52 protein-coding genes and 1 tRNA gene (2 of these 53 running past the window's edge) are annotated in these 57031 nt (G+C 65.2%); 16 read left to right on the forward strand and 37 right to left on the reverse strand.

The window, feature by feature from the left end; all coding sequences use genetic code 11:
- The 14 genes from G7045_RS14100 to G7045_RS14165 all read right to left on the reverse strand — a co-directional run.
- A protein-coding gene (locus tag G7045_RS14100; protein ID WP_166160208.1) for a hypothetical protein crosses the window boundary here: on the reverse strand, window positions 1–534 show its 5' portion. 423 nt of this gene lie to the left of the window's left edge; the window shows 534 of its 957 coding nt (coding positions 1–534); the start codon lies at window positions 532–534; the stop codon falls past the left edge of the window.
- 17 nt (window positions 535–551) lie between these two features.
- Window positions 552–1163, reverse strand: a complete 612-nt coding sequence (lpoB, locus tag G7045_RS14105; RefSeq protein WP_166160209.1) for a penicillin-binding protein activator LpoB — start codon at window positions 1161–1163, stop codon at window positions 552–554.
- A gap of 40 nt (window positions 1164–1203) precedes the next feature.
- Window positions 1204–1599 (reverse strand): YcfL family protein, encoded by a 396-nt coding sequence (locus tag G7045_RS14110; RefSeq protein WP_166160210.1) that lies wholly within the window; start codon window positions 1597–1599, stop codon window positions 1204–1206.
- 28 nt (window positions 1600–1627) lie between these two features.
- The gene (locus tag G7045_RS14115) at window positions 1628–3136 is read right to left on the reverse strand and encodes a COG3014 family protein (RefSeq protein WP_166160211.1); all 1509 of its coding nucleotides are present in this window, start codon (window positions 3134–3136) and stop codon (window positions 1628–1630) included.
- 174 nt (window positions 3137–3310) lie between these two features.
- Window positions 3311–4033 carry a class I SAM-dependent methyltransferase gene (locus G7045_RS14120; RefSeq protein ID WP_166160212.1) on the reverse strand — a complete coding sequence of 241 codons (723 nt, stop codon included), beginning with the start codon at window positions 4031–4033 and terminating at the stop codon, window positions 3311–3313.
- A gap of 14 nt (window positions 4034–4047) precedes the next feature.
- On the reverse strand, window positions 4048–4968 hold the full coding sequence (locus G7045_RS14125) for a ParB/RepB/Spo0J family partition protein (protein ID WP_166160213.1): 921 nt from the start codon (window positions 4966–4968) through the stop codon (window positions 4048–4050).
- A 6-nt stretch (window positions 4969–4974) separates the two neighbouring features.
- Entirely contained in the window at window positions 4975–5619 is a 645-nt protein-coding gene (locus G7045_RS14130; protein WP_166160214.1) for an exosortase H-associated membrane protein, read from the reverse strand.
- Window positions 5620–5634: 15 nt separating this feature from the next.
- Entirely contained in the window at window positions 5635–6255 is a 621-nt protein-coding gene (gene xrtH, locus G7045_RS14135) for an exosortase H (protein WP_166160215.1), read from the reverse strand.
- A gap of 2 nt (window positions 6256–6257) precedes the next feature.
- Window positions 6258–6812, reverse strand: coding sequence for an alpha/beta hydrolase (locus G7045_RS14140; RefSeq protein WP_166160216.1), 555 nt, complete (start codon window positions 6810–6812; stop codon window positions 6258–6260).
- Between the two features lie 157 nt (window positions 6813–6969).
- Window positions 6970–12777, reverse strand: a complete 5808-nt coding sequence (locus tag G7045_RS14145) for an IPTL-CTERM sorting domain-containing protein (RefSeq protein ID WP_166160217.1) — start codon at window positions 12775–12777, stop codon at window positions 6970–6972.
- 149 nt (window positions 12778–12926) lie between these two features.
- A complete protein-coding gene (locus G7045_RS14150) occupies window positions 12927–13712 on the reverse strand; it encodes a ParA family protein (protein WP_166160218.1) in 786 nt (261 codons plus the stop codon).
- Window positions 13713–13760: 48 nt separating this feature from the next.
- Window positions 13761–14429 (reverse strand): 16S rRNA (guanine(527)-N(7))-methyltransferase RsmG, encoded by a 669-nt coding sequence (rsmG, locus tag G7045_RS14155; protein ID WP_166160219.1) that lies wholly within the window; start codon window positions 14427–14429, stop codon window positions 13761–13763.
- Complete coding sequence (gene mnmG / locus G7045_RS14160; RefSeq protein ID WP_166160220.1) at window positions 14426–16399, reverse strand: tRNA uridine-5-carboxymethylaminomethyl(34) synthesis enzyme MnmG; 1974 nt, start codon at window positions 16397–16399, stop codon at window positions 14426–14428. The genes rsmG and mnmG overlap by 4 nt, the downstream gene beginning before the upstream one ends.
- A 139-nt stretch (window positions 16400–16538) precedes the next feature.
- Window positions 16539–17837 carry a GDSL-type esterase/lipase family protein gene (locus G7045_RS14165; RefSeq protein WP_166160221.1) on the reverse strand — a complete coding sequence of 433 codons (1299 nt, stop codon included), beginning with the start codon at window positions 17835–17837 and terminating at the stop codon, window positions 16539–16541.
- Window positions 17838–17989: 152 nt separating this feature from the next.
- Between G7045_RS14165 and G7045_RS14170 the strand changes: the two genes are divergently transcribed.
- The 3 genes from G7045_RS14170 to gstA are packed head-to-tail and all read left to right on the forward strand — an operon-like array spanning window position 17990 to window position 19515.
- Window positions 17990–18571, forward strand: coding sequence for an NADPH-dependent FMN reductase (locus G7045_RS14170; protein WP_166160222.1), 582 nt, complete (start codon window positions 17990–17992; stop codon window positions 18569–18571).
- 5 nt (window positions 18572–18576) lie between these two features.
- Entirely contained in the window at window positions 18577–18873 is a 297-nt protein-coding gene (locus tag G7045_RS14175) for a YkgJ family cysteine cluster protein (RefSeq protein WP_166160480.1), read from the forward strand.
- A 36-nt stretch (window positions 18874–18909) separates the two neighbouring features.
- Complete coding sequence (gene gstA, locus G7045_RS14180) at window positions 18910–19515, forward strand: glutathione transferase GstA (protein ID WP_166160223.1); 606 nt, start codon at window positions 18910–18912, stop codon at window positions 19513–19515.
- An 88-nt stretch (window positions 19516–19603) separates the two neighbouring features.
- Here gstA and G7045_RS14185 read toward each other — a convergent pair whose 3' ends face one another.
- A complete protein-coding gene (locus G7045_RS14185) occupies window positions 19604–21214 on the reverse strand; it encodes a methyl-accepting chemotaxis protein (RefSeq protein WP_166160224.1) in 1611 nt (536 codons plus the stop codon).
- 81 nt (window positions 21215–21295) lie between these two features.
- Window positions 21296–23560, reverse strand: a complete 2265-nt coding sequence (locus G7045_RS14190) for a cation-translocating P-type ATPase (protein ID WP_166160225.1) — start codon at window positions 23558–23560, stop codon at window positions 21296–21298.
- 123 nt (window positions 23561–23683) lie between these two features.
- Here G7045_RS14190 and G7045_RS14195 point away from each other — a divergent pair, with 123 nt between their 5' ends.
- The 6 genes from G7045_RS14195 to G7045_RS14220 all read left to right on the forward strand — a co-directional run bounded on the left by G7045_RS14195 (window position 23684) and on the right by G7045_RS14220 (window position 32564).
- Window positions 23684–23881 carry a heavy-metal-associated domain-containing protein gene (locus G7045_RS14195; protein ID WP_166160226.1) on the forward strand — a complete coding sequence of 66 codons (198 nt, stop codon included), beginning with the start codon at window positions 23684–23686 and terminating at the stop codon, window positions 23879–23881.
- Entirely contained in the window at window positions 23878–24321 is a 444-nt protein-coding gene (gene cueR / locus G7045_RS14200) for a Cu(I)-responsive transcriptional regulator (protein WP_166160227.1), read from the forward strand. The genes G7045_RS14195 and cueR overlap by 4 nt, the downstream gene beginning before the upstream one ends.
- Window positions 24322–24450: 129 nt before the next feature.
- On the forward strand, window positions 24451–26061 hold the full coding sequence (locus tag G7045_RS14205) for a class I SAM-dependent DNA methyltransferase (RefSeq protein WP_166160228.1): 1611 nt from the start codon (window positions 24451–24453) through the stop codon (window positions 26059–26061).
- Entirely contained in the window at window positions 26058–27260 is a 1203-nt protein-coding gene (locus G7045_RS14210; RefSeq protein WP_240919241.1) for a restriction endonuclease subunit S, read from the forward strand. The genes G7045_RS14205 and G7045_RS14210 overlap by 4 nt, the downstream gene beginning before the upstream one ends.
- Window positions 27261–27282: 22 nt before the next feature.
- Window positions 27283–28920 carry an ATP-binding protein gene (locus G7045_RS14215; protein ID WP_166160229.1) on the forward strand — a complete coding sequence of 546 codons (1638 nt, stop codon included), beginning with the start codon at window positions 27283–27285 and terminating at the stop codon, window positions 28918–28920.
- 209 nt (window positions 28921–29129) lie between these two features.
- The gene (locus G7045_RS14220; RefSeq protein ID WP_166160481.1) at window positions 29130–32564 is read left to right on the forward strand and encodes a DEAD/DEAH box helicase family protein; all 3435 of its coding nucleotides are present in this window, start codon (window positions 29130–29132) and stop codon (window positions 32562–32564) included.
- A gap of 27 nt (window positions 32565–32591) precedes the next feature.
- Here the strand turns inward: G7045_RS14220 and G7045_RS14225 are convergent, their stop codons facing one another.
- The 3 genes from G7045_RS14225 to G7045_RS14235 all read right to left on the reverse strand — a co-directional run bounded on the left by G7045_RS14225 (window position 32592) and on the right by G7045_RS14235 (window position 35568).
- The gene (locus G7045_RS14225) at window positions 32592–32849 is read right to left on the reverse strand and encodes a DUF3297 family protein (protein ID WP_166160230.1); all 258 of its coding nucleotides are present in this window, start codon (window positions 32847–32849) and stop codon (window positions 32592–32594) included.
- Between the two features lie 403 nt (window positions 32850–33252).
- Entirely contained in the window at window positions 33253–34506 is a 1254-nt protein-coding gene (locus G7045_RS14230; protein WP_166160231.1) for a nucleoside recognition domain-containing protein, read from the reverse strand.
- Window positions 34507–34524: 18 nt separating this feature from the next.
- On the reverse strand, window positions 34525–35568 hold the full coding sequence (locus G7045_RS14235) for a recombination-associated protein RdgC (RefSeq protein ID WP_166160232.1): 1044 nt from the start codon (window positions 35566–35568) through the stop codon (window positions 34525–34527).
- Between the two features lie 145 nt (window positions 35569–35713).
- On the opposite strand from G7045_RS14235, the gene G7045_RS14240 reads away from it, so the two are divergent.
- Complete coding sequence (locus G7045_RS14240) at window positions 35714–36268, forward strand: Spy/CpxP family protein refolding chaperone (RefSeq protein WP_166160233.1); 555 nt, start codon at window positions 35714–35716, stop codon at window positions 36266–36268.
- A gap of 607 nt (window positions 36269–36875) precedes the next feature.
- On the opposite strand, the gene G7045_RS14245 is transcribed toward G7045_RS14240, so the two are convergent.
- The 4 genes from G7045_RS14245 to G7045_RS14260 all read right to left on the reverse strand — a co-directional run bounded on the left by G7045_RS14245 (window position 36876) and on the right by G7045_RS14260 (window position 40934).
- Window positions 36876–37979, reverse strand: coding sequence for a 3-deoxy-7-phosphoheptulonate synthase (locus tag G7045_RS14245; protein ID WP_166160234.1), 1104 nt, complete (start codon window positions 37977–37979; stop codon window positions 36876–36878).
- A 28-nt stretch (window positions 37980–38007) separates the two neighbouring features.
- Complete coding sequence (locus G7045_RS14250) at window positions 38008–38514, reverse strand: C40 family peptidase (protein ID WP_166160235.1); 507 nt, start codon at window positions 38512–38514, stop codon at window positions 38008–38010.
- Window positions 38515–38548: 34 nt separating this feature from the next.
- Window positions 38549–40252, reverse strand: coding sequence for a 2-isopropylmalate synthase (locus G7045_RS14255; RefSeq protein ID WP_166160236.1), 1704 nt, complete (start codon window positions 40250–40252; stop codon window positions 38549–38551).
- 277 nt (window positions 40253–40529) lie between these two features.
- Window positions 40530–40934: a DUF3717 domain-containing protein gene (locus tag G7045_RS14260; protein ID WP_166160237.1), complete on the reverse strand. Its 405-nt coding sequence runs from the start codon at window positions 40932–40934 to the stop codon at window positions 40530–40532.
- A gap of 245 nt (window positions 40935–41179) precedes the next feature.
- On the opposite strand from G7045_RS14260, the gene G7045_RS14265 reads away from it, so the two are divergent.
- Together G7045_RS14265 and G7045_RS14270 are read left to right on the forward strand one after the other, a co-directional pair.
- Window positions 41180–41917 carry a TerC family protein gene (locus tag G7045_RS14265; protein ID WP_166160238.1) on the forward strand — a complete coding sequence of 246 codons (738 nt, stop codon included), beginning with the start codon at window positions 41180–41182 and terminating at the stop codon, window positions 41915–41917.
- 24 nt (window positions 41918–41941) lie between these two features.
- Window positions 41942–42292 carry a phage holin family protein gene (locus G7045_RS14270; RefSeq protein WP_166160239.1) on the forward strand — a complete coding sequence of 117 codons (351 nt, stop codon included), beginning with the start codon at window positions 41942–41944 and terminating at the stop codon, window positions 42290–42292.
- Here the strand turns inward: G7045_RS14270 and G7045_RS14275 are convergent.
- Window positions 42263–43804, reverse strand: coding sequence for a M48 family metalloprotease (locus tag G7045_RS14275; RefSeq protein WP_166160240.1), 1542 nt, complete (start codon window positions 43802–43804; stop codon window positions 42263–42265). The genes G7045_RS14270 and G7045_RS14275 overlap by 30 nt on opposite strands.
- A gap of 71 nt (window positions 43805–43875) precedes the next feature.
- On the opposite strand from G7045_RS14275, the gene moaC reads away from it, so the two are divergent.
- Window positions 43876–44367 (forward strand): cyclic pyranopterin monophosphate synthase MoaC, encoded by a 492-nt coding sequence (gene moaC, locus G7045_RS14280; protein WP_166160241.1) that lies wholly within the window; start codon window positions 43876–43878, stop codon window positions 44365–44367.
- A 41-nt stretch (window positions 44368–44408) separates the two neighbouring features.
- Here the strand turns inward: moaC and G7045_RS14285 are convergent.
- Window positions 44409–44485, reverse strand: a tRNA-Arg gene (locus G7045_RS14285).
- A gap of 16 nt (window positions 44486–44501) precedes the next feature.
- Entirely contained in the window at window positions 44502–45281 is a 780-nt protein-coding gene (locus G7045_RS14290; RefSeq protein ID WP_166160242.1) for a nucleotidyltransferase family protein, read from the reverse strand.
- Between the two features lie 111 nt (window positions 45282–45392).
- On the opposite strand from G7045_RS14290, the gene tkt reads away from it, so the two are divergent.
- Together tkt and gap are read left to right on the forward strand one after the other, a co-directional pair.
- Window positions 45393–47441: a transketolase gene (tkt, locus tag G7045_RS14295; protein ID WP_166160243.1), complete on the forward strand. Its 2049-nt coding sequence runs from the start codon at window positions 45393–45395 to the stop codon at window positions 47439–47441.
- Between the two features lie 35 nt (window positions 47442–47476).
- Complete coding sequence (gene gap / locus G7045_RS14300) at window positions 47477–48475, forward strand: type I glyceraldehyde-3-phosphate dehydrogenase (RefSeq protein ID WP_166160244.1); 999 nt, start codon at window positions 47477–47479, stop codon at window positions 48473–48475.
- A gap of 71 nt (window positions 48476–48546) precedes the next feature.
- On the opposite strand, the gene G7045_RS14305 is transcribed toward gap, so the two are convergent.
- From G7045_RS14305 to G7045_RS14320, 4 genes are all read right to left on the reverse strand, one after another.
- Complete coding sequence (locus G7045_RS14305; RefSeq protein ID WP_166160245.1) at window positions 48547–48894, reverse strand: HPF/RaiA family ribosome-associated protein; 348 nt, start codon at window positions 48892–48894, stop codon at window positions 48547–48549.
- 165 nt (window positions 48895–49059) lie between these two features.
- Window positions 49060–49530 carry a peptidylprolyl isomerase gene (locus tag G7045_RS14310; protein WP_166160246.1) on the reverse strand — a complete coding sequence of 157 codons (471 nt, stop codon included), beginning with the start codon at window positions 49528–49530 and terminating at the stop codon, window positions 49060–49062.
- On the reverse strand, window positions 49527–50621 hold the full coding sequence (locus tag G7045_RS14315; RefSeq protein ID WP_166160247.1) for a pirin family protein: 1095 nt from the start codon (window positions 50619–50621) through the stop codon (window positions 49527–49529). Before G7045_RS14315 ends, G7045_RS14310 begins: the two co-directional genes overlap by 4 nt.
- A gap of 98 nt (window positions 50622–50719) precedes the next feature.
- Window positions 50720–51271: a DUF1439 domain-containing protein gene (locus tag G7045_RS14320; protein WP_166160248.1), complete on the reverse strand. Its 552-nt coding sequence runs from the start codon at window positions 51269–51271 to the stop codon at window positions 50720–50722.
- Between the two features lie 156 nt (window positions 51272–51427).
- Between G7045_RS14320 and G7045_RS14325 the strand changes: the two genes are divergently transcribed.
- Window positions 51428–51610, forward strand: coding sequence for a hypothetical protein (locus tag G7045_RS14325; RefSeq protein ID WP_166160249.1), 183 nt, complete (start codon window positions 51428–51430; stop codon window positions 51608–51610).
- A 151-nt stretch (window positions 51611–51761) separates the two neighbouring features.
- On the opposite strand, the gene mnmA is transcribed toward G7045_RS14325, so the two are convergent.
- From mnmA to G7045_RS14360, 7 genes are all read right to left on the reverse strand, one after another.
- A complete protein-coding gene (gene mnmA, locus G7045_RS14330) occupies window positions 51762–52865 on the reverse strand; it encodes a tRNA 2-thiouridine(34) synthase MnmA (protein WP_166160250.1) in 1104 nt (367 codons plus the stop codon).
- A gap of 24 nt (window positions 52866–52889) precedes the next feature.
- Window positions 52890–53393: an NUDIX hydrolase gene (locus G7045_RS14335; protein ID WP_166160251.1), complete on the reverse strand. Its 504-nt coding sequence runs from the start codon at window positions 53391–53393 to the stop codon at window positions 52890–52892.
- A 177-nt stretch (window positions 53394–53570) separates the two neighbouring features.
- Window positions 53571–54080 carry an RloB domain-containing protein gene (locus tag G7045_RS14340; protein WP_166160252.1) on the reverse strand — a complete coding sequence of 170 codons (510 nt, stop codon included), beginning with the start codon at window positions 54078–54080 and terminating at the stop codon, window positions 53571–53573.
- 9 nt (window positions 54081–54089) lie between these two features.
- Window positions 54090–55229 (reverse strand): ATP/GTP-binding protein, encoded by a 1140-nt coding sequence (locus G7045_RS14345; RefSeq protein WP_166160253.1) that lies wholly within the window; start codon window positions 55227–55229, stop codon window positions 54090–54092.
- Window positions 55230–55350: 121 nt separating this feature from the next.
- Window positions 55351–55842 (reverse strand): GNAT family N-acetyltransferase, encoded by a 492-nt coding sequence (locus tag G7045_RS14350; RefSeq protein WP_166160254.1) that lies wholly within the window; start codon window positions 55840–55842, stop codon window positions 55351–55353.
- Window positions 55839–56540, reverse strand: coding sequence for a riboflavin synthase subunit alpha (locus G7045_RS14355; RefSeq protein WP_166160255.1), 702 nt, complete (start codon window positions 56538–56540; stop codon window positions 55839–55841). Before G7045_RS14355 ends, G7045_RS14350 begins: the two co-directional genes overlap by 4 nt.
- 65 nt (window positions 56541–56605) lie before the next feature.
- On the reverse strand, window positions 56606–57031 hold the 3' end of the coding sequence (locus G7045_RS14360) for an esterase-like activity of phytase family protein (protein WP_166160256.1). Its footprint extends 951 nt past the window's final position; 426 of the gene's 1377 nt are visible here — the last part of the coding sequence; its start codon lies off the right edge, out of view; the stop codon is at window positions 56606–56608.

Consider the following 57031-nt stretch of genomic DNA (forward strand, 5'->3'; position numbering starts at 1 on the left):
GCCGTTGAACTCGCCCTTCTTGATGCGCGCGATGACGTCGGTCACCGAGGGCTGCTTGCGCGGCGTGTGCATACGCCCGCTTTGCACCTGGTTGAGCACCTGCTCGGCCTTGCTCGCCTGCGGCGCGCCGGCGTCAAACTCCTTGCCCTGCACCAGACGGAAGAAGGTGCCCTGCAGGATGGCGCCCTTGATGTCGTTGGTGTAGCCAGAGAGGTCGCGCTGCTCGATGTAGCTGTAGCGCCCGGACACATAGGTGCCGCTGGCCTGCTCGCTCGCCTGCATGGACTGCTGGCCCGAGGCCGAGTGCGAGCCGCCATACATGCTGTGGCTGCCGCCGCTGCTATGGCTGCCCTGCGCGCTCATCTGGCTGCTGCGCTGGTACTGGCCGACTTCAAAGTATTCCGACACCTGCTGCGCGTACGCCAGGTTGGTGACGGCGATGCGCGGCGCGGCGCCGGCTTGCTGCGCCTGCGCGCCGGCGCCCCATGCCAGGGCAGTGGCGGCGAGCAGGGCGAGGGTGGTTCTGCGTTGCATAAAACGGCTCCCGGGGGTCAGCGTTTGCTGGTCTTGCGGATTTCTTTTTCGTCCTGCCATTCGATGGTGCCCTCTTGCACGTCGAACAGCTTGAGCGTGAACTTGTAGAACACGTCCTTGGTGCTGCTGCTTTGCTTGACGATGCTGGTGAGCTCGCCTTCGAGCTGGTACTTGGCCGCCGTCATCTGGCCGACCTTGGCGGTGGTGTTCTGCTTGTACAGGCCGCTTTGGTTCTGGCGCTGCAGCTCATCGACGCCCTGCTGCATCTCGTTGATCGAGCGCGTGAAGCGCACCTTGCCGGACTTGACCAGGGTGGTCTGGATCGAGTTCATGACGTTGGTGGTGTCGATGTACTCGCTGGTCTTGTTCTTCACGCCGGCGATGGTCACCGTCGGGCGGCCCTGGAAGATGCCGGTTTCGAGCAAGCTGCCGGTCATCTTCTCGGCAATCATCTGCAGGTCGGTGGAGCCGAATTCGTTGGTCACGAGCTCGACTGCCTTGGCATCGCCGTAGTCCACCTGGCGGTCAAAACGCACCACGGGGGAAGACAGGTTGGTACAGGCCGTCAGGGCCAGGGTGCCAGCGGCCAGGGCCAAAGCCAGGGCGCGGCGCACAGCGGTGGTTTGCATGGTGTGCTCTCTCTCTTTCTCTTGCGGGGGGCGCTGCGGATCAGCGCGATTCAACGTTCATTTCCAGGCGCAGATCCACGGCAGCGCCGCTGGGCGCCACGCTCTTGACGGTCTGCTCGCCCAGGCCAAGCACGCGCAGCTGCTTCCAGGATTCGCCATCGCCGACCTGGTTGCCGACGCTGTCGAGCCACTTGAAGCGGTAAAACACCGTGCGGTCGGTGCGGCCGACGTTGCTCAGGTCGGCCTGCACCACCAGGATGTCGTTCTTGCGCACCAGGCGCATTTCGCGCACGGCGATGCCATTGGCCTCGCCGCGCAGCGCCACCTTGGCGGCGACCGCCGGCGGCGTGGCCGGATCGTGCTGCGCCAGGGCCGGGGCGGCAGCCAGGGCGCAGGCCGCCATCAGGCCGGCGGCAAGCAGGGGACGAAAGTTCATCTAAACGCTCCTCGGATCAAATCACGGTTTACTGTGCAGCCGGGGCCGTCTGGGCCTTGGCCGCCTTGGCAGACTTGGCGCCCTTGGCCGGGCGCGCGGCCGGCTTGGCCTCGCTGTCCTTGGCCGACGCCGGCGCCACTGCCGGCGCGGGGGCGAGCTGACCCATCACGGCCACCTGGCCGACGAGCACGCGGTCGCCATACAGGCGCAGCGGCACCAGGGCGTACTGGCCGTCGATGGTGATGGGCGCCTGGATTTGCTTGCCGTCGATGCTGATCTGGTGCTCGCCCGGCGGCAGGTAGCCGCGCGCAATATAGATGCGCCCGGGCAACATGCGCCACATGCGGTCGTCGGCCTGCTCGGTGGCGACCGAGGCCACGGCGCCGATGACAGCACCCAAAATGCCGGCGTTCTTTTGCAGCTGGTCCTGCACCACGCCCTTGACCACGGCGCGGGTCACGCCGCGCAGCACCATGCCGGGCATTTCGTCCTTGAGCGCACGGCGCGCCATGACGTTGACGTCCACCACGCGTTCGAGCTTGAAGTTCTGCTCCGCTGCCGACAGCTGCGTCAGCAGCGCATCTTTGGACGGCTCGATGATGGGGTAGGAGATGCTGGCCGTAACCACGCCATTGCCCGTGGGCACGGGCAGGGTGAAGGCCTTGGGCTTGCGCGCCGGGGCATCGCCCGCTTCCACCAGGAACAGCACGTCGGTCATGCGCTGCTTGCGCTTCCAGGTGAAGCTGCTGCGCTTGTCCAGGCCGCCCAGCCCTTCTTCGAGCACCGGGGTGTCGGGCTTGAGCTCGATGGCCTTGCGATAGCCGGGCGCGGCCAGGCCCGATTCATTCATCACTTCGTACAAAAAGCCCGAGAGGTAATGGCTCAGGGCGTTGGAATAACCGTTTTTCAGCGCCAGCACTTCGGGGTCGTTCAGGGTTTCAACCGGGTAGCCGTTGATTTCCTTGCCGCCCTTGGCGGCGCCCTTCGATTGCGCTTCTTCTTCAGCGGCGACCAATTCCTTGGCGCGGAATTCGGCAATCACGGCCTCGCGCTCATGCGTGCGCTTAATCTCGACGCGGGCATTTTCCAAATCGCCCAGCGCCACGCGGTTGAGCGCCAGGCGCGTGGTCAGAAAGACTTTTTCATAATCCTGGCCCTCATAACCCTTGAGGCGCTCGCTGATCAAGGCCGCGCCGGCCATGCCCATGAGCTTGCTCGGGTCGGTCTTGGCCTTGTCTTCCCACTCCTTGACGCGCTCGTCGGCCACCAGGAAAGAGCCGTTGCTGTCTTCGTAGCGGTTGTCCAGGCGCAGCAGCTCACCGCGTTCGAGGTTGTAGAGCAGCGCCTTCTTGTCGTCCTCGGAGGTGGCCGTGGCATCGAGGCGCGCCAGGGCGGCAGGGATGCCTTCGGCGCGGCTCGATGTCTGCACTTCGGTGGCGAGTTTGTCGTGGCTTTGCATACTGGCGCAGCCGGCCAGGAAAGCACTCAGCGCCAGGGCGCTGAGCAAGCGCGGGCGCAAGACGGAAATGCGGTGCATGGGTGTGTCTCTCTCTTTTCCAGGTGATATCAGGAACCAACCTGGCGCCTCCACTCAACCTTCGGCTCTTTTGCAGTCCATGCTGTGGCCTGTGTCGATATAGGGTGTGCCAGCCTCAAAAACCGGGGCTAAATGTACCAAAACCCCTTGTGGTTTTTACTGACCCGGCAGTTTTTAATCTGCCAGCGGCAAGCGGTAAATCCACAGGGGCCGGCCATCGCGGCCCACGGTCTGCGCGCTCGCTGGGGTATCGGGCAGGGCAAATTCCAAACTCACCAAATAACTACCGGGCGCCATTTCCCCGCACTTAATGCGCACGCGCGACATGCTCTCCGGGCGCTGGAACACGTACACCAACTGGTAAGCGCTCCAGTCGGCGGCCCAGATATCGCCCCGGCGCACCCGGGCCCAGGGGCAGCGCAGCGCGCACAGGCCGGCCAGCGGCCAGCTCCACTCCAGGCCCTCGATCTGCGCCTGCGGGTAAGCCGCGCGCAGCGCCCGCAGGCCGTGGCCCAGGCCGCAGCCGGCATCGAGCACACGCGCGCCAGCAGCGAGCGGCGCCGCCGCTGCCAGGCCCTGCAGGGCACCTTCCGGCGTGGGAAACAGCGGCGCATCGCGCCAGGCGTTGAGCGGGTACACCGCCAGCAAGGCCAACAAGGCCAGCAGCCAGGCCCAGGCCGGCAAGGCCACCGCGCCCGACAGCAGCAGCGCCAGCGGAAAGCCTGCAGCAATGAACACGCGCCGCCACCAGCGCGCACCCGCCAGGCTGGCGAGCGTGCCCAGCAGACAGGCGGCGAGCAGCGCCGGCCCCTGGCCCCAACGCGGCTGCAGCAGGGCAAACAAGACCCAGCACAGCCCCCAGGCCAGGAGCGCGGGCAAGGGCCAGGGCAGGCGCATGGGGTGCCAACGCCTTAGTGCGCGTCGCCGCGCAGGCGCTCGATCAGGCCGTTGAGTTCGTCAAGCGAGCCAAAGGAAATGGCCAGCTCGCCCATTTCCTCGACGCGGCCGGCGCGCTTGGTGCGTTTTTTCACCCGCACTTCAACCTCGGCCATGAGCAGGTCGGCCAGCTCTTCTTCCACCCGGCGCAGGTCGCCCGATTTTTGCGCCGCCTTCTTCGGCGCCGCTGTTGCCTGGCCGAGTTTTTTGACCAGGCCCTCGGCCTCGCGCACCGAGAGTTTTTTGGCAGCAATCTGGTTGCCCGCCGTGATCTGCGCCGCGCGGTCAAGCGTGAGCAGCGCGCGCGCGTGGCCCATGTCCAAGTCGCCCGCCATGAGCATGGTCTGCACCGGCTCGGCCAGGTTCAAGAGGCGCAGCAGATTGCTCGCCGCGCTGCGCGAGCGGCCAACGGCCTGCGCCGCCTGCTCGTGCGTGAGGCCAAATTCACGCACCAGGCGCTGCAGGCCCTGCGCTTCTTCGAGCGGGTTCAAGTCCTCGCGCTGGATGTTCTCGATCAGCGCCATGGCGGCGGCGGCTTCGTTGGGCACGTTGCGCACCAGCACCGGCACCTGCTCCAGCCCAGCCAGGCGCGAGGCCCGAAAGCGCCGTTCGCCCGCAATGATTTCGTACTTGCCGGCATGTTCGCCCTCGGCCAGCGGGCGCACCAGGATGGGCTGCATCACGCCCTGCGCCTTGATCGACTCGGCCAGCTCGTAGAGCGCGCCCTCGTCCATGCGCGTGCGCGGCTGGTACATGCCGGGCACCAGCTGCGCCAGCGGCAGGCTGCTGGGCAGGCCGGCCTGCGCCGCCTGCGCCTGCTCTTGCAGGGGTTGCACCTTGGGGCCGAGCAGGGCTTCCAGGCCCAGGCCCAGGCCTTTTGGTTTTTTTGTGACCATGTATTCTCAATCCTTCCAGGACTTTTTCCAGTCGTGTGCGATCTCGCTAAAAAATTCGCGATCAATTAATAACCAGACAAGTACCGGCGCAAGGGTCGGCACGACCAGCACACCCACCTGGTAACCGTAAACAATGGCTTCCGTTTGCCACGGCTCAATCCTCAGCGTTCTAACGTCGAACCCGCTGGCGTTGAGCAGCTGCATCAGCAGATACATCACCAGACTGAAGCTCTGCAGCGGCAAAAGTATCAAATACCCCAGCCCCATGCGCCACATGCGCCCGGGCGCGCGCCTGACGGCCCATGCTGCGAACAGCAACGCACCCAGCATCGGCAGGCCGAAGGCATACCGGCCAGGATCGGCTTCGAGCAGCACCTGCGCACGGCGCCCGCCCGTATTGGGGACAACGATTTCCACCGCCGTATCGACTTCTATCTTTCCGGGTTTTTTACTGATCGTGCGCACCCACATCGGCGCCGATTGTTCCAGCGCCACGTGAGAGAGCGCCGCAACGGGATAGGACAGCCACGGAGACGCCTTGATCCACAGCAGCATCAGGACGATGAAGCCCCCAACGGCGCACAGCGCAAAGCGCACCACCACGGTTGTGCGGCCCTGCCGGGCCGGGGTTTGCAGGTTGTCGTCAGCCATTGGAGGGCACCGGCGTCAGCCGGGGGTCAGATCCAGGGAATCGCTGATTCTGCCGCGATCACCATCGCCGCGCGGCACAGGCACAGGCGGAGGCGGAGGCGGAGGCGGGGGCGGGGGCGCAGGCGAGGATGGATCGGACGGACCGCCCCCCTGCGGCTCGCTCCTTGCCACGGCGCGTACCCAGAGCAGCCAGACTACCAGAACATCAAGCATGATCAGTCCCTGCCACAGGTATTCGTGGGCAAAGTTGAAAACGTCGGTGTTCCACTGCCCAAGATAAAAAAGGCTGATGACGCGCAGCACATTCAGGCCCTGAATAGCCAAAAAACCAATGGCGATCCCATACGCCTTCTGCCACCAGCTCGATGGGTAGGCCATGACTGCAGCAAAAAGCACGATGCAGGCTTCAATACCGTTGCACCCCGGTTCTATCGACACGCCGAACCCCGTAACCGTATTCCAGAGCACCTTGCCCGACGCCGACGCCGTGGCGTCAAACCACATTACCAGGTGCGCACAGACACGCGCCAGCAGGGCCGTCCACGGCAGTATCACGTGGCCCTGCACCCAGTTGAGCATGTTGATACCAAACAGCGACAGCTGCCAGCCAAGAAATACCAAAAAGAAACGCAGCATGATCAGCCCAGGCTCCCCGCCTCATCCGCCAGCTGACGCAGCAGCGCCTGCCCCTGCGGCCAGTCACCTAACCAGGATTCGGTATTGATGTGCCCGCAATCGCCGCCGTCCACCAGGCGCGCGCTCCAATCAGCGGCCAGTTGCCGGGCGCGCTCAAAACTGCAGGACGGATCGTTGTGACTGGCGACCAGTACTGCGGGAAACGGCAGACGCTGGCGTGCAATGGGTGCCCAGCCGGGAATTCGGACGGCCAGGTCGAGCCGCTCCACGTCGCAGGGAGCCGCCAACAGCGCACCGCCCACCTTGTGCGCGTGGCGGCTGTGCGCCGCCCACCAGGCCGTCAGGATGCAGCCCAGACCATGGGCGACCAACAGCACCGATTCTGGTGTATCCGCCACAACCTCATCCAACCGGGCGCTCCAGTCACCACGTAAAGGATGCATCCAGTCGTGCTGCTCCACACGCACATGACCCAGATGCTGCTCCCACTCGGTCTGCCAGTGGCCCGGTCCGGAGTTCTGCCAGCCGGGGAGAAAAAAGACGGGGCAAGAGTGCATTGCTATCTATTTTATAGCTGTTTGCGCTTGATGGACGGGCGTTACAGGTCGTTTTATTAATATTCTGAAGCGGTATTGAGCTCCAGGTGCAAAACACATCGCCGCCGCCCCCTGATGGGCACGGCGGCGATGGAACGGGGCAAGGGCCACGCCGCGCTTACATGCGGCGACGGGCGGACTGCGGTAGGCGGCGCAACGCGAAGGCAGCCAACAACAGCGAGAGGATGATCAGGCCCCATTCCGACAAGGTTGGAATGGAAGTAGGCCCTGTAGGAGGACGCCGCTCACCAAAGTTGTAATTGGTGGCATTGTCTCCGCCCGCCAGCGTCACATTGGCAATGACGTCGTTACTAACCGTGCCGCCGTGACTGCCGGCTGTGTCTTTTCCATCAATCCAACCACTTGGATGCACTTCCACCACGGTGTAAGTACCCGGTACCAGATTGGTGAAGCTGTAATGACCGGACGCATCGGTCGTCGTGGTGGCCACCACGGTACCGCCTTGCGTAAGGCGGATTTCCACGCCTGCAATCCCCTCTTCGCCCGGATCGATCAGACCGTTGTCGTTGCGATCGTGATAGACGTTACCGGCAATCGAGGCAATGCTTGCAGGAGCACTGGCCACCACCGTGAGGTTGGCCGTCGTCGCCACGGCATTGTTGCCCACATCGGTTTGCAACGCCCCAGCGGCAATCGTGTTCACATGGACTCCGACCGATGATGAGGTTACACGCACCTGAATGCTGCAACCTCCTGCTGGAATCGTTGCGCCGGCAGCGTAAGCGACCGAAGTGGCGCCGGCAGAAGCCGTCACGCTGGCCAACGTGCACGTACCGGCTACAGCTGGCACAGCAGCCACAGTCACCCCGGCAGGCAAGTTATCCACCAGATTCGCAGTCAGTGTGGCGGCGCTCGCATTACCGTTGCCCAGCGAGATGGTCAGCGTGGACTCTTTCCCGGTCACGATGCTGGTCGGAGCAAAGCTCTTGCTCACGCTCGGCGGTTGCCCTGGATTGACCAGCAGATTGGCGCTCGCCGGTGCGCCGTTGTTGCCCAGAGTGGTCTTCAGGTCTCCTGCAGCAATGGTGTTGGTATACGGGCCGCCGGAGACGGCAGAGGTCACGTTCACCTCGATCGTGCAGGAGCCATTGGCCGGTATCGTGGCACCGGTCGGATAGGTCACCGTACTGGAACCCGCCGCCGCCTGGGTTGCGCCGGTACAGGTTCCCCCCAGCGCAGGCGGCGTGGCCACCTTCACCTGGGCAGGCAAGCTGTCCACCAGGTCTACCGTCAGGATCGCTGCCGTGGCATTCGCATTGCCCAGCGTGATGGTCAGGCGCGACACCCCGCCAGGATTGATCGTCGAGGGCGCGAAGGACTTGAGCACCGTGGGATTCACCGGTGCGCGCACCACCAGCCCTGCGTTCGCCGGCGTGGGATTTTTGCCTGCCTCGACGGTGACCAAGCCGCCATCCGGGATGTTGTTGTTGTAAGAGCCTGCCACGTTCGACGTGACATTCACCGTGATCGTGCAGCCCGCAGGCGGGATGAGGGCACCCGAGGCGTAGGCCACCGTGCTGGAACCTGCCGCAGCCGTCACGCTGGCGACGGTGCAGGAGCCCCCCACATTCGGCGTGGCCGCCACCACCACGTTGGATGGCAGGTTGTCAGTCATGGGGCTGGCCAACGTCAGTGCCGAGGCATTCGGATTGCCCAACGTAATGGTCAGCGTGGAAATCCCACCCTGGTCGATGGCACTCGGGTTGAACGCCTTGACCACCGTGGGTGCGGCCGGTTTGTCCACGCCCAAGGTGGCGTGGGCAGGCTCCGGGTTGGTACCCGCGCTGGTGTTCAACTGGCCGGCAGCGATGGTGTTGAGATAGTTGCCGGTCGTCGCGGATGTGACGTCCACGGAAATCGTGCAACCACCCGCCGGGATCGTGGCACCGCTCGCATAACTGAGGTTGATGGCACCCGCTGTTGCCGTCACGGTGCCCGGACATGCCGTGGCACCCGTCCCGAGATTGCCATTGATGTTGGGCGTTGCGGCCACGAAAACATTGCCGGGCAGTGCATCCACCAGCGCGCTGGTGAGCGTGATGGCTGTGGCATTGGGGTTATCCAGCCGGATGCGCAGGGTGCTGGTGCCGCCCGAAGCGATCTGTGCGGGCGTGAAGCTCTTGCTTACTTGCGGCGGAGCCAGCGCCTGCAGGTCAGCCTCTGCGGGGTTGCCATTGGTCAACCCCTGCTGGCTGGAGATCGCACCCTGGCCGATAGTGTTCTTGAACGTGCCGGCCTCGTTGGCGACCACCGAAGCCCGGAAGATGCAGCTACCCGTTGCAGGGACCGTCGCACCCGACAGCGAGATCGACGATGCACCCGGCAAGGCCGTGACGCTGCCACCTGCGCAGGTGGTGGTGGGATTGGCCGGGTTGGCCACGGCCACATGCGGCGGCAAGTTATCGGTCAACGCCACACCAGTAAGCGCCACGCTGGCCGGGTTGGTGATGGTGACCACCAGTTCGCTGATCTCCCCGATCTTCACCACGGTCTTCGAGAAACTCTTCGCAATGCTGGGCACGTTCTCCACATGCAGCGTGGCGGTTCCCGGCACCGGATTCGTGACACCTTGATCCGTCGTCACCGTGTTGGCTGGAATCTCATTCAGATACAGCCCGGTACCCGGTGCAGTGACATCCACGTCCACATTGCAACTGGCGCCTGGCGTGAGTGTGACGTTGGTGAGTGTCAACGCCTGCGTGGCCGTGTTGACGTTGATCTGAGCACCAGAACAGGTGGATGTGGCATTGGGCGCAGGCGCGAATACCAAACCGGACGGCAGTGCATCAGTAAAGGTCACACCGGTCAGCACCGTGGGATTGATGATGTTGGGGTCGAACGTGTTGACCAGCTTGATCTTCAAACGCGAGACGGCAGCTGGTGCAATGTAGGCAGGTTCAAAACCCTTGGATACCCCAAGGCCCTGCAGCGTGGTCAGCGTGGCCGAGGTGGGCGTGGCATTGGTATAGCCCCCTTTGCTCGTCACTGCGCCTGCGGGGATGGTGTTGGTGAGGTTCAGGAACGCCACTGAAGTCACCTTGAGCGTGACGGTACAGCTGCCCGCTGCCGCCAGGTGAGCACCTGTCAACGAGACTTGCCCGCCCCCCGGAACGGCCGCGACCGTACCGCCCGTACAAGTGGTTTGTGCATCCGGCGCCGAATACACCATGATGCCGGCCGGGAAGACGTCGGAGAACGCCACGTTGTCGATGGGCACCGCCGAGGTATTGACCACATCAATCGTCAGCAACGACGGTTGATTGCCGGTGACCACAAGAGGATTGAAATTCTTGTTCAGCGCCAGGCTGGCGGACTGCTGCCCCAGGGTGGCGGCCACCACCTGGCTGTTGCTGGGCCCCTCGGCGCTCGTGATGCTCCCTGCAGGAATGGTATTGATCCACGGACCAGCGCCTTCGGCCTGAACGTCAAATGACAGGGTACAACTGCCACCCGCCGGCATGACGGCACCATCGAGGCGCACGCTGGTGGCGCCGGGGTTGGCGGTGATCACGGGCGCACCGCCGCAAGAGGTGGCAGCGTTGGCCGGGTTGGCAATCACCAGGCCGCCTGCAAGGCCTGTGTCGTTGATCGACACATTCGTCAACTGACCTGCGGTCTGGTTGAGCACGGTCACCGTTGCACGCGAGACACCATGCGGCGCGACCGTCGTCGGTTGGAAGCTCTTGGTGGCACTCAGGCCCGCAGTGATCGCCAGGTTCGCCGAACGACTGCCGGGAATAGTCCCTGCCGAAGACGAAAATTGCCCGGGTGCAATCGTATTGGTATGCGTACCCAGCACGGTGCCGGTCACGCGCGCCGTGATGGTGCACGATGCCTGCTGCGCTGCATCGGGCCGTACCGGAACGGTGGCTCCCGCCAGGATGATCTCGCTCGCACCCGGGAAGGCCTGCAACGATCCCCCCGTACAGGTGGTGCTGGCCGCCGGGTCAGCCGCAAGCACCACACCGCTGGGAAGCGAGTCGGTGAGATTGACGCTCCCGAGCGCATTGACCGTGCGGTTGAAGATCGTGATGGTCAACTGCGACGTCTGGCCCGCGGCAATGGATGTGGGATTGAAGGCCTTGGTCAAATCCACCGCGTCGATCACCGGCAGGTTGGCTGCGGCGGTGTTCGTATTGACGGTCGATCCACCGGGCCCCGTACCGCCCACCGCCGACGTCGGCAATGAGTTGACGAATGTGGTGCCCACGGTAGCGCCTGCCGGCGGCCTTGCCCGGAACGTGACCGTGCACTGGCCTGGCAGTGTTCCGGAAGCGGCCGGAATGCTGCCACCCGTACCGCTCAGGACCACAGGGTTCGAGCCCGAGCTGCTGAACGTAAAGCCGCAGCCAGACGGCGCCTGTGAACCGTCGAGTTCCATGGGTTGGCCACCCACCACGGGCAGGGAATCGGTAAAGCTGGCGCCAGTGACAGCACCCGACGCGAAATTGCTGATCGTGACCGAGAAGGTGGCCCACTGGCCCGGCGCCACGCGGGCCGGAGAAACACTCTTGTTGATGCGCAGCTGTGAGTAGGCGTGCAGCGTGGCGTTGGCCGCCGGGCTACCTATGCCTTGTGCATTGGTGATCGCGCCAGCAGCCAGACTGTTGGTGTAATCCGACTCGCTGGTGGCCGTGACCGGCACCTCGATCGTGCAAGTGCCGCCATTGGCGGCCACCGTGGCACCCGAGAGGCTGATGGTCTGGGGCGACACCCCGGTATTGCGACTTGCTATCCCATGGGTTCCACTCGTGCAGCTGACCGTGGGATTGGCCGTGGTCTGCAGATTGGCGTGCGGGAAGGTGTCCGTGAAACTGGTATTCGTCAGGTCCGTGCCACCATTGTTCGTGATGACGATCCGCATGGTGGAGGTCTGCCCCACCGGGATGGTGTCGGGCGTGAAGCTCTTGCTGACCCGCATCGGGGCATTCACGATCAGATTACGACTGAAGGCGGGGCTGCTCAGACCTCGCGTGTTGCCAATGGCGCCAGCAGCCAGTGAATTGGTGAAGGTCTGCGTGGTCGCCCCTGCAGGTGTCAGGGCTGGAACAACCACATCCACCGTCATGGTGCAAACGCCGCCATTGCCTATGGTTGCTCCAGTGAGCGTGACGGCCGTGGCACCCGCAGATGGTGCAAAGGTGCCGTTGGCAAATCCTGTACCGGTGCAAGCGACATTGGCGTTAGGGGCAGCAGCCACCTGCATACCCGCTGGGAGCGTATCGGTGAAACTGGTCAGCGGCATGGATTTGCCGCCATTGGGATTGGTGAGGGTAATGGTCAGTGTCGTCGCGCGGCCAACATAGGACGGCGACGGCGAAAAATTCTTGGATCCCGTCGGAGGCTGCAGACTAGTGACGAGCAGCGTGGCATTGGCCGGAGTGCTGTTGTGACCTAGGGTGCCATTCTCGACATAGCGGAAACCCGCTGTGGTTGCGTTCGGATCGGTATTGGCCGGAATCGGAACAATCTGGTTGCCCGTGGTGGTGGAAGTGACCGCCACCCGGATCTCGCACTCGCCGGGAATGGTCGCGCTGGTGGCTGCCGCAACCGCCCCTCCCTCCAGGCGCACAATGGTTGTGCCCTGGGTAGCAGTCAGCGTACCACCGCAGGTATTGCTGACGATTCCGGGCGCCACAATGGAAATTTTGGGATCCGGGACAGCACCACCGAAGTTCAACAAAGATGTGACATCAACGTTTGTCAAACCAGTAGACGTGCTGTCATTGACAATCTTGATGGTGTAGGTCGAGGTATCACCCTGATCAATGGTGGCCGGACCAAACTGATGGTTGATGGTTACCGTCGCCAAGGCCAGTCCAGGCACGAAGCCGACAAGCGCCAAAAAGCCCTTCAGCACACGGAGACCACTTCGCGATAACGGTTTGACATAGCGAACAGACATTCTTCAACCCTCTCTTCTAATAAGACACCCAGTGGTAATTGCGGCCACAGACCCAAACAGCGCGCACCAGGAAACATCAGCCAAGGCAGGTAACGATAGTTATCAACACTCGAATTTTGAATGATGATTGGTTTCCCGAAATTTAACAATCATCCACCGCTCTCTGACGCCTTTCTGACGCGCGCCACCATCTCCTGCGCAAACTCGATGAAGGCCTTGCTGCCGCGCGCCGAGGGGTCGAACACCACACCGGGCAGGCCATAGCTCGGGGCCTCGGCCAGGCGCACGTTGCGCGGGATGATGGTGGCAAACACCTTGTCGCCAAAATGGCCGTTGAGCTGGTCGCTGACCTGCTGCTGCAGCGTCATGCGCGGGTCAAACATGACGCGCAGCAGGCCGATGATTTGCAGGTCGGGGTTGAGGTTGGCGTGCACCTGCTTGATGGTGTTGACCAAGTCGGCCAGCCCCTCCAGGGCGAAGTACTCGCACTGCATGGGCACGACCACGCCGTGCGCGGCGCACAGGCCGTTGAGGGTGAGCAAGGAAAGCGACGGCGGGCAATCGACGAGCACAAAGTCGTAATCGGCATCGACGGCCGCCAGCGCCGCCTTCAGGCGCTTGTCGCGCTGCTCCAGTTCCACCAGCTCCACCTCGGCTCCGGCGAGTTCGCGGTTGGCGCCCAAAACCCAGTAGCCGCATTTTTCTGACAGCACGGCCGCTTCTTTCACGGCCGCCGTGCCCAGCAGCACGTCGTACACCGACAGCGCCAGGCTGCGCTTATCGACCCCCGAGCCCATGGTGGCGTTGCCCTGCGGATCAAGGTCCACCAGCAGCACGCGCTGGCCAATCTTGGCCAAACCGGCGGCAAGGTTAACGGTGGTGGTGGTCTTGCCGACGCCGCCCTTTTGGTTGGCGATACAAAAAATTTTGGCCATGCTGCGCAGGAAATGGTGAAAGAAACGGTTGAGAAATTGCGCGCGAGTTTACTGCGCACGCTGGCGCAGCCAGCAAATGCAGCGCTCGGCATCCAGGCCCGGCACGGTCAAAGGTTCCACGTGAAACAGCTCCACATCGGGCGCCAGGGCTGCAATTTCTTCGGTGGGGTGCTTGGCTTTCATCGCCAGCCACACCGACTGCGGCGCCAGCGCCGCACGCGACCAGGTGGTGAAGTCCGCCAGCGCGGCAAAGGCGCGGCAGCTCACCACGTCAAATGGCCCCACCAGGTTTTCCACCCGCGCATGGATGCCGTGCAGGTTTTTCAGCCCCAGGGCAGCCGCCGCCTGCTGGATGAAGGCCGCCTTCTTCGCCACGGTATCAACGCAGCTCACATCGAGCTGCGGGCAGCAAATGGCAAACACCACGCCCGGCAGGCCGCCGCCGCTGCCCACATCGAGCAGGCGCGGCGCGGCTGTGGGCAGGCGCGCCAGGTGGCGCTGCAGGGGCAGCACCGCAGCCAGGCTGTCGAGCAGGTGGTGCGTGAGCATCTCTTGCGGATTGCGCAGCGCCGTCAGGTTGTAAACCTTGTTCCACTTGGCCAGCAGCGCGGCGAAATCCAGCAGTTGCTGAGTTTGGGCGGCGCTCAGTGGCAGGCCCAGGGCGGCCAGGCCCGCCTCTAGGCCAGCGCGCAGATCGGTGGCGGGCGCGGTATTCATGCCCCCTCCTGTGCGCCAGCGGTGTTCACGCTGGCAAAACCGGCAAACCCGCCCTTCTTCAAATGCACCAGCAGCAGCGAGATGGCCGCCGGCGTCACGCCCGAAATGCGCGAGGCCTGGCCCAGCGTCTCGGGGCGGTGCTTTTGCAGTTTTTGCCGCACCTCAATGGACAACGCCGCCACCTGCAGATAGTCCAAGTCGGGCGGCAGGCGCAGTTTTTCAAAATGCGCGGCGCGCTGCACCTCGTCTTTTTGGCGGTCGATGTAGCCGGCGTATTTGGCGGCAATCTCCACCTGCTCCAGCACCGGCGCGCTCAACTCGCCCAGCGTTTCACGTGAAACATCGCCACTGGCGTACTTTCCGCCGTCCAGGCCCATCAGCGCCTCGTAGCCCACGCCGGGGCGGCGCAGCAGGTCGAACAGGTGGTATTCGCGCTCTATGGCCTTGCCCAGCACGCGCTCGGCCTCGGCAGCGGGCAGGATGCGCGGGTTCACCCAGGTGGATTTGAGGCGCTCTGTTTCACGTGAAACCGCGTCGCGCTTGCGGCAAAAAGCGTCCCAGCGCGCATCATCGACCAGACCCAGGCGGCGCCCGGTTTCGGTCAGGCGCATGTCGGCGTTGTCCTCGCGCAGCTGCAGGCGGAACTCGGCCCGGCTGGTGAACATGCGGTAGGGCTCGGTCACGCCCTTGGTGATGAGGTCGTCCACCAGCACGCCCAAATAAGCCTCGTCGCGTGCGGGCAGCCAGGCGGCCTCGCCCTTGCACTGCAGCGCGGCGTTCAGGCCCGCGAACAGGCCCTGGGCCGCCGCCTCCTCGTAGCCGGTGGTGCCGTTGATTTGCCCGGCAAAGAACAGGCCCTGGATTTGCTTGGTTTCAAAGCTGCTTTTGAGCGCACGCGGGTCGAAGTAGTCGTACTCGATGGCGTAGCCCGGGCGCAGGATGTGGGCGTTTTCCAGCCCACGCATGGAGCGCACCAAGGCAAGCTGGATGTCGAACGGCAGGCTGGTGGAGATGCCGTTGGGGTAGAACTCGTGCGTGGTGAGGCCCTCGGGCTCCAGAAAAATCTGGTGGCTGTCCTTGTCGGCAAAGCGGTTGATCTTGTCCTCCACGCTCGGGCAGTAGCGTGGGCCCACGCCCTCGATCTTGCCGGTGAACATGGGGCTGCGGTCAAAGCCGCTGCGGATGATCTCGTGCGTGCGCGCGTTGGTGTGCGTGATCCAGCAGGGCATTTGCTGCGGGTGCATGGTCGTGTGCCCCATGAAGCTGAACACCGGTACCGCGCCCGCGTTCACGCCGCCGGGTATCCCGTCGCCGGGCTGCTCCTCGCACTGAGAAAAGTCGATGCTGCGCCCGTCAATGCGCGGCGGCGTGCCGGTTTTCAGGCGCCCTTGCGGCAGTTGCAGTTCTTTGAGCCTGCTAGAGAGACTCACCGCTGGCGGGTCGCCCGCGCGCCCGCCCTGGTAGTTGTTCAGGCCGACATGAATCTTGCCGTCCAAAAAAGTGCCCGCCGTCAGCACCACGGCGCGGGCGCGAAACGCAAGGCCAATCTGCGTGACGGCGCCCACCACGCGGTCGCCCTTCACCATCAAATCGTCCACCGCCTGCTGGAACAGCCACAGGTTGGGCTGGTTCTCCAGCACGCGGCGAATGGCGGCCTTGTACAGCACGCGATCGGCCTGCGCCCGCGTGGCGCGCACTGCAGGGCCTTTGCTGCTGTTGAGGATGCGAAACTGAATGCCCGCCTCATCGGTCGCCAGCGCCATCGCGCCGCCCAGGGCATCCACCTCTTTCACCAAATGCCCCTTGCCAATGCCGCCAATGCTGGGGTTGCAGCTCATCTGGCCCAGGGTTTCGATGTTGTGGGTGAGCAGCAGCGTGGCGCAGCCCATGCGCGCGCTGGCAAGGGCAGCCTCGGTGCCGGCATGGCCGCCGCCGACGACGATGACATCAAATTCCTGGGGGTACAACATGTAAAACAGCTCCTGCTGAGGGCAACGATGCCTCCAGACAGGCGCTCTGTTTCACGTGAAACAAGCACTCTGACAAGAGGTTCTCGCCTAGGGGGAACCCGGTATTTTCCCACCAACACCAAGGCTGCGTCGCTGCGGGTCAATGGATGCGCGCCAGCGGCACCACATCGGCCATCCGTTGATAACCCTGGTCGTTGAGGTGCAGCGCATCAATCCAGCGGTACGCCGGGTGCAAGGCCGCCGGGTCGGAGGGGTCGCGCAGCGCAGCGTCAAAGTCCAGCACCTCCGCGCCATGCGCACCCTGGCGAATCCAGGCATTGACGGCCTGGCGCATGACCTCGTCCTCGGGCACAAAACCCCAGTGCCCCTTAAATGGAGCCAACGTCCCAAGATAAAGCTGCACCCCTACTTCCCGCCCGGCAACCACTGCGCTGCGCATAGCGCCACACAGGGCATCGAGCGACACCCCTTCCTCGACGCGCCAGTGGTGGTGAAAGCAAATATCGTTCGCCCCCATCTGCACAATGGCATGGCTCAGTCCCGAAATACCCAGCACGTCGCGCCACCAACGCTCTACGCCACGCAGCCCGATGGCATCGTGCAACCAACGGTTGCCCGCGAGCCCGGCATTGACCACTGCTGCGCGGTGCGCCAGGCGCTGGGCCAGATAGTCGGGGTAGCGGTGGTTGGCCCCGGGGCTGGAGCCCACGCCGTCACTCAAGGAATCGCCAAACGTTGCCAGCACCGGGCAGCGCTGCGGGCGGTACACGTCGATGGCGCTGAGCCAATAGCGCTCAGCATGCGGCGCGGCCTCTGCCAGGTGCGCCGCCTGCAGCGCGTTCCCCGGCGCCACATACTGCGTTGCCAGAGGAAAACGGTGCACCGTGGCGCCATCTGCCGCCTGCTGCAGATACAAACTCACCGCCACATCGGCACCATCGGCCACCTCCAGTGGCACGGGGTCGCTCCAAGCCAGCGCCCCCGGTGCAATCTGCACCTGGGTCTGCCCAGCAAAGTGCACCGCATGGTCGCTGGCCGGGTCAATGGTGTCTGCCCCCAAAGACAGGGCTACGTGCACCCCCTGCAGCGCCAACACGCTTTTGCCATAGCTATTGGATAGCTGCAGGCGCAATCCCTGCCCGCCCAACGACAAATGCGCCACCTGGCGCAGCGTCTGCCCCAGCAAAGCACGCGGCGCGACAGAAGGAAAATACAAAAAACCCAGGTCTGCGTACAAGTCTTCCACCGGCGAGGCCCAGGAACCATAGGCTTGCAACGCCAACGCCCCGGCTTGCTGCAAATCCTTGGACGCTGGAGTGCCCCCACCCCCGCCACCGCAACCACCGAGCCACCCCCCGGCACAAACACCAGCGGCGTAGCGCAAGCATTGGCGCCGAGCAATATCGACACCGGGGGACAGGTCTGAAGCATTTTGCATCGCACCCTCCTGGCGGTCTGACGGGCCTGGCGGGCCTGACGACCAGAAACGCGGCCAGGGGCCCATTGGACGCTTTTTGCGCCCTGTTGTGCTCTATCCCTATCGCCATTGGGGCATTGGGGTAGCCCCAGCCTGTGCTTCAATCAACCGCCATGAAACTCCTCGTCTTTGCGGGCAGTACCCGCCAACAGTCCTTCAACCGTCGTCTGGCACGCTATGCCGCCAACCTGGGGGCGCAACAGGGGGCGCAGGCCAGCGTGCTGGAGCTGGCGGACTACGACATCCCCCTGTACAACGCCGACCTGGAGGCGCGCGGCACGCCCGCCGATGTGCTGCGCCTGAAAGCACTGTTCGACGCCCACCCAGCCTGGATCATCTGCACACCCGAGTACAACGGCAGCTACCCAGCACTGCTGAAAAACACCATCGACTGGCTCTCCAGCCCGGTGGCCGGCCACCCCGTCTGGAGCGATGGCAGCCGCCCACTGGCGGGCAAGGTGGTGGGGATGCTGAGCGCCTCCAATGGCCGCCTCGGTGGTCTGCGGGCGCAAAGCCACCTGGCGCCGCTGCTGCTCAACGCCCAATGCTGGGTGAGCCCACGCGGCTACGCCGTCAGCGCCGCCGCCAATGCCTTTGACGACCAGGACGCCCTGCTGCACGCCCACGACCAAACCGGGGTGCGTGGCGTGGTCGAGCAAGTGCTGTGGGCTGCACAAAAATTAAGCACGCCGTGAGCACCCTGCCCTGCCGCCCTGGCTGCGGCGCCTGCTGCATTGCCCCCTCCATTTCTTCGCCCATTCCCGGAATGCCCCAGGGCAAGCCCGCTGGCGTGCCCTGCATACAGCTCGCGCCCAATGGACGTTGCCTGATTTTTGGCCAACCGACGCGCCCGGCGGTCTGCGCCTCATTGCAGCCCGAGCCGGCCATGTGCGGCCAATCCCGCACGCAGGCCCTGCACACTTTGTTTGCATTGGAGCGTTTAACGCAACCGAGCGTTGCAAACACCACACCCAAGCAGGGCTTGCAGCCGGCATAGGATGGCGGTCTTCTGCCTCCACCCAAGGACGACACCATGAAGCTGTACTACTCCCCCGGCGCCTGCTCGCTCTCACCGCACATCGTGCTGCACGAGGCTGGCCTGGCCTACACCCCGGTGCTCGCCAGCACCAAAAGCCACAAGCTGCAAGACGGCACGGACTTCTACACCATCAACCCCCTGGGCTATGTGCCGGTGCTCGAACTCGACAGCGGCGAGCGCCTGCGCGAAGGCCAGGTCATCGTGCAATACCTGGCCGACCTGGTCCCCGAGAAAAACCTCGCCCCCGCCAACGGCACGCTGGCGCGCTACCGTCTGCAAGAGTGGCTGTCCTTTATCGGCACCGAGGTGCACAAAAGCTTTACGCCGCTGTTCATTCCCGGTACGCCCGAAGACTACAAACCCCAGGTCAAAGAGCGCCTGCTCAGCCTCCTGCAGTGGATTGATGGCCAGCTGGCCGACACGCCCTACCTGATGGGCGAGCGCTTTACTGTCGCCGATGCCTACCTGTTCACCGTCAGTGGCTGGGGGCAGTACGTGGGCGTGGATATTTCCGGCCTGAAAAACCTGCTGGCCTACCGCGAGCGCATTGCCGCCCGCCCCGCCGTGCAGGCCGCCATGAAGGCCGAGGGCTTGATCTAAGAGTGTGTTGACACCCTAAAAACCAAGCATTAAAAAAGCTGCTAGCGCTTATTGGATAAGCGCTAGCAGCTATATTTTTAATAGCAAATCAACGCGGCAACCGCAGCGCCCCCAGGTCAGAGGCGCGGTTGTGGGCATCCAGGCGGAACTGGCTCACCAGTTGCGACAGGCGCGCCGCCTGGTCGCGCAGCGAGTCGGCGGCGGCGGCCGATTGCTCGACCAGGGCGGCGTTTTGCTGCGTCATGCGGTCGATCTCACCCACCGCCTCGTTCACCTGGCCAATGCCTTGCGACTGCTCGCGCGCGGCGGCGCTGATCTCGCCAATGATGTCGCCCACGCGCTGCACGCTGGCCACCACCTCGTGCATCACGCCGCCGGCATCCTCCACCTGGCGCACGCCGCCGCCCACGGCCTGGTCGCTGCTCTGGATCAGGCCCTTGATCTCGCTGGCCGCCTGCGCGCTGCGCTGCGCCAGCTGGCGCACCTCGCCGGCCACCACGGCAAAGCCGCGCCCGGATTCACCAGCGCGCGCAGCCTCCACCGCTGCGTTCAGCGCCAGGATGTTGGTCTGGAAGGCAATCGAGTCGATCAGGCCGATGATGTCGCCGATCTTGCGGCTGGAGGTGGCAATCTCGTGCATCGTGCCCACCGCCTGCTGCACCACCTGGCCGCCGCGCCCGGCCTCGCCCGAGGCCGAGGCCGCCAGCTGGTTCGCCGTCTGCGAGGAAGACGCCGTCTGCTGCACCGTCGTCGTCAACTCAGCGAGCGAGGCCACGGCCTGCTGCGCGTGGTTGGCCGTCTGCTCGGTGCGCGCCGACAAGTCCTGGTTGCCGCTGGCAATCTCGGTACTGGCCAGGGCGATGCTGCTGCTGGCCTCGCGCACCTGCGCCACGATGCTGCCCAGGCTGTGCTCCATGTGCACCAGGGCGCGCTGCAGGTCGGCCACCTCGTCGCGGCCGACCACGTCGAGCTGCTGCGACAGGTCGCCGCCCGCAATCGCCTGCGCCATCTGGCGCGCGCGCTCCAGCGGGCGGCAGATCGACACCATGTTCAAAAGCGTCAGCGGCACGACCACGATGACGGTAATGAGCACCGCCAGCAAAAACAGCCATTTGGTCTGGCTGGCAGCGGCGCTTTGCGCTTGCACCGCCTGCTCCACCTCCTGGCGCAACTGGGTCTGAATCTGCACCAGCAACTGGTCGCTCTCATGGAACTTGACCACCGCCGGCCGGCTCGTGCGGTAAGCGCCGAGGACGCTGTCATACCCCCCCGCCAGCAGCTGCTGCGCCACTGGCGCCCATAGCGTGCGATAGTCCTCCAGCGTTTGCAGCAGCACGCGCATGGTGGCGCTGTCGCCCGCCTGCGCACGCCCGGCGACAAAGCGCGCCGACGCCTGCTGCGCCTGCTCCAGCGCTGCCTGCCAACGCTGGTGCGCCTGGGCCACAGCCTCGGGTTGCTGGTTCTGAATCAGCATGTCTTTTTCATACTTGCGCACATCACCGAGCGCCGCGCGCAACTCGCCCAGCGCTGCCGTTTTGGCAAAAGACTGGCCAATGAAGTCCTCACTCAACCCGTGGATGCGCAACATGCCATACATGCCCGCGCCGCCCAACAAGCCCAACAACACCAACACCACCACAATCGCACCAATCATCCGAAAGCGGATGGTGAAGGCGCGCATCAAGGCAAATATGTCCATGATCTGTCTTTCTCCGAACTTGGCACAGCTACAAAACGTTGCAGTTTGCCAGACAAATCATGTGTACCCGTAGTGGTTGAATCAAGCTCTCCACTTCTTGAGCAGCAGCGCATTCGTCATCACGCTGACCGAACTCAGCGCCATGGCCGCGCCCGCCAGCACGGGGTTCAAGTAACCCAGCGCCGCCAGCGGAATGCCGGCGACGTTGTAGGCAAAGGCCCAGAACAGGTTCTGCCGGATTTTTGCCACCGTGCGGCGCGAGATCTCCAGCGCCGCAGCCACCAGCGCCGGGTCGCCGCGCATGAGCGTGATGCCTGCCGCCTGCATGGCCACGTCGGTGCCGTTGCCCATGGCCAGGCCGACATCCGCCGCCGCCAGTGCCGGTGCGTCGTTCACGCCATCGCCCACCATGGCGACCACGCGTCCGCCTTGCTGCAACTGCCGCACCGCCGCCGCCTTGTCACCGGGCAGCACCTCGGCCAGCACCTCGCCCTCCTCGGGCTTCAAGCCCAGGCGGCGCGCCATGGCCTCGGCTGCGCCCCGGTTGTCGCCCGAGATCATCACGCAGCGGATGCCGCGCGCGTGCAGCGCGGCAATGGCCTCGCGCGCGCCGGGTTTGGGCTCGTCGCCAAAGGCCAGCAGCGCGCGCAAGTGCGTGCCAGCGCCGTCCTGCTCGGCCAGGGCCGACACGGTGGCGCCCTGCGCCTGCAGCGCCTGGGCCTGCGCAGCCATGTCGGCGCTCAGCTCCACGCCCAGCTCCTGCATCCAGCGCAGGCTGCCCACGCGCAGCTGGCGCCCGGCCACCTCGCCCTCGGTGCCCCGGCCCGGCACGGCGCGCACGGCGCCGGGGGCGGCCACAGCCACGCCGCGCTCTTGCGCCGCCTGCAGCACGGCGCGCGCCAGCGGGTGTTCGCTGCCGCTTTGCACGCTGGCCAGCAGCGCCAGCAGCGCGTCGGCATCCACGCCTTGTTCCACGTGAAACCCGGTCAGCCGGGGCCGGCCCACGGTCAGCGTGCCGGTCTTGTCGAAGGCCACGGTGTCCACGCGGTGCGCCGTCTCCAGCGCCTCGGCGTCTTTGATGAGCACGCCCTGCTGCGCCGCCACCCCCGTGCCGGCCATGATGGCCGCCGGCGTGGCCAGCCCCAGCGCGCAGGGGCAGGCAATCACCAGCACGGCCACGGCGCGGATCAGCGCCGTCTCCGCGCCCACGCCAGCCCACAGCCAGGCGAGCAGCGTGGCCAGCGCCAGCAGCAGCACCACTGGCACGAACACCGCCGCCACCTGGTCCACCAGCCGCTGGATGGGCGCCTTGGCCGCCTGCGCGTCTTCCACCAGGCGGATGATGCGCGCCAGCACCGTCTCGGCGCCCACGGCGCCCACCTGCAGCACGATGCGGCCCTCGCCGTTGATAGAGCCGCCCGTCAGCCGACTGCCCTCCGGCCCATCAGCACTGCGCGCCACGGGCAGGGGCTCGCCCGTCAGCATGGATTCGTCCACCTGCGTCTGGCCTTCGAGCAGCGTGCCATCGACCGGAATGCGCTCGCCCGGGCGCACCACCAGGCGGTCGCCCACCATCACCTCGGCCAGGGGCACGTCCACCTCGCCGTCGCGGGTGATGAGGTGCGCCACCTCCGGGCGCAGCGCGTGCAGGGCGCGGATGGCCGCCGTCGTCTGGCGCTTGGCGCGGGCTTCGAGCCACTTGCCCAGCAGCACCAGGGTGATGACCACGGCGGAAGCCTCAAAGTACAGATGCGGCGCGTGGCCGGCCGAATGTGAAACATCGGCCGTGAGCCACAGCCACAGCGACAGGCCATAGCCCGCGCTGGTGCCCAGCGCCACCAGCAAATCCATATTGCCCGTCAGCGCCTTGGCCGCGTGCCAGCCCGCCTTGTAAAAGCGCGCGCCCAGCCAGAACTGCACCGGCGTGGCCAGCAGCCACTGCGCCCAGGGCGGCAGCATCCAGTGCTGGCCCAGCAGGTCGCCCAGCATGGGCAGCACCAGCGGCATGGACAGCAGCAAGCCCCAGGCCACGGGCGCAAACCCGGCCCAGGGGCCCTGGGCCTGCTGCGCGGCCTCTTGCGCGGCCAGGCTGCGCGGCTCGTAGCCGGCGTTGCGCACGGCGCGGCGCACGCGCTGCTCCATGTCGGCCTGGGCGGCGTCAAAAGTCAGGTGCACGGATTCGGTCGCCAAGTTGACGGCGGCATCCTGCACGCCGGGCACTTTTTTCAGCGCCCGCTCCACCCGCGCCACGCAGCTGGCACAGGTCATGCCGCCCACGCCCAAATCCAGCGTGGGGGGGGACAAAGAAGGGGTGGAGGTGGGTGCGGGAGGGGCTTGATCGGTCATGGTGGTGCGCAGCTTAAACCTTGACATCCTGTCAAAGTCAAGCAAGATGGCAGGCGCTTGACCTTGCCACCATGTCAAGCCGCACCATCGCCGCCTGTACTCACTTAAAAAAGGAAGCCCGCCATGCAATACCAATTCACCGTCGAAGGCATGACCTGCGGCCACTGCGAGCGCGCCGTGGTGCACGCCGTGCGCGAGGTCGATACCGAGGCCATCGTCAAGGTCGATCTGGCCACCAAGCAAGTCACCGTCGAGAGCAACGCCGCCCGCGAAGCCATCGCCAACGCCATCCAGGAAGAAGGCTACAAGGTCGTCGCATGAAGGCTGCCGCCGCTGCTGCGCCGCGCTGGCCCGTCACCATCGGCCAGGCCGCCGGGCTTGCCGGCGTGTCGGCGCGCATGGTGCGCCACTACGAGGGCCTGGGCCTGCTCGGCGGCGTGGCGCGCACCGGCAGCGGCTACCGCCAGTACACCGAGGCCGAGGTGCACCAGCTGCGCTTCATCCGCCGCGCACGCGACCTGGGTTTTTCCATGGAAGAAATCGCCCAGCTCCTGGGCCTGTGGCAAGACAAGGCACGCGCCAGCAGCCAGGTCAAAAAAATCGCCCAGCAGCACATCGCCAGCCTGGCCGAGCGCATCGCCGCCCTGCAGGCCATGCAGCGCAGCCTGCAGGCGCTGGTGGGCTGCTGCCACGGCGACGAGCGGCCCGACTGCCCCATCCTGGACGACCTGGCGGGGCCGGCGGCCAGAAAATACTCCTAATTTGATAGCTATTCACGCTGATGGATAGGGCGCTAGAGGCCAAAAATCCTCTGATTTTTTGGCATCCACCCGCACCCGCGCGCCCCGTGGCAGACTCACGCGCTTGTTCCCCCACCCCCTGCACCCACCATGCTCACCGGCGACCTGCGCAACAAAGTCGATCAAGTCTGGAACGCCTTCTGGTCCGGCGGCATTGCCAACCCCATCGAAGTCATAGAGCAGATCACCTACCTGCTCTTTCTGCGCGCGCTCGACAGCGACCAAACGCGCGAAGACAACAAGGCCCTGCGCCTCAAAACCCAGCCCGTGCGCCTCATCCCCACGGGCGTGGACGCCCAAGGTCGCCCGCACGACGCCATGCGCTGGTCGCGCTTCAAGAACATGGCTCCGGCGGAAATGTTCGACGTGCTCAGCCAGCAAGTCTTCCCCTTTCTGCGCGGCCTGCAATGGAGCAACGGCCCGGCAGCCGACAGCGCCTTTGCGCGCCACATGCAGGGCGCACGCTTCACCATCCCCACGCCGGCGCTGCTGGCCAAGGTGGTCGATCTGCTCGATGCCATCCCGCTCGACGAACGCGACACCAAGGGCGACCTGTACGAATACATGCTCGGCAAAATCGCCGCCGCCGGGCACAACGGCCAGTTCCGCACCCCGCGCCACATCATTGATTTGATGGTCGCCCTCACCGCCCCCACACCGCAAGACACCATTTGCGACCCGGCCAGCGGCACCTGCGGATTTTTAGTCGCCGCCGGCGAATACCTGCGCCGCACCCACCCCGACATGCTGCGCGTGCCCGCGCAAAACCGGCACTTTCACAGCGGCATGTTCCACGGCTACGACTTCGACAACACCATGCTGCGCATCGGCAGCATGAACATGGTGCTGCACGGCGTGGAGCACCCCGCCATCGAATACCGCGACTCGCTCGCCGAAGGCGCGGCGGGCGACGCCGGGGCCTACAGCCTCATCCTGGCCAACCCGCCCTTTGCCGGCAGCCTGGACTACGAAAACGTGGCCAAGGATTTGCAGCAAACCGTCAAGACCAAAAAGACCGAGCTGCTGTTTCTGGCCCTGTTCCTGCGCCTCTTGAAAACCGGTGGCCGCGCCGCCGTCATCGTGCCCGACGGCGTGCTGTTCGGCAGCAGCAAAGCGCACAAGGAACTGCGCCGCAAGCTGGTGGAAGAACAAAAATTGGACGCCGTCATCAGCCTGCCCGGCGGCGTGTTCAAGCCCTACGCGGGCGTGTCCACCGCCATCTTGCTGTTCACCAAAACCATGAGCGGCGGCACGGACAAGGTGTGGTTCTACGACTGCCTAGCCGACGGCTGGAGCCTGGACGACAAGCGCCAGCCGCTGCTGGATGCGCAGCTTTTAGGGCTGCAGCCCTTGCTGGACAAGCGCGAGCAGCTATCAGAAACAGAGCACGCCAAAAACAACCTGCCCGACCTGCTGACCCGCTGGCGCACCCTGCACCCCAGCGGCCCCCAGGCCGTTCGGGCTGAGCCTGTCGAAGCCGGGGCCTCCCCCGAACTCAGCCGCCCCCGCACCGCGCAAAGCTTTTGCGTGCCCAAGGCCGAGATCGAGGCCAACGGCTACGACCTGAGCATCAACCGCTACAAGGAAGTGGTGCACGCGCAGGTACAGCACCGCGCGCCGGGGGAGATATTGGCCGAGCTGCGGGCGCTGGAAGGCGAGATTGCGCGGGGGATGGGGGTGTTGGAGGGGATGTTGAAGTGAGTTTCAAAACCTCTTCACTTGCCTCGCTGTCGTCACTGATAACGAAAGGCACCACACCCACTACTTTGGGATATGCCCATTCGGACTCCGGCATTCCCTTTCTGCGGGTTCAAAACATCTTCAGCGGGCAAGTCAACTTCAAAGAAGACACTCTCTTTATCGACTCGAATACTCACACCGTACTGAAGCGTTCGCAAATTCAAGGTGGTGATGTTCTGGTCACCATCGCAGGGACCATTGGAAGAACAGGCGTTGTTCCTCACGACGCGCCGGAGATGAACTGCAACCAGGCCGTTGCCATCGTTCGCCCAACACAAGAAATTGAACGCAGCTACTTGCGCCACTGGCTTGAGAGTCAAGAGGCACGCAGCCAGATGCTCGGCTCAACAGTCACAGGCACGATTTCCAATCTCAGCCTGTCGCAGTTGGGCGAACTTCGGGTTCCTTTGCCCCCACTGGAAGAACAACGCCGCATCGCCGCCATCCTCGACCAGGCCGAAACCCTGCGCACCCAACGCCGCGCCGCCCTGGCCCTGCTCGACAGCCTCACCCAGTCCCTGTTTCTCGATATGTTTGGGGACCCGGTGACCAACGACCGGGGTTGGCCCGACAACTTGACGTTGGGGAAAGCCGCGGACATCACCTCCGGCGTGACCAAAGGCCGCAAACTCGACGGCAAAGCGACGAGAGAAGTGCCTTATCTCGCCGTGGCCAATGTTCAAGACAAAGCACTACGGCTTGAAGGACTCAAATCCATTGAGGCAACGGAAAACGAGATCGCTCGCTATCAGCTAAAAAAAGACGATCTGCTGTTAACCGAAGGTGGCGACCCCGACAAACTGGGCCGTGGCACGCTTTGGAAAGAAGAGTTGCCCGAGTGCATCCACCAGAACCACATTTTCCGTGTGCGTCTTACACACACGGCGCTACACCCGCTGTTTCTCAATTGGCTGGTCGGTAGCACGCGAGGCAAAAATTACTTCTTGCGTTCAGCAAAGCAAACCACTGGCATTGCGTCGATCAATATGACGCAATTGCGGAGCTTTCCGCTGTTGGTTCCCCCCCTCCCCCTCCAACAAACCTTCGCCACCCGCATCGCCACCATCGAAGCCCTCAAAACCACCCACCGCCGCGCCCTGGCCGCGCAGGGTGCGCTGTTTGCCTCGCTGCAGCAGCGGGCGTTTGCGGGGCAGCTTTAACCCTGCACACGGTTGCCACACCATGCCCACCTCCGTCGCCCAACTTCAACAATGGCTACAGGAACCCGAAGGCCAGTGCCTGGAGTTCAAAGAGGCCAAGCAGCGCTACGACTTTGAAAAGCTGCTCAAGTACTGCGTGGCCCTGGCCAACGAGGGCGGCGGCACCATGGTGCTGGGCGTGACGGACAAGCGGCCCCGACGCATTGTGGGCACCCAGGCGTTTGACGACCCGGGCCGCACCGAGGCGGGCCTGCACCAGCGGCTGGGGCACCGCATTCCGGTAGAGGAGCTGTTGCTGCCCGAAGGGCGCGTGGTGATCGTTCACGTTCCGCCACGCCTGCCGGGCACGGCGTGGGAGATTGATGGCCGCTACTTCAAGCGTGCGGGTGACGACCTGGCAGCCCTGAGCGGCCAGGAGCTGCGGGACATGTTTGCCGAAACAGGCCCCGATTTTTCAGCCCAGCCCTGCCCCGGCGCCACGCTGGCCGACCTGGAGCCAGCGTCCATCGCGCTGTTCCGCGATCGCTGGGCCCAAAAAAGCGGCGATCCACGCAAGCGCGAACTAAACGACCTGCAAACCCTGCGCGATGCCGAGCTGCTGGTGGAGGGCGACCAGGTGAGCTATGCGGCGCTGATTCTGTTTGCCTCCCGAGCGGGCCTGACGCGCTGGCTGGCGCAGGCCGAGCTGGTGTTTGAATACCGCTCGTCCGAAGCCGCCGGCCCCGCCGCCGACCGCGAGGAATACCGCGCCGGCTTCTTCGCCTGGCAAGACGCGCTGTGGAAAAAGATCAACCTGCGCAACGACCGGCAGAGCTGGCAGGACGACTTCTTCCGCATGGATCTGCCCACCTTTGACGAGGTGCCGGTGCGCGAGGCCATCCTGAACGCGGTGGCCCACCGCGACTACCGTCTGGGCGGCTCCATCTTTGTGCGCCAGTTTGCCAAGCGGCTGGAGGTGGTGAGCCCCGGCGGCCTGCCACCGGGCATCACGCCCGAAAACATCATCGACCAGCAAAACCCGCGCAACCGCCGCCTGGCCGAAGCCCTGGCACGCTGCGGGTTGATTGAACGATCCGGCCAGGGCCTGAACCTGATGATGGAAAGCGCCGTGCGCCAGGGCAAGCCGCTGCCCAGCTTTGCCGGCACCGCCACGCACGAAGTGCGGCTGACGCTGGAGGGCGGGGTGCGCAACCCGGCGTTTGTACGCTTCATGGAGCGGCTGGGCGAGGAAACGCTGCGCACCTTTTCGACACTGGACTATTTGGCGCTGGAGTGCCTGGAGCAGGGAAAACCGCTCAGCCCCGCATTGAAAGAGCGCCTGCCGGGCCTGATCGCCGTGGGTGCCATTGAGTCCATGGGCAGGGGCAGAGGCACCCGCTACATGCTCTCAGAAGCCTTGTATGCATCCCTGGGTGCCAAAGGCACTTACACCCGCCAACGTGGCCTGGATCGCGACACAAACAAAGCCCTTTTGCTCCAGCATGTGATGAAACAGGGCGAACAGGGTGCCCCCATATCAGAACTGCAGCAGGTGCTGCCCATGCACTCTGCGAGCGCATTACGGGGCCTTTTGCTGGAATTGCGGGCGGAAAACAAACTGGCGCTCAAAGGCGAGCGCCGTTGGGCTCGCTGGTATGCAATACCGCATAACAGTCTTTAGCAGTGTGTTATACGGGAAAAATATTGTTTAAAAACAATGGCTTATATAATTTTTTGAAGCAATGTTCTCTCTATAGAACTGCAGATAGCGGGTTAAATACACCACCGCAATAGGCTCGATACCAGTAACCGGATGACAAAGAGGGAGTCCCCGTGAACAGCGTCCCATCGAACTTCGCCTTCCTGCAACCCGACTGGCCCGACCTGCTGATGGAGGCCCGCCGCGCCGAGGCCGCTGCCCACGCCGACCCGCGCGCCGCCTGCTTTTACGCCCGCCGCACGCTGGAGCTGGCCGTGGCCTGGCTGTACCAGGCCGAAGGGGGCCGGGGCGGCAGCCTGCGTATGCCGTACAAGGCCGACCTGTCGGCGTTTTTGTTCGAGCCCAGTTTTCAGCAGCTGGTGGGCAGCGCGGTGCACGCCAAGATGGACGTGATCCGCCGCCTGGGCAACCAGGCCGTGCACCACACCCGCCCGGTGCCGCCGCAGGATGCGCTGGCCGCGCTGCGCGAGCTGTTCCATGTGGCCTTCTGGCTGGCGCAGCACTATGCGCGCCGCGTGGGTGACCGGCCTGCTGCCGCGCTGCAGTTTCGCGCCGATCTGCTGCCACCCGCAGCGGGCACAGCAGTGGCACAGGCGCAGGCCGCCAGCCGCGCCGCCCAGGCCGCAGCGCAAGAGGCATTGGCCCGGCAAGCCCAGGTCCTGGCCGAGCGCGATGCGCAGCTGCGCGAGGCCGCCGCCCGCAACGCCGCGCTGGACGCCAAGCTGGCCCAGTACCGCGCCGAGATCGCCGCCGCCAAGGCCGCCAACGCCGCCCAGCCCGCCCCGGCGCACGACTACGACGAAGCCGCCACGCGCGACCTGTTCATCGACCTGCTGCTCAAGGAAGCCGGCTGGCCGCTGGCCGACGCACGCGACCGCGAATACCCGGTGCACGGTATGCCCAACGGCACAGGCCAGGGCTTTGTGGACTATGTGCTGTGGAGTGGCGAAAAGCCCCTGGCCATCGTGGAAGCCAAGCGCACGCGCCGCAGTGCCAAAGAGGGCGAGCAGCAAGCCCTTTTGTACGCCGACTGCCTGGAGCGCCAGACCGGCCACCGCCCGGTGCTCTACGGCAGCAACGGCTACGAGCATTGGCTGTGGGACGACACCACCAGCCCGCCGCGCGCGGTGCAGGGCTTTCACACGCGGGACGAGCTGGAGCTGATGGCCCAGCGCCGCAGCACGCGCCAGCCGCTGGCGCGCCTGCCCACCACGGGCCTTCCAATTGCGCCGGGCATTGTCGGGCGCCACTACCAGCAGCGCGCCATCCGCCGCGTGCTGGAAACCTTTGAGCGCGACCAGCAGCGCAAGGCGCTGGTGGTGATGGCCACCGGCGCTGGCAAGACGCGCACGGTGATTGCGCTGGTCGATGTGCTGATGCGCGCCGGCTGGGTCAAGCGCGTGCTGTTCCTGGCCGACCGCGTGGCGCTGGTGAACCAGGCCGTCAACGCCTTCAAGGCCCACCTGCCCGACTGCGCGCCGGTGAACCTGGTGACCGAGCGCGCCACCGAGGGCCGGGTGTACGTCAGCACCTACCCGACGATGATGGGCCTGATCAACGAAGGCGCCGGCACGGGCCAGCGCCGCTTTGGCGTGGGGCATTTCGACCTGATCGTGGTGGACGAGGCGCACCGCTCCATCTACCAAAAATACCGCGCCATCTTCCACTACTTCGACGCCCTGCTGGTCGGCCTGACGGCCACGCCCAAGGACGAGATCGACCGCAACACCTACGGCCTGTTCGGCCTGGAAAGCGGCGTGCCCACCGATGCCTACGGGCTCGACGACGCCATTGCCGAGGGCTACCTGGCGCCGCCGCGCGCCGTCTCGGTGCCGCTCAAGTTCCAGCGCGAGGGCATTCGCTACGCCGATTTGAGCGAGGACGAAAAAGAGCAGTGGGACGCGCTGGACTGGGGAGACGACAACGGCGAAGGCGGCGAGGCGCCCGACGCCGTGGGCGCCGAGGCCGTGAACCAATGGCTGTTCAACCAGGACACCGTGGACAAGATGCTGGCCCTGCTGATGGCGCGCGGCCACAAGGTGGCGGGCGGCGACCGGCTGGGCAAGACCATCATCTTTGCGCGCAACCAGCAGCACGCCGAATTCATACAGCAGCGCTTTGACGCCAACTACCCCGCGTACCGGGGCCAGTTTGCGCGCACCATCACCTTCCAGACCGAGTACGCGCAGTCGCTGATCGACGCCTTTGCGCAGAAGGACAGCGCGCCGCACATCGCCATTTCGGTGGACATGCTCGACACCGGCATCGACGTGCCCGAGGTGGTGAACCTGGTGTTCTTCAAGATCGTGCGCTCCAAGGCCAAGTTCTGGCAGATGCTCGGGCGTGGCACGCGGCTGTGCCCCGAGCTGTTCGGGCCGGGGCAGGACAAGAAAGACTTCTTCATCTTCGACTTCTGCCAGAACCTGGAATTTTTCAGCCAGAACCTGGAGGGCAGCGAGGGCGCGCTCGGGCAGCCGCTGTCGCAGCGCTTGTTCAATGCGCGGCTGGAGCTGATCGGCCTGCTGGACCAGCGCCTGAAAACGCAGGGCGTGGCCGAGGCGCCTGCGCCGGACTACCAGCTCACCGAATCCACCCTGCGCCAGGACATTGCCGCGCTGCTGCACGCCGTGGTGGCCGGCATGTCGCTTACCAACTTTGTCGTGCGCGCGCAGCGCCGCTGGGTCGAGGCCTGGGCCCAGGCCGACGCCTGGCAGCAGCCCACGCCCGAGCAGCTGGCCGAGGTGGCTGAGCACCTATCCGGCCTGCCCAGCAGCGTGCGCGACGACGACGAGGACGCCAAGCGCTTTGACGCCCTGCTGCTGGGCACGCAGCTGGCCCTGCTGCGCGCCGAGCCCGCGCTCTCGCGCCTGCAAAAGCGCGTGCAGCAGCTGGCAGCCGCCCTGCTGGCGCTGGCCAACGTGCCCAGCGTGCGCGAGCAGCTCGTGCTGATCGATGCCGTGGCCGGCGACGAGTGGTGGCAAGACGTGACCCTGCCCATGCTGGAGCAGGCGCGGCGCCGGCTGCGCGGCCTCATCAAGCTGATCGAAAAGCAAGGCCGCAAGCCGGTCTACACCGACTTTGAAGACGCGCTGGGCGAGGCCACCGAGGTCGATTTGCCCCTGGTGGCCGGCGCCGTGGACTTTGAGCGCTTTCGCGCCAAGGCCCGGGCCTTTTTGCACGCCCACGGCGACCGCCTGGCGCTGCACAAGCTGCGCCGCAACCAGCCGCTGACGGCACTGGATTTGCAGGAGCTCGAAGCCCTGCTGCACGAGGCTGGCGGCAGCGACGGCGACATCGAGCGCGCCCGCACGCTGCACGCCAGCCTGCCTGTCTTTATCCGCTCCCTGGTCGGGCTCGAACGCGAGGCGGCCACCGCCGCCTTTGCCAGCCTGATCGCCCCCGGCACGGCCAGCGCCAGCCAGCTGCAGTTCATCGACGAAATCGTGCAGCACCTGACCGAGCACGGCGCCATGCCGGCGCACCGGCTCTACGAATCACCCTTCACCGACATCCACGCCCAGGGGCCAGATGGGGTGTTTGAAACCGCAAAAGTTGAGCAACTGTTTCAAACGCTGCAACAGTTCGCGTGCCAACAGGCCGCGTAACCCCTTTGCGAACTGCAGGCTGCAGGCTTATTTGTAAAACACCTCGACGCTGCCCTTGAGCGCGAGCAGCAGCGGGCGGCCCGTGCGGTCGCGGGTTTTGCCGGCGGGCACCTTGATCCAACCCTCGCTGACGCAGTATTCCTCAACGTCAAAGCGCTCCTTGCCATTGAGCCGCACGCCAATGTCGGCCTGCTGCGCCAGCACGGCGGCGGCGTGGTGCGGGCTGCGCGGGTCGATCGCCAGGCGATCGGGCAGGGGCAGAAGGTTGTCGGCAGGGTTGCTCATGGCGGGGCCTCAAAGATGCGAAAAAACGAAAGGCCGCCATTGTGGCCCAAGCCAGGGGTGGCTTTGTTTGCTATAAAAATAATAGCTATTCGCGCTTGCCAGATAAGCGCTAGAGCCTTTTTTTATTCAAAAACCAGCGCCTGTGGACAACTGCGGGCACAACGCCGGCACAAGCACCCGGCTATCCCCAGGCGGGCGCTGGCGGGTCGTTTTATCCACAAACCCGGTACACCCGGCGCCGGGGCCGATCCCCAACCTTGTGGATAAGCCAAGTCATTGTCAAAAAAAGAAAAACACCGTTTATCCACAGGCACCGGCAAGGCTCTACTACTACCACTATGTATTTTTAATACCTTCAAGGAACAACCCTGAAAGCCCCAGCGCCCCCATTCAACGCCTTTGTTCAGCGCAGCAGCCAGTACCCCACGCCAATGGCAGCGGCGATGCCGACAGCGTCGGCAAACAAGGCGCAGGCCAGGGCATGGCGGGTGTTTTTCACGCCCACGCTGCCAAAGTACACCGTCAGCACATAAAACGTGGTCTCGGTCGAGCCCTGCATGATGGCCGCCAGGCGCGCGGGAAAGGAATCAACGCCGTAGGTCTGCATCACGTCCACCATCAGGCCCCGGGCGCCCGCGCCCGAGAGCACCTTCATCAGCCCCACGGGCAGCGCCGGCAAAAAATCGGTGTCCCAACCCAGCCCGGCCACCAGGCGCGCGACCACGGTCAAAACGGCATCCATACAGCCCGCAGCGCGAAAAACGCCAATCGCCGCCAGGATGGCGATGAGGTAGGGAATGATCTGTACCGCCACGCCAAAGCCCTCCTTGGCGCCGTCAATAAAAGCGTCGTACACGTTCACGCGCCGCCAGGCGCCGGCGAGCAAGAACAGCAGCACCAATCCCAAAATCACGGCGGCCCCCAGGACGCCGGTGATGTCCGCCGCCTGCTGCGCCGGCAGCCGTGCCAGCGCCGCCACCCCCGCCCCGAGCAAACCCGTCACCGCCAGCAGCGGCAACACAAACCGCGCACGCCACAGCGGCAGGCGCTGCACCAGGCCCAAGAGCAGCAGCGCGGCGATGAAGGCAATGGCCGTGGCCAGCAGCGTGGGCACAAAAATATCGGCGGCGTTGAAACCTGCGCCCAGGCCCTGCTTCAAGGCCACGCTCTGGCGCATGGCGATGACGGCGGTGGGGATCAGCGTCAGCCCGGCGGTGTTGAGCACGACGAACATGATTTGCGCATCACTGGCCACGCCCTCGGGTTCGCGGTTGAGGCTTTGCAGCTCGCGCATCGCCGTCAGGCCCAGGGGCGTGGCGGCGTTGTCCAGGCCCAGCAGGTTGGCCGAGAAATTCATGGTCATGGCGCCCTGCGCCGGGTGGCCGGCGGGCACGCCCGGAAACAGCAGGCGCAAGAGCGGCGCCGCCAGGCGCGCCAGCAGCGCCACCATGCCGGCCTTCTCGCCCACGCGCATCAGCCCCAGCCACAGCGCCATGACGCCGGCCAGGCCCAGGGCAATGTCAAAACCGGCGCGCGCGCCGTCGAACAAGGCTTGCAGCAGCTGGGAAAAAATCTGCGCCTCGCCCAGCCACCAGCGCACCGCCGCCGTGGCGCAGGCGCTGACGAAAAAAACAATCCACACCACGTTCAGCGCCATGGCCAGGCCCTTTGCAGATTAAAACGGCGCGGTGTTCGGGTCGGTGTCCACCGGCGCCTGCGCCGGCCCGGTGACGGTGCCCCTGCCCCCGCGCGTGGATGGCGCTGTGGTGCTGCCCGCTGTGGTGTTGCCTGCTATGGCGGTGGCGGCGGGCGCTGCAGTGGTCGGCTCCAGGCTGCGGCCCTCGCCGCCCAGGGCTTCGATCAGGTCGGGAATGAGCTTGGACAGCTCTCCCGTGGTGATGGCCACGTCGGTGTCAAAGCCTTCGTCGGCGCTGTCCTGGCCCTCGAACACGCTGTCGAGAAAGCTGATTTTTTTCAGCTGCAGGCCCTCGGTGAGCAGGAACGAGACGCGCTCGTCCCAGGTCAGTGCCAGCTTGGTTGGCAGCTTGCCGGCGTCGATGTGCGCGCGCACCTCGTCGATGTCGAGCGGGTGGCGCGCGTAGCGCACCACGGCCTTGGATTCATCGGCGCTCTTGAGCTCGCATTCGCGGTCCACGGAGAAGCCCACCGGCGCCTCTTGTTCCTTGAGCCAGTGCGCCATCGCAGCCTGGGGGGAAGTCTGGGTGTCGAGCAGTGCCAGGGCAAAGCCGGGCAGCAGCTCGGTCAGCACCGAGGCGATCTCGTCGGCATGGCCCTGGCTGCCGGTGTCGAGCACCAGCGTGTGGGCGCTGGGGTCGATCCAGACCCAGGTCGAGCCCTGCTTGGTGAACGCCATGGGCAGCAGGTCGAGCTTGGCCTCGTCCTTGAGCTCGCGGCTTTCCTTCTTGCCCGGCTTGCGCCCGGTTTCCTGCTCGATGCGCGCGGCTTTTTCCTGCACTTTGCGCGCCAGCACGCTCGCCGGCAGCAGCTTGCTCTCTTGCATAAAGCGCAGCAGCCATTGGCCGCCCACGCTCTCGGCCAGCGCCCCGTGGGCCTGGCCGCGCGGCGGCACAAAGCCGCTGCTGCGCTCTTGCGTGGCCCCGCATTCGGTGAATGGGGCTTTTTGCAGCGCCGCCTCCAGCGCCTCCAAACCGATCTGCCACGTGGGCGCGATGCGGTACACGATCATGTTCTTGAACACGCGGATCCTCTGCTGTGGTGAAAAAAGTGCGCGATTGTCGCGCCTGCTGGTGAACTTTACACAGCCTCACGCAAGCGCCACGCAGCTTTGACACAAGCGGCGCAAACTGCCTCCCATCGTTCACCACCTACCAAAGGAAAGCACCATGAACCTTCTGCCCCGCCACGCCATTGCCGGCGCTGCTGCCGCCTTGTTTACCACCCTGGCATTGCCGGCTTTTGCCCAGGCCCCCGTGAGCAACCCCAGCACGCCCGATCCCCAGGTGCGCTATGAGCAGCGTGAAGAATCGCGCCCCCAGCGCATGGAGCGTATGCAAAAGCGCATGGACGAATTCAAACAGGCGCTGCAGCTGAGCCCGGCGCAAGAAGACGCCTGGAACCAGTACCAGCAAGCCATGAAGCCGCCGGCCCAGCCGCCCGCCCGCCCGGACATGGAGGCGTTCAAGCAGCTCTCCACCCCCGAGCGCATCGAGCGCCTGCGAACCCTGCGCGAGCAACATGCGGCCGAGATGGATCGCCGGGGCGAAGCCACGAAGGCGTTCTACGCCCAGCTCAACCCGGCGCAGCAAAAAACTTTCGACGCCCAATCCCTGCGCTGGATGCAACGGATGCACGGCCACGGCCACGACCATGACCACGGCCCGCGCCATGGCCCCATGCGCGGCGCCAAGCCCCCGGTCAGCGCTCCGGCACAGAAATAAAGCCAAATTGTGGATAACTTTGGGGATTGTTTTTGCGCAACCCCGGGTTTATCCACACCACCCGCTGCTGGCCGCAAGTTATACCCAATGCGCGTTACGGCTGTCCCTATGGCTTGCCACACCTTTTTGCCGTGGATAACTTGTTGTCGTTCTAAGAAAATTTAGAGTTATCCACAAAATTTTGCATCCTCTATTACTATCACTATGTTTTGTTATTACATATGTACAAGATAGTAGGTCAGCGCTTTCACTACGGCCTTGCCCCCTGCAACGACCAGAACAACTCTGTGGATAAAAAAAGCACAAGGCCCCTGTTTTCCACCGCCGGGCAGGTGGCATCCCCACTGTCCCCAAAACCGTGACAGCACGACCACCGCTTCACACACAAGCTTGTGCATTAGTGCAACTGCTTGTCGTACAAAGAAAAAAACAGGTTATCCACAAAAATCGGCGGCTTCTACTACTACCACTATGTTTTTATAAAAACAAAGAAGGAAAAGTCAGACAGAAGAAAAAAACCGCCGGCGCTCTGCGCCAAAGCGGCACCCCGGAACAAAAAACACAGGCGTAAAAAAACCGCCCTGGGGCGGTTTTCATGATGTGAAAATTAAACGGTGCGCCGGCTGCGCACCGCCGCTGCAAGCTGCTGCAGCACGGGCACGGTCTGGGCAAAGCTGATGCAGGCGTCCGTCACCGACACGCCGTAGGCCAGCGCCTGGCCTGCCACGATGTCCTGGCGGCCTTCTTCCAGGTGGCTTTCAATCATCACGCCGGTAATGCGCGTCTCGCCAGCGGCAATTTGCGTGGCCACGTCTTGCGCCACGTCGATTTGCTTGGCGTGCTGCTTGCTGCTGTTGGCGTGCGAGAGGTCGATCATGACCTGCTCGCGCAGCCCGTTTTTGTGCAGCAATGCGCAAGCGGCTTGCACGTCGGCTGCGCTGTAGTTGGGCGTTTTGCCGCCGCGCAGGATGATGTGGCAGTCCTGGTTGCCCCGGGTTTCAAAAATGGCAGCCTGGCCCATCTTGGTCATGCCCATGAAGGCGTGCTCGGATTGCGCCGCCAGGATGGCATCGGCAGCGACTTTCACGCCGCCATCGGTGCCGTTCTTAAAGCCCACCGGGCACGAGAGGCCGCTGGCGAGCTGGCGGTGGCTCTGGCTCTCGGTGGTGCGCGCACCAATGGCGCCCCAGCTCACCAGGTCGCTGATGTACTGGGGCGAGAGCAGGTCGAGGAATTCGGTGCCGACCGGCAGGCCCAGTTCCAGCACGTCCAGCACCAGGGCGCGCGCCATCTCCAGGCCCTCGTTGATGGCAAAGCTGTCATCCATGTGCGGGTCGTTGATGTAGCCCTTCCAGCCCACCGTGGTGCGCGGTTTTTCAAAGTACACGCGCATCACGATCAGCAGGTCTTGCGCCAGGGCGTCGGCCTGCTCCTTGAGCAATTGTGCGTACTGCATGGCCTGCTCGTGGTCGTGGATGGAGCAGGGGCCGACGACGACGATCAGCCGGTCGTCCTGCCCGTGCAGCACGCGCGAGAGCGCCGCGCGGCTGTGCTCCACGAGCTGCTGCGCGGCGGCGGGCGTGGGCAGCCATTCTTCGAGGATGGCCGGGGTGATGAGCGGGCGTACGGCCTTGATGCGCACATCGTCGATGCGCGTACGGTCTTGCGTGGACAAGGCGGTGGCGTGGTGAGGTTGGGGTTTCGTCGTCATAACCCCCATTGTGGCGCGATGGTTGCGCTCAAGGGCGGCGAAACGCCACCACCTGCTGCGCCCAATAGGGGCCGTTCAGGCGGTCAAGCCGCACCTCGCCCCCGCTGGAGGGCGCGTGCACAAAGCGCCCCTGGCCGACGTAGATGCCGGCATGGCTGGGCCGGGCGCCGCCAAACACCACCAGATCGCCGGTGCGCAGCGCATCGGCATCAACGGCAGCGCCAAACTGGCTCAGCTGCGCCACCGTGCGCGGCGGCGCCACGCCGGCGCGGCTGTGGTACACGTAGCCAATCAGGCCGCTGCAGTCAAACCCACCCTCGGGCGTGTTGCCGCCGTAGCGGTAGGGCGTGCCGACCAGGCCCAGGGCGTGGATGGCGATGTCGCTCGACTGCTCGGACGAGAGCTGCGCCGCAGTGGGCGCAGCGCTGCTGCGCTGCGGCGGCGCGCTGGAGCAGCCAGCCAACAGCAAGGCGCTGCAAGCCAGGGCCAACAAACCCTGGCGGGGGTGAGATGTGAACAAATGCAAATAACGCATGGCCGGCGAGCTTAGCGCAGGGCCGCGCCAGGCATCAAGCCATGACTTGGGGGTGCGCCTGCGCCGCTGTCTGCGGTGGCTGGCGCCGCTGGCGCAGCCGGTTGGCAGCGCTCACCATGGCTTGCACCGAGGCGGTGACGATGTTGTAGTGCAGGCCGACGCCAAAGGTGGCGCCGGGCAGGCCGTCCATACCCGCTTCGACGATGGCCAGCGCCTGCGCGCCCGAGCCGCTGCCGGTGGCGCGCTCCTCGTAGCCGTGGATGCGCAGCGGCAGGCCGAGCGCATCGACGGCGGCATCGATCGGGCCGTTGCCCTGGCCCTGCAGCGTCAGGCGCTGGCCGTCGATGGCGACGTCGATCTCGATGTGCTGGCCGTCGCCCGCCAGGCGGTGGTCGCCGTACGTCACCATGCCCGGCACGCCCTGGGGCTGCTGCAGGTAGGTGGCCTGGAACAGGGCCCAGAGGGTCGCGCCGCTCATCTCGGCCTCGCTCGCGTCGGCGGCGCGCTGCACCACGGCGCTGAACTCGACCTGCATCCGCCGGGGCATGACGATGCCGCGCTCGCGTTCGAGCAGGTAGGCAATGCCGCCTTTGCCCGACTGGCTGTTGACGCGCACGATGCCGTCGTAGCTGCGCCCCAGGTCTGCCGGGTCGATGGGCAGGTAGGGCACCTGCCAGGGGCCGGCGCTGTCGTGCGCGGCAAAACCCTTCTTGATCGCGTCCTGGTGCGAGCCCGAGAACGAGGTGAACACCAGGTCGCCGGCGTAGGGATGGCGCGGGTGAATGGGCAGGCCGGTGCATTCCTCGGCCGCGCGCGCGACGGCGCCGATGTCGGAAAAATCCAGCCCCGGGTGCACGCCCTGGGTGTAGAGGTTGAGCGCCACCGTCACCAGGTCGAGGTTGCCGCTGCGCTCGCCGTTGCCGAACAGGCAGCCTTCCACGCGCTCGGCGCCGGCGAGCAAGGCCAGCTCGGCGGCGGCCACGCCCGTGCCCCGGTCGTTGTGCGGGTGCACAGAGAGCACGATGTGCTCGCGCGGCACAAGGTGCTGGTGCATCCACTCCACCTGGTCGGCAAAGCGGTTGGGCGTGGCGTTTTCCACCGTGGTGGGCAGGTTGATGATGACCGGGCGCTGCGGGCCCACGCCCCAGGCGGCGAGCGCGGTCTGGCAGGCTTTGAGCGAGACGTCGAGCTCGGTGGCGCTGAAGGTTTCGGGCGAGTATTGCAGCGTCCACTGCGTCTCGGGCTGGGCGTCGGTCAGGTGCTTGAGGTGGCTGACGTGCGCGTGCACGAAGGCCAGCATCTGCGTCACGTTCATGCCGAACACCACGCGCCGCCACACCGGGGCGGTGGCGTTGTACAGGTGCACGATGGCGCGCGGCGCGCCGCGCAGCGCCTGCACCGTGCGCGCGATCAAATCGGGGCGCGACTGCGTCATGACCATGAGGGTCACGTCCTCGGGGATGAGGTCTTCGTCGATCAGGCGGCGTACGAAGTCGTAGTCGGTTTGCGAGGCGGCGGGAAAGCCGACTTCGATCTGCTTGAAGCCGATGCGCACCAGCTCCTGAAAGAGCTTCATCTTGCGCGCGCCGTTCATGGGCTCGAACAGCGCCTGGTTGCCGTCGCGCAGGTCGGTCGAGAGCCACTGCGGCGCGCGGCTGAGGGTGTTGGCGGGCCAGCGGCGCTCGGTGAGGGCGATGGGGGCGGCGGCGGGGTACTTGCGGGAAGGCTGGGCAATCATGATCGGCTCCACGAATCAAAACGGCAATGCTTGGAAAACAAGATGCGGCATCCCCTGCAGCCCTTCACGCGGGAGGTGAAGGCTGGTGTGTGGGCCGGGATCGGGGGGATGCGGTGGTTGCGCGCAAAAGCCGCTGCGGGCTTTCAGGCAACCAGGGTGGCGAACGCAGGCAGACCCCGGCCAGGTACTAGACCTAGCGCTAGGGTGGCGGTGAGCAGGCTGCGTTGCATAGGGCGGCCATCGTAGCACAGGCGTTTGCACCTGTGCGCTGGCGCGTTCAGCGGGCGCGCTCGGCGTAGCGCGTAAAGCGCAGCGCCTGGCCCTCAGCGGTGATGCGGCGCCAGACGGCGCGCTTTTCGCTCGGGTCGAGTTCGAGCCACTGCTGCACTTCGGCAAAGCTGCGCCCGCAGCCCTTGCACTGCGCATCGCCCTGGCTGGTCGAGCAAATGGCGATGCAGGGGGTGTCGCTCTGGCACTCGTACCAGGCCAGCCAGGCGGCCAGGGCTGGGGCGCTGAATTCTGTGGCCAGGGCCTCGCTGCGGCGGTGGTAGGCCAGGTGGGCGTAGAGCGTGGCCAGCGCCGCCACTTCGGACGCCAGGGTGGCGCCTGCTTGCATCGGGCGCAGGGCGCGCCAGTGGTTGATGGCGGCTTCGATGTCGGTGATGTGGATAGGGCGGCGCATGGGGCGGCGCCATCATAAAACTGTGTTCCAATACCGGCTCTTCAAAGGGGAGTAGCCCCCCGTTGTCAGGTCGTCAACACGAAATTTTGCGATTTCCGGCCTGTCAGGCCGCCAACGGGCGGCTGGGCAAGACCTTTGAGCCCTGGGCCTGCGTGCGCCCGGCTCAAAGCGTTGCTGGCCCCTTGCGGCTTGCTGTGCTCGCCGCCGTCCACGATGGCCTTTTCACTTGCGGCACACATCATCTTATGGACTTCGATTTTCTTACCCATACCCCGTTCTGGATTGCCCTTGGGCAAATCATCATCATCGACATCTTGCTCGGCGGCGATAACGCGGTTGTCATTGCCCTGGCCTGCCGCAAGCTGCCGCCAGAGATGCGCAGCAAAGGCATTTTTTGGGGCACGGCAGGGGCCATCGTGCTGCGTGTGGTACTGATTGTGTTTGCCATGACGCTGCTGGCACTGCCCCTCATCAAGGCGGTGGGCGCAGCCTTGTTGGTGTGGATTGGCGTCAAGCTGATTGCCCCCGAGGAAGATGGCCATGGTGACATTCGCAGCAGCGACAAGCTGCTGGCTGCCATCCAGACCATCATCGTGGCCGATTTGGTGATGAGTGTGGACAATGTGATTGCCATTGCCGGTGCTGCGCAGAGCTCGGGTGAACACCAGATTTTGCTGGTGGTGCTGGGCTTGCTGATCTCGATTCCGATCATCGTCTGGGGCAGCCAGCTGGTCATCAAGCTGATGGAACGTTTCCCGGTGGTGATTGTGCTCGGCGGTATGTTGCTGGGCTGGATTGCTGGTGGCATGTTGGTCAGCGATCCGGTGTTTGCCCATCCCGAGCAGTGGCTGTGGATGCCCAAGCTGCCGCAGAGCGATATGCTCAAGTACGGTGCCAGCCTTGCTGGTGCGCTGCTGGTGCTGGGCTTGGGCAAGTGGCTGCTGGCGCGGCGCAAAGGTACGGCCACAGAGCAGGTGCACTGAACCCTGGGTGCTATCCTGGCGCGTATGAAACTGTTGTTCAAATGGCTGCTCAGCGCAGCCGCTTTGCTTCTGGTGGCCCAGCTCTACAGCGGGGTTGAGTTGCGCGGTTTTGGCTCGGCGCTGCTGGCGGCGCTGGTCATTGGCCTGTTCAACGCGGTGCTGCGACCGCTGCTGGTGGTATTGACCCTGCCGGTGACGGTGGTCACCGTGGGCTTGTTTCTGTTCGTCATCAATGCCTTGATGTTCTGGGCCGCTTCCGGGGTGCTCAGCGGCTTTCATGTGACCGGCTTTGGCGCGGCGTTGCTGGGCTCGCTGTTGTACTCGGGCCTGGGGTTGGTGATCGAATCAGCGCTCGAGCGCCTGTTCCCGCGCTAGTGACTGTACGGCGCGCAGCCGGGTGTCGATGATTGAGGCCTCGATGTAATCGGCCGCCGCGCTGCTTTGGCGCGCCAGGTCTTGCCCGGCTTTGAAGCGATCGATGGCGGCGGCGTAGTCGTAATGCGCTACCTGCGCCTCGGCCTCGGCGCGGATGGCGCGCAGGCGCTGGCCCTGTTGCTGCCAGGCTTGCGCCAGCAGCTGCCACAGCGTGGCGTCCTGCGGGTGCTCGACCAGCCAGGTCTCCAGCGCCCCCGTTACCTCGGCCCCCTGCTCCAGGCGCAGCGCCGCCTGGCTGCGCAGCAGCAGCTCGGGGCGGGCACGGCTCGGGCTGGCGAGCAAGGCGGCCACCTGCTCGGGCTTGCCCGCCTGCAGTGCAATTTCAGCGGCCAGCAGGCGCACCTGGCGCGCGGCGCCGGCGTGGCCGGCGCTGGCGGCGCGCAACTGCTCCAGGTTGCGCTCGGCGCCGGCCCATTCGCCCGCCTGGGCATGGACCAGGGCGGCGGCGTACCAGGCGGCGATTTTTTCGGTGGGCGCCCGGCTGGCAAAGCCGGTGCTTTGCGGCTCGGCCATCCATTGGCGCAGCAAATCGACACCGGGGCGCGCGAGCACGCGCGCGCGCGCGGCGAGCATGGCGTGTTCGAGCGTGGGCAGCGGGCTCGGCGCTTGCGCCAGCGCGGTCGGCAGGCGGGCGTGCATGTCGGCCATGCGCTCGGTGGTCAGCGGGTGGCTGCGCAGGTAGGGCCAGCTGCCGTTGTCGTTCAGGCGGTTGGCCTGCTGCAGCTTGTCGAACATGCTGACGAAGCCCTGCGGCGCAAAGCCGGCGGGCTGCATCAGGCTGTAGCCGACGCGGTCGGCCTCGCGCTCCATGTCGCGGGAGAAATTGAGCTGGTTTTGCACCGCCAGCGCCTGGCCGCCGACCATCAGTGCCTGGCCGGCGTTGGGACTTTTGCTGGCCGCGAGCGCGCCCAGCACCATGGCGCCGATCATCAGCGGCGTGCTGCGTTGCTGCTGCGCTATCAGGCGTGCGATGTGGCGCTGCGTGACGTGGCTGAGCTCGTGTGCCAGCACCGAGGCGAGCTCGTCGCGGCTCGTGACGACGCCGATCAGCCCCAGGTGCACGCCCATGTAGCCGCCGGGCAGGGCAAAGGCGTTGACGCTGCGGTCGCGCCCGAGCAGGATGTGCCAGGCAAAGCGCTCTTGCAGCTCCGGCGTGAGCTCGCCGCGCGCGCGCGCCGCCTGCACCAGCTGGTCAAAAATGCCCTGCACGTATTCCTGCAGCGGGGCGTCGTCGATGTAGTCCGGGTCGCGGTAGAGCTCGCGGATGATGCTGTCGCCAATGCGCCGCTCGGCGCTGGTGGTGAGTGCCAGGCCGTCGCCCAGCGTCGGCAGCGCCGACTGGGCATACATCGGCAGCGCCTGCAGCCCCCCGATTGCTATCAAAAAAGAAGCTGCTAACGCTTGTCCACAGCGCCTGAGAGGCAAATTTTGTTTGATTTTTTGCACGGCCATCCTTGGGCGCCCAGGGCGCGGGCGCAGGGCCGTATGATGCCCGGCTTGCCCTTTGTGTTCCCTCTTTTGCCATGACCACCAGCTCCCCCCTCACCCACTTCGATGCCCAGGGCCAGGCCCATATGGTGGACGTGGGCGCCAAAAGTGCCACGCGCCGCCAGGCGATCGCCACCGGCCGCATTCGCATGGCGGCGGCCACGCTGGCGCTGATCGAGAGCGGCAGCGCCAAAAAAGGCGATGTGCTGGGCGTGGCGCGCATCGCCGCCATCATGGCGGCGAAGAAAACCAGCGACCTGATTCCGCTGTGCCACCCGCTGGCGCTGACCCGCGTGGCAGTGGAATTTGCCCTGCTGCCGGCAGACAACGCCGTGCAATGCACCGCCACGGTAGAAACTGTGGGCCCGACGGGGGTGGAGATGGAGGCGCTGACCGCCGTCCAGGTGGGCCTGCTGACGATCTACGACATGTGCAAGGCGGCCGACAAGCGCATGGTGATGGAGGGCGTGCAGGTGCTGGAGAAGCACGGCGGCAAATCGGGCAGCTTTGTGGCCTCTGAGGTCTAGAAGGCGCTTGTACTGAGCGCTACAAGCTATCTTTTTAATAGTGGCCTGCCCGGAGGGACTCGAACCCCCGACCTATTGCTTAGAAGGCAATTGCTCTATCCGGTTGAGCTACGGGCAGCCGTGAAGGCTGGCGATCATACCGCCGCTGCAGCAGCATTGAGGGCAGCCAGGCGCTCGGGCGTGCCCACGTCCGTCCAGCGCCCGCCGTACACCTCGGCGGTGACGCGGCCCGCGTCCATGGCGCGGCGCAGCAGCGGGCCCAGCGGGGCGGCTTCGCCATCGGGGTTTCCGGGCGCTATGGCGCACCAGGGCTGCGCGAACAGCTCTCTTTTCAGGAGCGCGATGGTGCTGTAGGTGTAGCGCGGCTGGGGGGCGTCTGCGGGCAGGTTGAGCGCCAGCCCGTTGGGCGAGAGGCCGAAATCGCCCAGCGGATGGTGCGCCGGGTTGGGCACCAGCCACAGGTGCGCCAGCGCGCTGCTGGCGGCAAAGCGCTCGGCGGCGGCGGCGTCAAAGCGAAAGTCGGGCGCGTACACATCGCCCGCTGCCAGCCAGAACAGCGGCCCGAGGTGTGCCAGGGCGCGCGCGATGCCGCCGGCGGTCTCCAGCGCATGGCCAAAATCCTGGCCTTCGTGCGAATATAAAATTGATAGCTGCTCGCGCTTGCCTGGTGCGGATTTCAGGCCAAAAACATTCCCAAAACAGGCGCTGATTTGCGCCCCCAGCCAGGCGGTGTTGATGACCACCTGCCCCACCCCGGCTTGCGCCAGCGCTTGTAGGTGCCAGGCCAGCAGCGGGCGGCCCTGCACGGCCAGCAGGGGCTTGGGGCAATGGTCGGTGAGCGGGCGCATCCGCTCGCCCCGGCCGGCGGCGAGCAGCAGGGCGGGGGGCTGAGAAAAAACGGTGGGCGCGGGCATGGTGCGCCACTGTAGTGCATCGCCATGCCACCAATGCCGTTAAACGTGCTGGCCAGGGGTGCACCAGTAAAATAGCGGGCTTTGCCTCTGCCCCCTTTGGAGCCGCCCCCCATGGCCAATACTCAACAAATGGCGAATGCGATCCGCGCACTCGCAATGGATGCCGTTCAACAAGCCAATTCCGGCCACCCCGGCGCCCCCATGGGCATGGCCGACATGGCGGTGGCGCTGTGGGGCGAGCACCTGGCGCACAACCCGGTCAACCCGCACTGGGCCAACCGCGACCGTTTCGTGCTCAGCAACGGCCACGGCTCGATGCTGATCTACGCCCTCTTGCACCTGACGGGCTACGCCCTGCCGATCGAGGAGTTGAAGAACTTCCGTCAGCTGCACAGCAAGACCGCCGGCCACCCCGAAGTGGGCATCACCCCCGGCGTGGAGACCACCACCGGCCCGCTGGGCCAGGGCATCACCAATGCCGTGGGCATGGCGCTGGCCGAAAAGCTGCTGGCCGCCGAGTTCAACCGCGACGGCCATGCCGTGGTCGATCACCACACCTACGCCTTCCTGGGCGACGGTTGCCTGATGGAAGGCATCAGCCACGAGGCCATCGCCCTGGCCGGTGCCTGGCGCCTGGGCAAGCTCATCGCCCTGTACGACGACAACGGCATCAGCATCGACGGCCAGGTGCAGCCCTGGTTCATCGACAACACGGCGCAGCGCTTCACCGCCTGCGGCTGGAACGTGATTGGCCCCATCGACGGCCACGACGCGGCGGCCGTCTCCACCGCCATCGCCCAGGCCAAGGCCGGGCAGGACAACCGCCCGACCCTCGTCATCTGCAAGACGCACATCGGCAAGGGCAGCCCCAACCGCGCCAACACCGCCAAGGCGCACGGCGAGCCCCTGGGGGCCGAGGAAATCGCCCTGACCCGCGCGGCGCTGGGCTGGAAGAGCGCGCCGTTTGAAATCCCCAAGGCCGTGTACGCCGACTGGGACGCGAAAAAGGCCGGTGCCAAGCGCGAAGCCGATTGGGACAAAGCCTTTGCCGCCTACGCCAAGGCCCATCCCGAGCTGGCCGCCGAATTCACCCGCCGCATGGCTGGCGACCTGCCGAAAAACTTTGCCCAGGTTGCCGTCGATACCGTGGTGCAGGCGCACAGCAAGGCCGAGACCGTGGCCAGCCGCAAGGCCAGCCAGCTCGCGCTCGAAGCCTTCACCGCCGCCCTGCCCGAGTTGCTGGGCGGCAGCGCCGACCTCACGGGCTCGAACCTGACCAACACCAAGAGCACGCCCAACCTGCGCTTTGACGCCAACGGCGCAGTCGCCAAGAACGAGGCCGGCCAGGGCGGGCGCCACATCAACTACGGCGTGCGCGAGTTCGGCATGGCCGCCATCATGAACGGCGTGGCGCTGCACGGCGGCTTCATCCCCTACGGCGGCACCTTCCTCACGTTCAGCGACTACAGCCGCAACGCCATCCGCATGGCGGCGCTGATGAAGCAGCGCGTGATCCACGTCTTCACGCACGACAGCATCGGCCTGGGCGAAGACGGCCCGACGCACCAGTCGATCGAGCACATCCCCAGCCTGCGCCTGATTCCGGGCCTGGACGTGTGGCGCCCGGGCGATACCGCCGAAACCGCCGTCGCCTGGAGCGTGGCGCTGTCCAACCGCGCCATGCCGACGGCGCTGTGCCTGTCGCGCCAGAACCTGCCCTACGCGCCCAAGCGCGATTTGGGCGACATCTCGCGCGGCGCCTACGTGCTGTCCGAGCCGGCCGACGTGGGCCTGAAGAAGAAAGAGGCGCAGGCCGTCATCATTGCCACCGGCTCCGAAGTGCAGCTCGCCCTGGCAGCGCAAAAACTGCTGGCCGAGAAAAAAATCGCCGTGCGCGTGGTCTCCATGCCCAGCACCACCACCTTCGACCGCGAAAGCGTCAAGTACAAAAAGTCCGTCCTGCCCGAGGGCCTGCCGCGCATCGCCGTGGAAATGGCCTGCACCGACGGCTGGTGGAAGTACGGTTGCGCCGCTGTGGTGGGCATCGACAGCTTTGGCGAGTCGGCCCCGGCGCCGGTGCTGTTCCAGCACTTTGGCTTCACGCCCGAGAACGTGGCGGCCACGGTGCAGGCGGCAATCAAGCGCAGCAAGAAAAAGTGATTGTGTTTTTGTAACTTAGCAAGGAAGCAACTGAGATGGCTATCAAAATTGGTATCAACGGCTTCGGCCGCATTGGCCGCATGGTGTTTCGCGCCTGCGTGCAAAACTTCTCGGACATCGAAGTGGTCGGCATCAACGACCTGCTCGAACCCGACTACCTGGCCTACATGCTCAAGTACGACAGCGTGCACGGCCGCTTCAAGGGCGAGGTGGCGGTGGAGGGCAACACCCTGGTCGTCAACGGCAAGAAGATCCGCCTGACGCAAGAGCGCGACCCTGCCAACCTGAAGTGGAACGAAGTCGGCGCCGACATCGTGATCGAAGCCACCGGCCTGTTCCTGGACAAGGCCAGCGCCGAGAAGCACCTGGCCGCCGGCGCCAAGAAGGTGCTGATGTCAGCCCCCTCCAAGGACGACACGCCCATGTTCGTGTTCGGCGTGAACCACGAGAAGTACGCCGGCCAGGCCATCGTCTCCAACGCCTCGTGCACCACCAACTGCCTGGCCCCCGTGGCCAAGGTGCTCAACGACAACTGGGGCATCAAGCGCGGCCTGATGACCACCGTGCACGCCGCCACCGCCACGCAAAAAACCGTCGATGGCCCGAGCAACAAAGACTGGCGCGGTGGCCGTGGCATTCTGGAAAACATCATCCCCAGCTCCACCGGCGCGGCCAAGGCCGTGGGCGTGGTGATCCCCGAGCTGAACAAGAAGCTCACCGGCATGTCGTTCCGCGTGCCCACCTCCGACGTGTCGGTGGTGGACCTGACCGTCGAGCTGGAAAAGGAAGCCGACTACAAGGAAATCTGCGCCGCCATGAAGGCCGCCTCGCAAGGCGCCATGAAGGGCGTGCTGGGCTACACCGAAGACAAGGTGGTGGCTACCGACTTCCGGGGCGAATCGTGCACTTCGGTGTTCGACGCCGAGGCAGGTATTGCCCTGGACAAGACCTTTATCAAGGTTGTGAGCTGGTACGACAACGAGTGGGGCTACTCCAACAAGTGCCTGGAAATGGTGCGCGTGATCGCCAAGTAAGGCGCTGCCCTTGCCCCATGAAAAAAGCGCCCGAGGGCGCTTTTTTCATGGGACCGCGCAGGGCGGGCGGTTTATTGGTCGGCCGTGCGGATGGTGTCGCGGCTGTTTTTGTCCTTGAGCCGGCCCAGGTCGTTGTCGATCGCGCGGATGAGCTTGTCGATGGCGCCGGTGAAGGCATCGGCCACCTTGTCGGCATCGGCAGTGACGGTGACGGGCTGGCGGCCCGCAGGGCGGGCTTCGAGGCGGCAGCGCTTGTCGTTGGCGCCCGACTTGCCCGCGTCTTCGTCGGTCAGAAAGACCTCGATGCGGGTGACGTACTCGCGAAAGCGGGCCATGCGCTCCTGGGTTTCTGTTTGCACCCATTGCGCCAGAGATTCACCGCCTTGAATTTTGTCGTCGGTATGGACTTGCACTTGCATGGACATTTCCTCCTGTCAGGACCCCTGCGAATTGCCGGGGGACGCTGCCATCTTACCCCCGTGGCAGCGGGCTTTTGGCAAGTCGGTCTATCTCTGTTTTTTGAGGCGAAAAAATAGCTGCAGCGCTTTCCAGTCAAGCGTCTGCAGCTATTTAATTGATAGCAATCAGTGGTGGTGGCCGTGGCCGCCGTGCACGTGGCGGTGGGCAATTTCCTCGGCGCTGGCGGGGCGCAGCTCGGTCACCTTGGCGCTAAAGCGCAGCGCCTGCCCAGCCAGCGGGTGGTTGCCGTCCAGGTGCACTTCGGGGCCTTTGATTTTGACCACGCGATACGCCTGGGGCTCGCCGTCCGGGCCGGGGCCGCGCAACATGCCGCCGACCTTGACGCCGGGCGGAAAGTCGACCTTGGCAATGGTCTGCACCAGGCGCGGGTCGTGCGCGCCAAAGGCGTCTTCCACCGCCAGCTCCAGCTGCAGCGCGTGGCCCAGGCCCTGGCCTTCGAGTGCGGCTTCCACCTTCGGGAAAATGCCGTCGTAGCCGCCGTGCAGATAGGCCAGGTGACCGCCATCGAGGCGCTTGCCCTGCAGATCGGTGATTTGGTAGCTCAGGGTGACGGCCATGTCTTTGCTGATGTTCATGCCTTGCTTTCTGGGGAAAAAACGGCCTGCATTGTCCCAGAAGGCGATGGCGCCGGCGGCGGTGGCAGCTCGTCGGCGTCGGCCCCCGGGTGGCGTGCAAAACGGCGTGCCAGGGGGCCGTGCACGGGCGCGGCGTCGGCCCAGGGCCAGCCGCCAAAGCCGCTGGCACGGTAGTCGGCAATGGCCTGCTGGACTTCGTGCGGCGCGTTCATGACGAAGGGGCCGTACTGCGCCACGGGCTCGCCAATGGGCCGGCCTTGCAGCAGCAGGCATTCGAGCGGTTCGGTGCCGCTGTTGTGCAGCGGCCAGTCGGTGTGGGCGTCAAGCTCGACGGCGGCGTGCGCCGTGAGCTGCTCGGGGCCGATGTGCAGCGCGTTGCCGGCAAAAAAGTACAACATGCGCCGGGTGTGCGCGCCGGCGGCGCGCGGCAGCGTCCAGCGGGCGCCGGGGGCGAGTTGCAGCGTCCAGATGGCCAGGTCGGCGTCGGCCTGGCTGGCCCAGGATTGGGGTGGCGGCGCCAGCGGTGCATCCGCCCCGGGCAGAGCGCCGGCAACGGCACGCACCAGGGTGCGGGCGCCGGCTGCATCGACTTGTTCCAGGCGTGGAATGCGCTCGTTCCAGAGCATGGTGAAGTGCGGCGCGGCCATTTTGTTGCGCGCTGGCAGGTTGAGCCAGACCTGGAACAGCTCGATGCGGTTGGGCGCGTCGGTGCGCAGCATGGGGAACATCTCGGCGTGCTGCAGGCCGGCGCCGGTGGTGATCCATTGCACGTCACCGCCGCCAAAGCGGGCGGCCGCGCCGAGCGAGTCGCTGTGGTCGATCAGCCCCTGGCGCACCAGGGTCACGGTTTCAAAACCCCGGTGCGGGTGCACCGGAAAGCCCGGCACATGCTGGCCGTGGTACATCGAAAAACCGTCCTGGCGGCTGAAGTCGCTGCCCAGGGCGCGCCCGCCCAGGGCCGAGCGCGCCAGGCCCAGGCGGCCATCGCCGGCGGGGTAATGGTCGTCGTGGTGGGCGCAGAACAAAAACGGATCGAGCGTGGGCCAGTGCATACCGAGTGGCTGGCGCGAGAGGATGGGGATGGCAGTCATGGCCTGAATATGGGCCCGGGCGCAGCGCTTGCCAAGCCCTGGCCGGCGCAACGCACTGACCCAGCCATGGAACGCTGCTGCGCTGCTGGGAGCGCTGCTTAAAACACCACTTCCAGCCCCTGGGCCGTGACGCGCAAGGCGCTGGGCGCGTGTGGCAGGCGCTGCAGCTTGTCTTGCTCGGCGGCGCTGAGCTGGTACAGCGCCACTTCGCCCCAGGACTGCAGCGCCGCCTGCGCCAGCAGCTGCTGCAGCAGCGCCGCTGCGCCGGCGGGCAGGCCGTCGAGCTGCACCTGTTCGAGCTGCAGATCGGTGGCGTACAGGCTGTGCTCGGCACTGGCGTAGCGCAGGCCAAAGCTGAGTGTGAATTGGCCGGCGCGCGGCTGGCGCAGCAAGGGGCCCGAGAGCTCCAGCGGGCACAGCGCGGCCAGGCGGTTGGCCTCTGGCCGCAGCTGCAGCTGCGGCGCTTGCAGCCACAGCTGCCAGCCGCCAGCGAGCGCCTGGCGGCGTGGAAAACGCGGCGCCAGCGCAGCTTGCATCTGCGCCAGCGACACGGTGTAGCTGCGCCCCCCAGGGCTGCAGGCGGCGAGCCAGGGCAGGGTCAGCAGGGCGGAGAGTGCAGAGAGTGTGGTGAGGGTGTGGCGGCGTTGCATAGTGGGCGAGTGCGGGCACAAGGCGGGGTTGGGGGAGCGCCTAGGGTGACCCCCTTTTTTGTGCATGACCGCGTTTTTGCAATTTGGTCAATGGATGCAACAAGAGTGTCTATTTTGCTTTTGTGCTTGTTGCACCTTTCATGAGGAATTTATACCGTGCACAACCTCAGCAGCGTGGCGCAGGCCAATGCGCGGCGCACCATCGAGGTTTTCTTTGCCGATGATGCCGCCCTGCGCGCGCAAAAGCGCAACGAAATGCTGGCCGAGGCCGCCAAGGAGATCAAGGCGCTGATTACGGTGTCCGTCGATAAAGCCAGCACCGGTTGCTCCCAGGCTTGAGAAAGCCGGCCAGACGATGCAGGAGATCGCCGCCCAGTCCCTGGTGCGCGCCGTGGGCGTGTTCGAGCTGCCCACGCTGCTGCCGGCATTGCGTTAATTGCTATCAAAATAGTAGCTGCTAGCGCTTGCTGGACGGGCGTTAGCAGCCGATTTATGCCGCGCCAATCACCCCGCCGCCCAGGCAGACCTCGCCGTCGTAGAGCACGGCGCTCTGCCCCGGCGTCACGGCCCACTGCGGCCCGGTAAAGGCCAGCGCAAAGCCGCCCTCCTCGGGCGTGAAATGGCAGGCCGCGTCCTGCTGGCGGTAGCGGGTTTTGGCGGCGTAGGCGCCGGCGGCGGGCGCCTGGCCGGCGACCCAGCTTACGTCCTGCGCCTGCAGCTGGGGCGAGAGCAGCCAGGGGTGGTCGTGCCCCTGCACCACGACGAGGGTGTTTTTCTCCACCTCTTTGCGCGCCACGAACCAGGGCGCGTGCTCGCCGGCGCCGCGCGCGGCGCCCTTTTCCTTCACGCCGCCAATGCCCAGGCCCTGGCGCTGGCCCAGGGTGTAGAACGACAGGCCGACGTGCTGGCCGAGCTTGCGCCCCCGGTCATCGCGGATCGGGCCGGGTTCCTTGGAGATGTAGCGGTTCAAAAACTCGCGAAACGGCCGCTCGCCGATGAAGCAGATGCCGGTCGAGTCTTTTTTCTTCGCGTTCGGCAGGCCGATCTCGGCGGCGATGCGACGCACCTCGCTCTTGTGCAGCTCGCCCACGGGGAACAGCGTTTTGGACAGCTGCGCCTGGTTCAGGCGGTGCAGAAAATAGCTCTGGTCCTTGGTGGGGTCTAGCCCCTTGAGCAGCTCGAACAGGCCGCTGGCCGGGTTCTGGCGCACGCGTGCGTAGTGGCCGGTGGCGATTTTTTCCGCGCCCAGGCGCATGGCGTGGTCCAGGAAGGATTTGAACTTGATCTCGGCGTTGCACAGGATGTCGGGGTTGGGCGTGCGCCCGGCCTGGTACTCGCGCAAAAACTCGGCAAAGACGCGGTCCTTGTACTCGGCGGCGAAGTTGACGTGCTCGATCTCTATGCCGAGCACGTCGGCCACGCTGGCGGCATCCAGAAAATCCTGGCGGCTGGAGCAAAACTCGCTGTCGTCGTCATCCTCCCAGTTTTTCATGAAGATGGCGACCACCTCGTGGCCTTGCTGCTGGAGAAGATGGGCTGTGACGGCGGAGTCCACCCCACCCGACAGGCCGACGACGACGCGCTGTTTTTTCATAGGGCAGGGATTATCCCCGCCGCCCTATGCCTTTGCCGCGCGCGGGGCCGGGGCCTGCAGCACGCTGGCGTCGGTGTGGATCAGCGCCAGCGGCGCGCGCTGGCCGGCCAGGTAGTCTTCGATGCACTGCAGCAGCAGCGGGCTGCGGTGGCGCTCGCGGCAGGCGCGCAGCTCGTCGAGCGTGAGCCAGAAGGCGCGCACGATGCCGTCGTCGAGCGTGCGCCAGCCGTGGTGCGTGCCGACGCGGCCGCAAAAGGCAAAGCGCAGGTAGGTGATGTCGTCGCCGGTGCGCGTGCGCGTGAAGCGGTTGAGGTACATGCCCACCAGGCCCTGGGGCTCGAAGTCGTAGGCCGTTTCTTCGAGCACCTCGCGCACGCAGGCCTGCAGCGGCGATTCGCCCGGGTCGAGGTGCCCGGCGGGGTTGTTCAGGCGCAGGCCGTCGGCGGTTTCTTCTTCCACGATGAGAAAGCGCCCATCGTGCTCGACGATGGCGGCGACGGTGACGTTGGGTTTCCAGCGGTTGGGCATGGCGCGCATTATCGTGGCGCCGGCTGGCACGGCGATGACAGCCGGCGTCACTCTTGTTTTGATAGCTGGTTGCGTTTGCTAGCTAACGGTTTGGTGGTAATTTGTGCCTGAAAATGGCTCCAGGCAAGCGTCAGCAGCTATTGTTTTTAAGCGGACACGGTCACTTACACGGCCGCTTTACTCCGTGGTGACGGCGGTGATAAGTGCTGCCAGCACTTGCACACGGGCCTGAGCGGCATCCAAGGTGGCGCGCGGAAAATATTTTTCGTAGTAGCGGCTGTCGGTAGGGTCGCCCGGGGCGCATTTTTGCAAGGCACTTTTGCATTTCTCGGTGGCATCGGACGCCGGCTTGCCCAGAATGGCCAACAAGGTGGCTTCCACTGCCGGGGTGGACACAATGGTTGCAATGCGCTGCCCCCGCAGCCACTTGGCTTCTTCTGCCGTCAGGGCAATATCGGCGTCCAGCACGGCAATGCGCTGCTCAAAGTCGGCCATCCGAATGGCGGATTTGAGCTTGCTGATCACGCCTTGTGGCCCATGGCCATGGGCATTTTTGAGGCTGATCGACAGCCTCATGCCACGGTGGTAGTACAGCCGCTTGAGGTGCTGGACAAAGGCCTCTTCGGTCTCTCCTTCGACCACGATCAACACCGTGCGGTTGGTTTTGCGCAACTGACGTGATGCCATGTGCGCGCCTCACAGCATGGGAATGGCGCCGTAGGCGCCGGCCATGTATTTGGCATAAAAATTGTCGTCGGCACGCACGCCCTCCATGTCCGACAGGCGCCAGGCTTCGCTGCGGCAATGCGCGTTTTTTTCGACCAGCATGATCTGCCCCTTTTGGAGCAGGTTCAGGATTTCTACCGAGTGGCAGGTAAAAATCAGCTGGGCGTTATGGGGGTTGGTTTTGGGGCTGAGGAACAAATTCAGAATCGGCTCCAGCATCAAGGGGTGCAGGTCAGCCTCCAATTCATCGAACACCACTGTGCCACCTTGGGCCAGGATGGGCAGCAAACCAGCGAGCAGCACGAACGCCGCCTGCGTGCCGCTGGACTCGGCAAACATGGGCAGCTCCATTTCATTGGTGCCATCGCGGTGGATGCCAAAAGGCACCAAAACCTCCTCCTCCTGGCCATCTTTCATGGTGCGCAGGGTTTTCAGACGAATGTCCTGCAGACCGAAATCCCATTGGTTGAGCAAATGCACCATGCGGCTGTGGTGGGCCTGGCTACCCGCAAAAAATCGGGCTGCGCCCAGCACATCGGGGGCACCTTGAAATGCCTGCCGGCCCGTGGCGCCCACATTGCTGTAACGCTGGCCCAGGGTTTGCACGATGGTGTGCGCAGTCTCAATGCCAAATTGCGCCGCCATGGAGATCAGCGATGCCAGCGGCTTGACCTTTTCCGCCTGCTTCTGGGGCAGGCCGAAGTGGGGCTGCTTGATGCTTTCCGTGCCCGTTTGCGCATCCCATTCCCGCTGAAACAAGGTGCTGAACAAGCGGCTGGTCTTCAGGCGCAAAGACTCCGACAGAACGCGCTCCTGGTTCAGCGCCAGGGCGTAGCGGTAGAGCTTGCCTTGGGCTTCAAATTCCAGTTCAAAGCGGCTGACCGCATCGGCAGCCAAGGCGTGCGGCTGCACGGCGAGCCGGTGCTCGGGCTCCATGAAAAAAGACTTGCTGACAAACCAGCAGACGAAATCCAGCGCCTTGATGACATTGGTCTTGCCCGCACCATTGGCTCCCACCACTGCCAGCACATGGCTCAGGTGGCGGTCGGTGGCCGCCGATGCAAAGCTGCCATCAGTGCCGATGGCGCGAGCGCCCAACACAAAGGACACCTCCGCTTCCTCAGCAAAGGAGAAGAAATTAGAAAAATGAAGAGAGTGAAGCAAAGTTGTTACTCAAGTGTCTTTAACAAAATTTTGTTCATTATGCTTGAGTGCTATGTATTTTTCTGTGTTATTCCCGCACCATATACACCGCCTGCGGCCCGTAGCCGGCCAGGTGCAGGCGCTGCGTGGGGCAGGCCAGCGCCCGTGGCTGGTAGCCGTGGCGTGCCCAGTAGCGCTGCGCGCCCTGCACTGCCACCAGGGCGCCGTAGCGCAGGCCCTGGGCCGGCAGTGCCGCCAGCAGGGCCGGGCCCAGGCCCTGGCCGGCGCATTCGGGCAACACCGCCATGTCGTGCAGGTAGGCGGTGTCGGGCGTGGCCACGGTGTCGAAGTCGCCGTGCAGCGGCGTCACCTTGCCCTGCAGGCTGCGGTAGGCCGCGAGGTAGGCGAGTACGCGCCCGCCGGCGTCGGTGATGACTTGCGACAGGTTGGCCGGGCTTTGCAGGCGCCGGGCAAAGACGGCGTGGCCCTCCACGTACTGCGCGCCGTAGCAGGCGTGCTGCACCGCCAGCAGGCCCGGCAGATCCGCCAGCGCCAGGGCGCGCGCGGCCCACGCGCTCATGGCTGGGGCGGGGTGGGCAGGTAGTCGTCGAGCGACTGGCCTTTTTCTGCCAGCAGGGCTTGGAGCAGCGGCGCCAGGCGCCCCAGGCTCTCGTGCACCGCCTCGCGCACGGTATCGACCAGCACCTGGGTGCTGCGTTCGATTTCCACGTTCAGCTGCGCGCCCACCTGCTGCTCCTCGAACACCGTGGCGCGGCGTGTTTCGGGGATGAGCCAGACCTCGAACCAGCCCGCGTCGCGGTTGACCTCGGCCACCGTCAGGCTGGCGCCGTGGATGGCGATATAGCCCTTGGCAAACACATAGCGGCGGTGCGTCTCGGGCAGGGCCACGCGCCACACCAGGTTGTTCTCCAGTTCGCGCCGCTCGATCAAGGTGCCGGTGCAGTCCACATGGCCCGACAGCGGGTGGCCGCCGATCTCGGCGCCATCCTTGGCCGCGCGCTCGACGTTCACGTGCTGGCCCTCGCGGTACTGGCCCAGGGTGGTGATGTTCAGGCTCTGCAGCATGACGTCAAACCGCGCCTGGGTGGGCGAGACAAGCTCGGTCACCGTCAGGCACACGCCGTCGGTGGCCACGCTGGCGCCAATCGCCAGATCCTGGCAAAAGCCCTCGGGAAATTCGAGTGTGAAGGTGCGCAAACCTGCGCGGTCGTGGATGGCGGCAATGCGCGCCGTGGCTTGGACGATGCCGGTGAACATGGGCGGGTGCGGGTGGGAGTGCAAAGCGCCCGATTTTGCCACCCGCACCCCTTGCCGCCTCCGGCTCAGCGCGCGCGCAGCAGCTGCGGCACGTGCAGCAGCACCAGCTCGTTGTCGTCGGCGCGCTGCGGGTCGCGGCTGCTGCTGAAGGGCAGGTTGTTGTCGTTGCCGACGACGATGTGCTCGCCATCGACCACGTCCACGTTCTCGATGGTGAAGAACGGCAAGGCCAGCACGCCGTCCGTGAGCGGCTTGCGCGCCAGGTGCTGCGGGTCCTGGATCTTCATCAGGTCGATGTAGGCGATCTTGCGCACCGCGCCGCCGGCGTTGGCGTCCGACAGCTGCACCTTGTAGATGCGTTTGAACTGGGCCAGGTCGTGAAAGCAGTCCGCGCGTTTTTCGCCCGCCGGACAGGCGCGGTCGGCCGTGCCCTCGCCGTTGTCGCGCTCGATGATGAGGCCGGTGTCGGCGTCGATCATGTTGAAGTCGCC

The sequence above is a fragment of the Acidovorax sp. HDW3 genome, from assembly GCF_011303755.1.
In the GTDB taxonomy this organism is placed as follows: domain Bacteria; phylum Pseudomonadota; class Gammaproteobacteria; order Burkholderiales; family Burkholderiaceae_C; genus Paenacidovorax.

Coding starts and splice junctions, on each gene's coding strand:
- G7045_RS14240 (WP_166160233.1), top strand. CDS start 35,714: ATGAACCTTCTGCCCCGCCACGCCATTGCCGGCGCTGCTGCCGCCTTG.
- G7045_RS14140 (WP_166160216.1), bottom strand. CDS start 6,812: ATGCACTCTTGCCCCGTCTTTTTTCTCCCCGGCTGGCAGAACTCCGGA.
- G7045_RS14115 (WP_166160211.1), bottom strand. CDS start 3,136: ATGCACCGCATTTCCGTCTTGCGCCCGCGCTTGCTCAGCGCCCTGGCG.
- G7045_RS14350 (WP_166160254.1), bottom strand. CDS start 55,842: ATGAGCGCGTGGGCCGCGCGCGCCCTGGCGCTGGCGGATCTGCCGGGC.
- G7045_RS14145 (WP_166160217.1), bottom strand. CDS start 12,777: ATGTCTGTTCGCTATGTCAAACCGTTATCGCGAAGTGGTCTCCGTGTG.
- G7045_RS14270 (WP_166160239.1), top strand. CDS start 41,942: ATGAAACTGTTGTTCAAATGGCTGCTCAGCGCAGCCGCTTTGCTTCTG.
- G7045_RS14170 (WP_166160222.1), top strand. CDS start 17,990: ATGAAACTCCTCGTCTTTGCGGGCAGTACCCGCCAACAGTCCTTCAAC.
- mnmA (WP_166160250.1), bottom strand. CDS start 52,865: ATGAAAAAACAGCGCGTCGTCGTCGGCCTGTCGGGTGGGGTGGACTCC.
- G7045_RS14340 (WP_166160252.1), bottom strand. CDS start 54,080: ATGGCATCACGTCAGTTGCGCAAAACCAACCGCACGGTGTTGATCGTG.
- G7045_RS14130 (WP_166160214.1), bottom strand. CDS start 5,619: ATGGCTGACGACAACCTGCAAACCCCGGCCCGGCAGGGCCGCACAACC.
- tkt (WP_166160243.1), top strand. CDS start 45,393: ATGGCCAATACTCAACAAATGGCGAATGCGATCCGCGCACTCGCAATG.
- G7045_RS14255 (WP_166160236.1), bottom strand. CDS start 40,252: ATGATTGCCCAGCCTTCCCGCAAGTACCCCGCCGCCGCCCCCATCGCC.
- moaC (WP_166160241.1), top strand. CDS start 43,876: ATGACCACCAGCTCCCCCCTCACCCACTTCGATGCCCAGGGCCAGGCC.
- G7045_RS14215 (WP_166160229.1), top strand. CDS start 27,283: ATGCCCACCTCCGTCGCCCAACTTCAACAATGGCTACAGGAACCCGAA.
- G7045_RS14275 (WP_166160240.1), bottom strand. CDS start 43,804: ATGGCCGTGCAAAAAATCAAACAAAATTTGCCTCTCAGGCGCTGTGGA.
- cueR (WP_166160227.1), top strand. CDS start 23,878: ATGAAGGCTGCCGCCGCTGCTGCGCCGCGCTGGCCCGTCACCATCGGC.
- G7045_RS14225 (WP_166160230.1), bottom strand. CDS start 32,849: ATGAGCAACCCTGCCGACAACCTTCTGCCCCTGCCCGATCGCCTGGCG.
- G7045_RS14190 (WP_166160225.1), bottom strand. CDS start 23,560: ATGACCGATCAAGCCCCTCCCGCACCCACCTCCACCCCTTCTTTGTCC.
- G7045_RS14310 (WP_166160246.1), bottom strand. CDS start 49,530: ATGAACATCAGCAAAGACATGGCCGTCACCCTGAGCTACCAAATCACC.
- G7045_RS14185 (WP_166160224.1), bottom strand. CDS start 21,214: ATGGACATATTTGCCTTGATGCGCGCCTTCACCATCCGCTTTCGGATG.
- G7045_RS14245 (WP_166160234.1), bottom strand. CDS start 37,979: ATGACGACGAAACCCCAACCTCACCACGCCACCGCCTTGTCCACGCAA.
- G7045_RS14260 (WP_166160237.1), bottom strand. CDS start 40,934: ATGCGCCGCCCTATCCACATCACCGACATCGAAGCCGCCATCAACCAC.
- xrtH (WP_166160215.1), bottom strand. CDS start 6,255: ATGCTGCGTTTCTTTTTGGTATTTCTTGGCTGGCAGCTGTCGCTGTTT.
- G7045_RS14205 (WP_166160228.1), top strand. CDS start 24,451: ATGCTCACCGGCGACCTGCGCAACAAAGTCGATCAAGTCTGGAACGCC.
- G7045_RS14320 (WP_166160248.1), bottom strand. CDS start 51,271: ATGCAACGCCGCCACACCCTCACCACACTCTCTGCACTCTCCGCCCTG.
- G7045_RS14315 (WP_166160247.1), bottom strand. CDS start 50,621: ATGACTGCCATCCCCATCCTCTCGCGCCAGCCACTCGGTATGCACTGG.
- G7045_RS14195 (WP_166160226.1), top strand. CDS start 23,684: ATGCAATACCAATTCACCGTCGAAGGCATGACCTGCGGCCACTGCGAG.
- rsmG (WP_166160219.1), bottom strand. CDS start 14,429: ATGAATACCGCGCCCGCCACCGATCTGCGCGCTGGCCTAGAGGCGGGC.
- G7045_RS14125 (WP_166160213.1), bottom strand. CDS start 4,968: ATGGTCACAAAAAAACCAAAAGGCCTGGGCCTGGGCCTGGAAGCCCTG.
- G7045_RS14150 (WP_166160218.1), bottom strand. CDS start 13,712: ATGGCCAAAATTTTTTGTATCGCCAACCAAAAGGGCGGCGTCGGCAAG.
- mnmG (WP_166160220.1), bottom strand. CDS start 16,399: ATGTTGTACCCCCAGGAATTTGATGTCATCGTCGTCGGCGGCGGCCAT.
- G7045_RS14120 (WP_166160212.1), bottom strand. CDS start 4,033: ATGCGCCTGCCCTGGCCCTTGCCCGCGCTCCTGGCCTGGGGGCTGTGC.
- gap (WP_166160244.1), top strand. CDS start 47,477: ATGGCTATCAAAATTGGTATCAACGGCTTCGGCCGCATTGGCCGCATG.
- G7045_RS14290 (WP_166160242.1), bottom strand. CDS start 45,281: ATGCCCGCGCCCACCGTTTTTTCTCAGCCCCCCGCCCTGCTGCTCGCC.
- lpoB (WP_166160209.1), bottom strand. CDS start 1,163: ATGCAAACCACCGCTGTGCGCCGCGCCCTGGCTTTGGCCCTGGCCGCT.
- G7045_RS14355 (WP_166160255.1), bottom strand. CDS start 56,540: ATGTTCACCGGCATCGTCCAAGCCACGGCGCGCATTGCCGCCATCCAC.
- gstA (WP_166160223.1), top strand. CDS start 18,910: ATGAAGCTGTACTACTCCCCCGGCGCCTGCTCGCTCTCACCGCACATC.
- G7045_RS14305 (WP_166160245.1), bottom strand. CDS start 48,894: ATGCAAGTGCAAGTCCATACCGACGACAAAATTCAAGGCGGTGAATCT.
- G7045_RS14265 (WP_166160238.1), top strand. CDS start 41,180: ATGGACTTCGATTTTCTTACCCATACCCCGTTCTGGATTGCCCTTGGG.
- G7045_RS14110 (WP_166160210.1), bottom strand. CDS start 1,599: ATGAACTTTCGTCCCCTGCTTGCCGCCGGCCTGATGGCGGCCTGCGCC.
- G7045_RS14250 (WP_166160235.1), bottom strand. CDS start 38,514: ATGCGTTATTTGCATTTGTTCACATCTCACCCCCGCCAGGGTTTGTTG.
- G7045_RS14335 (WP_166160251.1), bottom strand. CDS start 53,393: ATGCCCAACCGCTGGAAACCCAACGTCACCGTCGCCGCCATCGTCGAG.
- G7045_RS14220 (WP_166160481.1), top strand. CDS start 29,130: ATGGAGGCCCGCCGCGCCGAGGCCGCTGCCCACGCCGACCCGCGCGCC.
- G7045_RS14165 (WP_166160221.1), bottom strand. CDS start 17,837: ATGCAAAATGCTTCAGACCTGTCCCCCGGTGTCGATATTGCTCGGCGC.
- G7045_RS14230 (WP_166160231.1), bottom strand. CDS start 34,506: ATGGCGCTGAACGTGGTGTGGATTGTTTTTTTCGTCAGCGCCTGCGCC.